40 protein-coding genes, 1 tRNA gene and 1 other RNA gene (1 of these 42 running past the window's edge) are annotated in these 57671 nt (G+C 43.3%); 14 read left to right on the forward strand and 28 right to left on the reverse strand.

Going from position 1 to position 57671, the window contains the following annotated elements; genetic code table 11:
• Positions 1-267 precede the first annotated feature (267 nt).
• Positions 268-4467: a response regulator gene (locus PseudUWO310_RS02350; RefSeq protein ID WP_142598671.1), complete on the forward strand. Its 4200-nt coding sequence runs from the start codon at positions 268-270 to the stop codon at positions 4465-4467.
• Positions 4468-4951: 484 nt separating this feature from the next.
• Here the strand turns inward: PseudUWO310_RS02350 and PseudUWO310_RS02355 are convergent, their stop codons facing one another.
• Positions 4952-5599 carry a response regulator gene (locus PseudUWO310_RS02355; RefSeq protein ID WP_142598673.1) on the reverse strand — a complete coding sequence of 216 codons (648 nt, stop codon included), beginning with the start codon at positions 5597-5599 and terminating at the stop codon, positions 4952-4954.
• Between the two features lie 369 nt (positions 5600-5968).
• Here PseudUWO310_RS02355 and PseudUWO310_RS02360 point away from each other — a divergent pair, with 369 nt between their 5' ends.
• On the forward strand, positions 5969-6334 hold the full coding sequence (locus tag PseudUWO310_RS02360) for a response regulator transcription factor (RefSeq protein ID WP_142598675.1): 366 nt from the start codon (positions 5969-5971) through the stop codon (positions 6332-6334).
• Positions 6335-6816: 482 nt separating this feature from the next.
• Here the strand turns inward: PseudUWO310_RS02360 and PseudUWO310_RS02365 are convergent, their stop codons facing one another.
• The gene (locus tag PseudUWO310_RS02365; protein ID WP_142598677.1) at positions 6817-7998 is read right to left on the reverse strand and encodes a TRC40/GET3/ArsA family transport-energizing ATPase; all 1182 of its coding nucleotides are present in this window, start codon (positions 7996-7998) and stop codon (positions 6817-6819) included.
• Between the two features lie 408 nt (positions 7999-8406).
• Between PseudUWO310_RS02365 and PseudUWO310_RS02370 the strand changes: the two genes are divergently transcribed.
• Entirely contained in the window at positions 8407-8763 is a 357-nt protein-coding gene (locus tag PseudUWO310_RS02370; protein ID WP_190315877.1) for an Hpt domain-containing protein, read from the forward strand.
• A gap of 312 nt (positions 8764-9075) precedes the next feature.
• On the forward strand, positions 9076-9453 hold the full coding sequence (locus PseudUWO310_RS02375) for a resolvase (RefSeq protein ID WP_142598680.1): 378 nt from the start codon (positions 9076-9078) through the stop codon (positions 9451-9453).
• 342 nt (positions 9454-9795) lie between these two features.
• Here PseudUWO310_RS02375 and speA read toward each other — a convergent pair whose 3' ends face one another.
• Positions 9796-11721 carry a biosynthetic arginine decarboxylase gene (gene speA, locus PseudUWO310_RS02380; RefSeq protein WP_142598682.1) on the reverse strand — a complete coding sequence of 642 codons (1926 nt, stop codon included), beginning with the start codon at positions 11719-11721 and terminating at the stop codon, positions 9796-9798.
• A gap of 588 nt (positions 11722-12309) precedes the next feature.
• Between speA and PseudUWO310_RS02385 the strand changes: the two genes are divergently transcribed.
• Entirely contained in the window at positions 12310-13806 is a 1497-nt protein-coding gene (locus tag PseudUWO310_RS02385; protein WP_142598684.1) for an AAA family ATPase, read from the forward strand.
• A 405-nt stretch (positions 13807-14211) separates the two neighbouring features.
• Here the strand turns inward: PseudUWO310_RS02385 and PseudUWO310_RS02390 are convergent, their stop codons facing one another.
• From PseudUWO310_RS02390 to PseudUWO310_RS02410, 5 genes are all read right to left on the reverse strand, one after another.
• Positions 14212-20388: a hypothetical protein gene (locus PseudUWO310_RS02390; RefSeq protein ID WP_190315878.1), complete on the reverse strand. Its 6177-nt coding sequence runs from the start codon at positions 20386-20388 to the stop codon at positions 14212-14214.
• 172 nt (positions 20389-20560) lie between these two features.
• Positions 20561-21184, reverse strand: coding sequence for a hypothetical protein (locus PseudUWO310_RS02395; RefSeq protein ID WP_142598689.1), 624 nt, complete (start codon positions 21182-21184; stop codon positions 20561-20563).
• Positions 21185-21186: 2 nt separating this feature from the next.
• Positions 21187-21564: a response regulator gene (locus PseudUWO310_RS02400; protein WP_142598691.1), complete on the reverse strand. Its 378-nt coding sequence runs from the start codon at positions 21562-21564 to the stop codon at positions 21187-21189.
• Between the two features lie 322 nt (positions 21565-21886).
• A complete protein-coding gene (locus tag PseudUWO310_RS02405) occupies positions 21887-23101 on the reverse strand; it encodes a response regulator (RefSeq protein ID WP_142598693.1) in 1215 nt (404 codons plus the stop codon).
• Between the two features lie 184 nt (positions 23102-23285).
• Positions 23286-24497, reverse strand: coding sequence for a response regulator (locus tag PseudUWO310_RS02410; protein WP_142598695.1), 1212 nt, complete (start codon positions 24495-24497; stop codon positions 23286-23288).
• A 95-nt stretch (positions 24498-24592) separates the two neighbouring features.
• Here PseudUWO310_RS02410 and PseudUWO310_RS02415 point away from each other — a divergent pair, with 95 nt between their 5' ends.
• Together PseudUWO310_RS02415 and PseudUWO310_RS02420 are read left to right on the forward strand one after the other, a co-directional pair.
• Positions 24593-25498 carry an alpha/beta fold hydrolase gene (locus PseudUWO310_RS02415; protein ID WP_142598697.1) on the forward strand — a complete coding sequence of 302 codons (906 nt, stop codon included), beginning with the start codon at positions 24593-24595 and terminating at the stop codon, positions 25496-25498.
• A 450-nt stretch (positions 25499-25948) separates the two neighbouring features.
• A complete protein-coding gene (locus tag PseudUWO310_RS02420) occupies positions 25949-28264 on the forward strand; it encodes an NACHT C-terminal helical domain 2-containing protein (RefSeq protein ID WP_142598699.1) in 2316 nt (771 codons plus the stop codon).
• A gap of 166 nt (positions 28265-28430) precedes the next feature.
• On the opposite strand, the gene PseudUWO310_RS02425 is transcribed toward PseudUWO310_RS02420, so the two are convergent.
• A complete protein-coding gene (locus PseudUWO310_RS02425) occupies positions 28431-29990 on the reverse strand; it encodes an ATP-binding protein (RefSeq protein ID WP_142598701.1) in 1560 nt (519 codons plus the stop codon).
• 80 nt (positions 29991-30070) lie between these two features.
• Positions 30071-30697, reverse strand: a complete 627-nt coding sequence (locus PseudUWO310_RS02430; protein WP_142598703.1) for a hypothetical protein — start codon at positions 30695-30697, stop codon at positions 30071-30073.
• A gap of 130 nt (positions 30698-30827) precedes the next feature.
• On the opposite strand from PseudUWO310_RS02430, the gene PseudUWO310_RS02435 reads away from it, so the two are divergent.
• Entirely contained in the window at positions 30828-31802 is a 975-nt protein-coding gene (locus PseudUWO310_RS02435; RefSeq protein WP_142598705.1) for a histone deacetylase family protein, read from the forward strand.
• A gap of 291 nt (positions 31803-32093) precedes the next feature.
• Here PseudUWO310_RS02435 and rpsR read toward each other — a convergent pair whose 3' ends face one another.
• Complete coding sequence (gene rpsR, locus PseudUWO310_RS02440; RefSeq protein WP_055074037.1) at positions 32094-32315, reverse strand: 30S ribosomal protein S18; 222 nt, start codon at positions 32313-32315, stop codon at positions 32094-32096.
• A 44-nt stretch (positions 32316-32359) separates the two neighbouring features.
• Positions 32360-32554, reverse strand: coding sequence for a 50S ribosomal protein L33 (gene rpmG, locus PseudUWO310_RS02445; protein ID WP_009629301.1), 195 nt, complete (start codon positions 32552-32554; stop codon positions 32360-32362).
• Positions 32555-32980: 426 nt separating this feature from the next.
• Between rpmG and ssrA the strand changes: the two genes are divergently transcribed.
• Positions 32981-33372: a transfer-messenger RNA gene (gene ssrA / locus PseudUWO310_RS02450) on the forward strand.
• A gap of 59 nt (positions 33373-33431) precedes the next feature.
• Here the strand turns inward: ssrA and PseudUWO310_RS02455 are convergent.
• The 3 genes from PseudUWO310_RS02455 to typA all read right to left on the reverse strand — a co-directional run bounded on the left by PseudUWO310_RS02455 (position 33432) and on the right by typA (position 36404).
• Positions 33432-34118 carry a J domain-containing protein gene (locus PseudUWO310_RS02455; RefSeq protein WP_142598707.1) on the reverse strand — a complete coding sequence of 229 codons (687 nt, stop codon included), beginning with the start codon at positions 34116-34118 and terminating at the stop codon, positions 33432-33434.
• Positions 34119-34203: 85 nt separating this feature from the next.
• The gene (locus PseudUWO310_RS22690) at positions 34204-34371 is read right to left on the reverse strand and encodes a hypothetical protein (protein WP_190315879.1); all 168 of its coding nucleotides are present in this window, start codon (positions 34369-34371) and stop codon (positions 34204-34206) included.
• Positions 34372-34610: 239 nt separating this feature from the next.
• Entirely contained in the window at positions 34611-36404 is a 1794-nt protein-coding gene (gene typA, locus PseudUWO310_RS02460) for a translational GTPase TypA (protein ID WP_142598709.1), read from the reverse strand.
• 330 nt (positions 36405-36734) lie between these two features.
• On the opposite strand from typA, the gene PseudUWO310_RS02465 reads away from it, so the two are divergent.
• Positions 36735-37907 (forward strand): RNA-guided endonuclease InsQ/TnpB family protein, encoded by a 1173-nt coding sequence (locus PseudUWO310_RS02465; protein WP_142598710.1) that lies wholly within the window; start codon positions 36735-36737, stop codon positions 37905-37907.
• Between the two features lie 38 nt (positions 37908-37945).
• Here PseudUWO310_RS02465 and rseP read toward each other — a convergent pair whose 3' ends face one another.
• Complete coding sequence (gene rseP / locus PseudUWO310_RS02470) at positions 37946-39034, reverse strand: RIP metalloprotease RseP (protein ID WP_142598712.1); 1089 nt, start codon at positions 39032-39034, stop codon at positions 37946-37948.
• A gap of 275 nt (positions 39035-39309) precedes the next feature.
• Here rseP and PseudUWO310_RS02475 point away from each other — a divergent pair, with 275 nt between their 5' ends.
• Together PseudUWO310_RS02475 and PseudUWO310_RS02480 are read left to right on the forward strand one after the other, a co-directional pair.
• Positions 39310-39834 carry a DoxX family protein gene (locus PseudUWO310_RS02475; RefSeq protein ID WP_142598714.1) on the forward strand — a complete coding sequence of 175 codons (525 nt, stop codon included), beginning with the start codon at positions 39310-39312 and terminating at the stop codon, positions 39832-39834.
• 857 nt (positions 39835-40691) lie between these two features.
• Positions 40692-41021 carry an RNA recognition motif domain-containing protein gene (locus PseudUWO310_RS02480; RefSeq protein ID WP_009629354.1) on the forward strand — a complete coding sequence of 110 codons (330 nt, stop codon included), beginning with the start codon at positions 40692-40694 and terminating at the stop codon, positions 41019-41021.
• 38 nt (positions 41022-41059) lie between these two features.
• On the opposite strand, the gene PseudUWO310_RS02485 is transcribed toward PseudUWO310_RS02480, so the two are convergent.
• From PseudUWO310_RS02485 to PseudUWO310_RS02495, 3 genes are all read right to left on the reverse strand, one after another.
• Positions 41060-41452, reverse strand: coding sequence for a ferredoxin (locus tag PseudUWO310_RS02485; protein WP_142598716.1), 393 nt, complete (start codon positions 41450-41452; stop codon positions 41060-41062).
• Positions 41445-41831 carry a DUF1257 domain-containing protein gene (locus PseudUWO310_RS02490; protein ID WP_142598718.1) on the reverse strand — a complete coding sequence of 129 codons (387 nt, stop codon included), beginning with the start codon at positions 41829-41831 and terminating at the stop codon, positions 41445-41447. The genes PseudUWO310_RS02485 and PseudUWO310_RS02490 overlap by 8 nt, the downstream gene beginning before the upstream one ends.
• Before the next feature lie 88 nt (positions 41832-41919).
• Entirely contained in the window at positions 41920-42153 is a 234-nt protein-coding gene (locus tag PseudUWO310_RS02495; RefSeq protein ID WP_142598720.1) for a DUF2997 domain-containing protein, read from the reverse strand.
• On the opposite strand from PseudUWO310_RS02495, the gene PseudUWO310_RS22695 reads away from it, so the two are divergent.
• Positions 42152-42304 carry a hypothetical protein gene (locus PseudUWO310_RS22695; protein WP_190315880.1) on the forward strand — a complete coding sequence of 51 codons (153 nt, stop codon included), beginning with the start codon at positions 42152-42154 and terminating at the stop codon, positions 42302-42304. The genes PseudUWO310_RS02495 and PseudUWO310_RS22695 overlap by 2 nt on opposite strands.
• A gap of 114 nt (positions 42305-42418) precedes the next feature.
• Here PseudUWO310_RS22695 and PseudUWO310_RS02500 read toward each other — a convergent pair whose 3' ends face one another.
• The 4 genes from PseudUWO310_RS02500 to PseudUWO310_RS02515 all read right to left on the reverse strand — a co-directional run bounded on the left by PseudUWO310_RS02500 (position 42419) and on the right by PseudUWO310_RS02515 (position 44387).
• Positions 42419-42601, reverse strand: coding sequence for a DUF29 family protein (locus PseudUWO310_RS02500; RefSeq protein ID WP_142598722.1), 183 nt, complete (start codon positions 42599-42601; stop codon positions 42419-42421).
• A gap of 135 nt (positions 42602-42736) precedes the next feature.
• Positions 42737-43504, reverse strand: a complete 768-nt coding sequence (locus tag PseudUWO310_RS02505) for a PspA/IM30 family protein (RefSeq protein ID WP_142598724.1) — start codon at positions 43502-43504, stop codon at positions 42737-42739.
• A gap of 102 nt (positions 43505-43606) precedes the next feature.
• Positions 43607-43680 (reverse strand) — tRNA-Met (locus tag PseudUWO310_RS02510).
• A 176-nt stretch (positions 43681-43856) separates the two neighbouring features.
• Positions 43857-44387 carry a hypothetical protein gene (locus tag PseudUWO310_RS02515; protein ID WP_142598726.1) on the reverse strand — a complete coding sequence of 177 codons (531 nt, stop codon included), beginning with the start codon at positions 44385-44387 and terminating at the stop codon, positions 43857-43859.
• Positions 44388-44719: 332 nt separating this feature from the next.
• Between PseudUWO310_RS02515 and PseudUWO310_RS02520 the strand changes: the two genes are divergently transcribed.
• On the forward strand, positions 44720-46930 hold the full coding sequence (locus PseudUWO310_RS02520) for a phosphoketolase (RefSeq protein WP_142598728.1): 2211 nt from the start codon (positions 44720-44722) through the stop codon (positions 46928-46930).
• Between the two features lie 157 nt (positions 46931-47087).
• Here PseudUWO310_RS02520 and PseudUWO310_RS02525 read toward each other — a convergent pair whose 3' ends face one another.
• The 5 genes from PseudUWO310_RS02525 to PseudUWO310_RS02545 form a co-directional block, all read right to left on the reverse strand.
• Positions 47088-48836 carry an EAL domain-containing protein gene (locus PseudUWO310_RS02525; RefSeq protein ID WP_142598730.1) on the reverse strand — a complete coding sequence of 583 codons (1749 nt, stop codon included), beginning with the start codon at positions 48834-48836 and terminating at the stop codon, positions 47088-47090.
• 20 nt (positions 48837-48856) lie between these two features.
• Complete coding sequence (locus PseudUWO310_RS02530; RefSeq protein ID WP_142598732.1) at positions 48857-52669, reverse strand: CBS domain-containing protein; 3813 nt, start codon at positions 52667-52669, stop codon at positions 48857-48859.
• Positions 52670-52699: 30 nt separating this feature from the next.
• Entirely contained in the window at positions 52700-53836 is a 1137-nt protein-coding gene (locus PseudUWO310_RS02535; RefSeq protein WP_142598734.1) for a hybrid sensor histidine kinase/response regulator, read from the reverse strand.
• Positions 53837-54691: 855 nt separating this feature from the next.
• A complete protein-coding gene (locus PseudUWO310_RS02540; protein ID WP_142598736.1) occupies positions 54692-57091 on the reverse strand; it encodes a response regulator in 2400 nt (799 codons plus the stop codon).
• A protein-coding gene (locus tag PseudUWO310_RS02545) for a PAS domain S-box protein (RefSeq protein WP_142598738.1) crosses the window boundary here: on the reverse strand, positions 57088-57671 show its 3' portion. It continues 3520 nt past the right edge of the window; only the last 584 of its 4104 coding nucleotides appear in the window; its start codon lies beyond the right edge, outside the window — the gene reads right to left on this strand; it ends in the stop codon at positions 57088-57090. The genes PseudUWO310_RS02540 and PseudUWO310_RS02545 overlap by 4 nt, the downstream gene beginning before the upstream one ends.

Consider the following 57671-nt stretch of genomic DNA (forward strand, 5'->3'; position numbering starts at 1 on the left):
ATTTAAATCCTTTCCTTTTTAGGACTACATGAAATAAAACATGAAATAAACATATAAATACGGATGTACTGTCAATCATTGCGTTTGTTTGCTAGCTAGCCAGTCTTAAACTGTTCTGCCAATTGCTATATTAGAATTAATTAAAGTGAAGCATTAGTACAAGGGAATTAACGAAAGCATCTAACGAAAGCGTCTAACGAAAGCATCTAAACCTATAGATGAATTAACTATAGAAGTCATTGCTGCAAACTCTAAATTCAAACTTAAATGATTCCTGCTCAAGAGCCACCAAATGAACTAGAAAGAGTTGCCGCTCTTTATCAGTGCAAAATCTTAGATACAGAGCCTGAGCAAGGCTTTGATGATATTACGCAGCTAGCCTCTCAAATTTGTCAAGTACCGATCGCTCTAGTTAGTTTGATTGACAAAGAAAGGCAGTGGTTCAAATCAAAAGTAGGGCTTGCGGCTACTGAGACCCCAAGAAGATTAGCTTTTTGCGCCCATGCTATTCTCCAAGATGATATTTTTATCATTCCTGACACCTTAAAAGACGAACGATTTGCCGATAACCCTCTAGTAACCGATCCTCCAGATATTCGGTTTTATGCAGGAGTTCCGATTAAAACCGTAGATGGATATGCTCTGGGAACTTTGTGCATTATTGATACTAAGCCCAGAGAGCTCAGCAAGGATCAAATCACGGCACTCAAAGCCCTTGCCAATCAGGTGCGATATATCATCGAAACTAGGCGAAGTTTTGCAGGCATTGGGCGCTTGCCAATGGCGAAACAACCTACGGTCGTAAATGCCAAAAATCCCCTCAAAAAGTTTGCAGCTTGGATTGGAATTGCGGCTTCTTTGGCGGTTGGAACGGGGGTGATTGCCTTTTTAAATCTGCGGGGTTTGCAAGAATCTAATCTTAAATACATCCAACAAGATAAGGAATTATCGTCGATTGAAATACCGCTCGATCGGATGCGAGACTTTAAAGTTGCCCAAAAGGAATATTTTTTGCACAGCAATCAAGAGAAATATAGAAAATACGAATCCTTAGCAAAAGAATTGGCGGAAGACCTTCAGTCAATAGAGAAAATAATTGCAAGCGGTAATGAAGGGCGCTCGACTAGCATCAATAGCCCACAGGATAGAGAAGCACATAAAAAAATAATTCTGGATGTGGCGCACTATATTCGTAAAGAATTGAAAGCTTCCCATCAAGTGGTGTTTCTATTTCGGATTGCGGGGACAGAAGTTTCTCAAGAGCAAATATCAAGGCAAAATAATAGCAACGATCCAGAGCTAGATGAAATAAAGTTGGAAAAACTGATCGCTTCTGAGAGAGAAGATATATCAAAGCGATTAAAAGATGAAACCCAAAACTTAATTGCTAACGCCACAAATTTTTCTTTGCTCACTTTTATTTCTAGGCTGGGAGTGCTGGGACTATTACTTTATTTTGTCTATAACATCTATAAAGAAATGAATGCGCGTCGCATTCTAGAGAGCGATATTAAGCACGAACGAGACTTTTCGATCGCGGTTCTAGATACAGTTGATGCCTTGGTAATTGTATTAGATGCAGAAGGCAAAATTATTAAATTCAATCGCCAATGCGAAAGTATAACTGGCTACTACTTCGAGGAAGTTCGCAATCAAAATTTTGGGAATCTATTTTTATCTGATGAAGATCGAGAATTGGTTTATAGCTCTTTTAAAAGTCATTCCAGTCAGAACGCGCCATGTACCTATGAAAATTTCTGGCGGACGAAAGATGGTAATCGAAGATGCATTTCTTGGTCGACAACTGCTTTACGCAGTCCCGAAAACGAAGTCGAGTACATTATTGCCACGGGAACTGATATTAGCGATCGCCGCCAAGTGGAGGAAGAAGTCCGCTTACAAAACTGGCGATCGTTAGTCTTTTCCCAAATTACTTTGAGAATTCGTCAATCCCTCAATATCAAAGATATTTTGAGGACAACTGTTGAGGAAGTAAGAAGATTTCTAAAAGCTGATCGCGTTCTGGTGTATCGTTTTGACGGTGAATGGGAAGGCACGGTTGTCGTTGAATCCGTAGAGCCACCTTGGATTCCTACTTTAAATACAGATGTTAAAGATACTTGCTTTCGGCAAGGACTATGGGCAAACTATCGTCAAGGTAGAAAAGTAGTTAATGATAATATCTCATCTTCAGATACGACTGACTGTTATAAGCAACTGATGGCTCAGTTTCAAGTGCAGGCTAATTTAGTAATACCAATTCTGGAAAAGGAAAAACTATGGGGATTGTTAATAACTCATCAATGTAGCGAGCCTCGGCATTGGCGTAATTTTGAGGTGGACTTTGTCACTGAGCTTAGCAATCAAGTAGGCATTGCCCTGTATCAGGCAACTTTATTGGAACAGGAAACATTGCGCCGAGAGCAACTTTATCTGCAAAATGTTGAGTTAAAAGAAGCTCGTCATCAGGCTGAAATCGCCACAAAGATGAAAAGTGCTTTCCTTGCAACCATGAGCCATGAAATTCGTACGCCGATGAATGCCGTACTCGGAATGACGGGGTTGCTTGCCGATACAAAGCTTTCGCCCCTCCAGAGAGATTTTGTCGAAACGGTGAGGATTAGCGGTGAAAATCTACTGACATTAATCAATGAAATTCTTGATTTCTCAAAGCTTGAAGCTAATGAGATGGAATTAGAAGAGATTAGCTTCGATCTTAATACCTGCGTTGAAGAAGTAACTGATTTGCTGGCTATGTTGGCACAGGAAAAGAAGCTAGAACTTGCCGCTCTAATCCATCAAAACGTACCTACATATTTATGTGGCGATGTGGCGCGTCTCAGGCAAATCCTTACAAATTTAGTAAGTAATGCGATTAAATTTACCTTGCAGGGCGAAGTTATTATTAAGGTCTCCCTCAAAGAAGAAACGGAATCCATTGCTAAGATTGAGTTTCGTGTAATAGATACTGGTATTGGTATATCACCTGAGTCTCAGAAAAAGCTATTTCAGCCCTTTACTCAAGTTGATGCGTCCACTACGCGTAAATATGGCGGTACGGGCTTAGGCTTGGCAATTTGTAAACAGATTGTCGATCTAATGGGTGGGGAAATTGGGATTGATAGCGAAGAAGGTAAAGGTTCGCAATTTTGGTTCCAGATCTCGTTTGTGAAGCAGTCTCCTGCCGAAATTAAGCAGTTAGAGCCCCGTCGTGAAGTTGACCTTAAGGACGTACGGGTGCTAATTGTCGATGACAGTGAGACTAATTGTAAGATTTTGACCTATCAGTTGACAGCTTGGCAAATGCGTGTTGATGCTGTCAAAAATGCATCTCATGTCATCTCTATTTTGCAAACCGCAATTGCTGAAGGCGATCGCTATCAATTGGCGATTTTGGATATGCAGATGCCCGATCTGGATGGCGAAAGTTTGGGTAGTCAGATCAAAGCCGATCCGATCTTGAAAGATACAAAATTGATTATGCTTACCTCTTTAAATCAGGGCGGAGGCATCAATCGAGTCAAGGAATTGGGATTTGAGTTTTACCTTGTTAAGCCGATCAAACAATCTCGATTGCTTGATGTTTTGATGCAAGTCATCTCTACTAATCCCCATTATCAAAACCTTGTAACAGGTGGGTTAAGGACGGCTGATCGTCCAATTACCAGAACTTCTAAGCTGAAAATCCTGATTGCCGAAGATAGTTTAATCAATCAAAAAGTTGCTTTACATCAGCTACGTAGTTTTGGTTATGATGCAGATGTGGCGGGCAATGGCAAAGAAGTTCTTGCCTTGTTAGAATGCATTCACTATGACATCATTTTGATGGATTGCCAAATGCCCGAAATGGATGGTTATGAGACGACGAGGGCGATTCGGCAATTGGATTCGACAAAATCCAAGATTGCAATTGTGGCGATGACTGCCAATGCGATGAAGGAAGATCGCGATCGCTGTCTTGCCTCTGGTATGAATGATTATCTAAGTAAGCCAATTCGTAAGGAGGATCTCGCTCAAAAACTCGCTGAATGGGAAGCGAAGATACTTGCCCAGAGCGTGATTGCTCCTGAGGGAGTTAGCGATCGCGATAATCAGTCCCCTATTAATGGAAGCGCTCCGATTGAAGAGCCTGTCAATACCTACGAATCCTTGCCCCTGATTGACTGGACATATATTGACAGTATTGCTGATGGGAGTGAAGAATTTAAAAACGAACTCCTCCAAACCTATTTTCAGTCTACCTCTAAGAGCTTAGCGCAACTCGAATTAGCGATCGCTGAAAATAATTATGATGAGATTGGCAAACTCTCCCACTCAATTAAAGGAGCTTCGAGTAATTTAGGTTTCTTATCCATTGCGGCAATATCCTACGATTTAGAGCAAATTGGTCGTAATTCCAAAACAGGCAATACTAGATATTTGTTGCAAAAGATAAGGGAGATGTTTTCCTTAATTCAAAACTCCTAGATTTTGCCAAAAGTAACCTTATCGCAACGTAAGGTTTGCTTAGGATATAAAACCCCAAAGATGAGTGGCGGCGCTTTGCGCCGCCACTCATCTTTGGGGTTTTTATACCAATTCACGAAAGTGTGACAATACTTTTGGGAATTGGTATTAACGTGAGTTCGGGATAACTTGAAATGGGCTTTGAGAAAGGGTTTGCTACGCAAACCCTTTCTCAAAGCCCACAAGTAAAAGCCTTGCTACGCAAGGCTTTTACTTGTGGGCTTTTAAAATTTGCCAGCTTAACCCGAACTGATATCAATTCACGAAAGTGTGACAACACTTTTGTGAATTAAACACCAAACCCTGTAAGGTTTTGAGATTCCCAAAATGGCATTGCCATTTTGGGAATTGGTATGACATGGTATTACGTTGCTATAAAAACGAGAAGAGCGTACCGCCCGCTACGATTGCGGTACGCTCTCTGGTTTTGGCTTTTGATGATTTTTTAAACTCTGGCGAGGGCTTGGATGGAAGTCGCTAAAATGGCGATCTGAGTTCGATTCCGCAAATTTAGTTGGCTGAGAATATTGGTAATATGATTTTTCACCGTTCGGGTTGAGATATAAAGCTGATTGGCAATTTCCTCATTATTTGCCCCCGTGGCAATTAACTGTACTATCTGCTGTTCCCGAGGCGTGAGCTTATACCACTCACCCGTGGAAACTTCGGCAACCTCTGGAATCCTTGCGATCGCCTTTCTCCCTAACGTTAAGTCTAGATGCATATAACCCCGATATACCGCCTGAATCGCAAATGCTAATTCTTCAGGTGGTGTATTTTTTAGGATATAGCCCGATGCACCATACTTCAAGGCTTGAGAAATATATTCTTCTGTATCGTCGATCGTTAATATGAGGATTTTGCTGTCGGGAGCGCGATCGCATATTTGTCTTGTTGCTTCTACGCCATCCATAACAGGCATTTGCACATCCATGAGCACAACATCAGGCTTCAGCATTTCCACCTGCGCGATCGCCAATTTACCATTTTCCGCTTCACCCACAATCTCCAAACAAACTTCATCGCCAAGGGAAATGGTGAGGGCACGACGAATAAAGGGATGATCGTCTACAAGTAAAACGCGGATTTTCATAGGATTTGACCATCTAGGTTTAGGCGATCGCTAGTTCGCTTCCCAAAGGATTGCCATTGTCTTGCATGGGCATACATTGGCGAGGCTCAACATATTAAGTAGCTAAGCATAAGTAAACTTAAAACCTAGACGAGCTTACCGCCCGCGTAGCGGGCGGTAAGCTCGCTGGTTTTGGTTTTTAATTATGCCGAACTACTTACGATGCTCTCCAGATTAACCGTTTCTGAATTGGCAATCAAGTAGCCATAGTCCTAAATGCCCATAGGACTAAAGTACTAGACAAATTCAGGACTTACGCTTCATGTGGAATCTATTACGCAATCTTAGAATTAGCCCATATAAGCCCATATAAACGAGAGGTTTAAAACTATGTCGAAGATTTTAGTTGTGGAAGATAGCCAGATGCAGCTAGAGATGATTGCCAACCTGCTAAGAAACAACCAATTTGAGATTGCGATCGCTAGCAATGGTGTTGAAGCGATCGCGCAAACGGAATTGCTGCATCCCGATCTGGTAATTATGGATGTGATTATGCCGAAAATGAATGGTTACGAGCTTTGTCGGAGATTGCGAGATAATCCCGTAACTTGGAATATCAATATCATTATTTGTTCTGCTAAAACGACAAAAGCCGATCGCTATTGGGGCTTGCGACAGGGGGCGAATGCTTATTTAGCAAAGCCTTTTGCGCCAGAGGATTTGCTTGATACTGTGCGGGAGCTATTAGAAAAGTGATGTGCTTGCTATGCCTTCCCGCTAAATAAGTAGCTGGGTATAATTAAAAACCAGATTCAAAAGCTGTAGCGCACGCGCTACAGCTTTTGGTTTTTTATATTTAATTACACCTAGATACTTACATCTTACTTTTCCCGTTATCTTGCTGTTTCAGCATAACCGCCAATATTACTACCGCCACAAGGCTTATTCCAGCGTTGTACATTGTCATTAAGTAACACTTATTGCAAATATAGTTAATCCTGAAACTCTTTCCTAGAAGGCATTTCAGAGATGACGTGAAAAGTAAGATACTTACATAGATTCATATAAACAAGAAATAGCAGTGCGGGGCTTAGTCTCGCACTGCTATTTCTTGTCTGGTAAATGAATTATACTAATTCCCAAAAGTGTGGCTACACTTTTGGGAATTGAAAACCAAACCCAGTAAGGGTTTTAAAATCACAAAATGGCGTAGCCATTTTGTGATTTTGTATTACAGCCTATACGGGAGTTGAAAATCTGATTTTTAGATAGTCGTCTTCCATCTTAGCTCCAGCGGTTTGGAGAACGGATAGAGCCTGTGGTAGGACTAGATTGCGGCGATGATTGCCAATGCGAATATTTAGCTCATCACCTGTCTTGGTTAGTTCAATCTTTTCCTTGGGCACGCCTGGCAGATACAGTTCTAAACGATACTGTTTGTTTTCCTCTACCACCCGCATGGTATTTTCCTTGTAGTAAACCTGCGAAGGATCTTCATTGCCATAGAGAGTCTCTTTGAGACGTTCTAAGGCTGCGACCCCACACATCTCTTCGGCATAGAGAGGAATCTGCTTAATTGGTAAGGGATGGAAATCGCGGTGGATTTGCTCGCAATATTGTTTTTGATTGTCTTTCCAAGCTTTAAAAAATGGATCTTGGACTTCTTCAGGGATAATGCGATTGGCAATCACCATATCGGTAGCAACATTGTAGAGACTGAGATAGGAATGCGCCCTCAAGGATTCATTAATCACCATCTTCTCAGGATTTGTCACGAGTCTAACCGTAGTGGTGGTGTTGTCCGTGAGAATTTTCTCTAGTGCTTCTAGTTCTTCATAAAATTCATAGGGTGCATCCATGACTTCTTTATTTGGAAGTGAGAAGCCTGTGACTCGTTTGAAAATCGGTTCAAATACGGGGCTGAGCACTTGAGCCATACCCTGCAATGGCTTGTAAAATTTCCGCATGTACCAGCCTGCAACTTCAGGCAATGAAAGAAGGCGGAGAGCTGTCCCCGTAGGCGCAGAGTCAATTACTAGGACATCGTATTCTTTCTCATCATAATGACGTTTGACCCTTACTAGTCCAAAAATTTCATCCATTCCAGGCAGAATGGCTAATTCTTCCGCTTGAACTCCTTCCAATCCTCTTGCCTGTAGAACTTCGCTGATATAACGTTTGACCGCACCCCAGTTTCCTTCCAATTCCCGTAAGGCATCTAGCTCGGCTCCCCATAGGTTGGGGCGGACTTCTCTAGGATCATGTCCCAACTCGACCATAAAGCTATCGGCGAGAGAGTGTGCGGGATCGGTACTCAAAACTAACGTCTTGTAACCTAATTCGGCACAGCGTAGCCCCGTGGCTGCTGCGACGGAGGTTTTACCAACTCCGCCTTTTCCTGTCATTAAAATGATACGCATGGTCGATTTGACTCGTCTTGTTAAAATTTGGATTTATGCTTAGTTGCTTATAAAGTTGGATTAGTGGGTTTGTTTGAATCGATTGCTTTGCAAATCTTTACATTTATCGCCTATTCTAGCATCGATATTGCGATCGCCATTTTTAAAGTTGTGAGGATATGGCATAGAGAGAAAAGCAGATACTTCTTATTATCAGAAGGAAATTTTGTATAGAAAATCCCCCATAGCAGGATGTGCAAAATTTGATTAACAGTTACGTGCTAGTCATTGATTTTAAATTAACTTTAACTCGATTTTAAATAGAATGTAATTCTTGTAAATTCTAAATTTTAAGCTTGTATACTATGGTAGTTTAGCTAGATATAAGCTTAAATGAGCTTAGTCAAGTGCTGTATAGTTTTGAGCAATATGAATCAGCAACCAATTCCTCCCATTGACTTAGCCCATCTGCATCAAATCTCCGAGGGGGATATTGAGTTTGAAATTGATGTTTTGCGGGTTTATATTGAAGATATATCTCAACGAATAGAAAGTATTCGCAAGGCGATCGCTAATGATGATTTGCCTAAAGTAATGGGTGCGGCTCATCATATTAAGGGAGCTAGTGGCAATGTTGGGGCTTTACAAATCCAGAGTTTGGCAGTCCAGCTCGAAAAATTAGGGGAAGACCAAGGGGCAGTTTTGGCAATAATTGATGAAATGCTGGAAAAAATAAGAGTCGTCGAGCAATTTATCGAGGAAAAATCTGCCTCCTTGTCCTCCTAAAGTGGTGTAGCAACGTAAGGGATAGCTAGGACAAATCAAAACCCCAAAGATGAGTGGCGGCGCTTCGCGCCGCCACTCATCTTTGGGGTTTTGGACTACCCATAAGGTTTGGTAGTCTCTCTATTTATGAGAATAATAGACTCAAAACAAGATTATAATAACTATGTGGCTGTTCGTAAAACTAAAGTCAAAAACTATGACTCATGTACATTGTGAATTATGTACTTTGTGACTCATGTACATTGTGCGTTAAGGGTTTTGAGGTTTTATCTTTAAGTTTGCCTAGCTACGGATGAGTTATTTATTAATGCTATGAGCCTGCCCTTTTCGTCGTCTGACCTTAAATCCGATCGCGTCTATGAGCTAATGGATGTGGAATCGATTCAAAAAGCTTTGGGGCGATCGCGGGCTTCGGTTTATCGCTATGCTAATACCGATCCCGATCAAGGGTTGTTAAACTTGCCCTACGATCCGCAAAAACTAAATCCAGAATTGCGTAACAGCGATCGCGATCCTTTGTTGTTTCATCCAACAGAAGTATCGAGGTTTGCCCGTGATGTTCTGAAAATGAAGCAGGTGACGATCCAAGTGCAAGAACCCGCTCAAAATGAGACTAATCGCCTCTTGCAAGAAATTTTGCAAGAATTGCGATCGCTTAATCAGGCGATCGGGACGCTGCGCGATCCTTAATCTGGAAGATGCATTTGATGCATCTTCCAGATTGTAAGTAGTTCGGCATAATTAAAAACCAAAACCAAAGAGCATACCGCCCGCGCAGCGGGCGGTATGCTCTTCTAGGTTTTAAGTTTACTTATGCCTAGCTACTTACCAATTTACTGAAGTGAACCCACACTTCAATAAATTGGTAAGTAGCCAGTCGCAAACCCAAAAAGCTGTGGCGCACGCGCAGCGTGCGCCACAGCTTTCTAATACCCTAAAGATGAGTGGCGGCGCGAAGATATGCCACTCATCTTCATAAAAACAGAGAGCGTAACGACCGCGTAGCGGTCATTACGCTCTCTGTTTTTGGTGTTAACTGAGGTAAGTGTAACCGTTCAAGCAATGTTCGTACTTTTGGAGGAATAGTCTGGCTTCATCGAGGGTAATCTGCTTCTCTTGGAGCGCTCGCTCGGTTTCTTGCCGAATATTCTCCAACATGGCATCACGGTTGTACTGCACATATTCTAAAACTTCAGTCATCGAATCGCCCTTGATGACATGTTCGACTTTGTAACCCGTGGGCGTGGCATGAATATGCACCGCATCGGTATCCCCAAAGAGATTATGCAGATCGCCGAGGATTTCTTGATAGGCTCCGCCAAGGAATAGCGCTAGATAGTATGGCTCCTCATGAATGAAGGAATGCAACTCTAAGGTGGACTTGACATCGCGCAAATCGATAAAGCGATCGATCTTGCCATCGCTGTCGCAGGTAAGATCGGCGATCGTACCGCGACAAATAGGCTCTTCATGGAGGCGATGGATCGGCATAATCGGGAATAGTTGATCGATCGCCCAACTATCGGGAGCAGACTGGAATACGGAGAAATTGCAATAGTAGGTGAGAGCCATGGCTCGTTCGAGATCTTCAAGATCGTCGGGTACGTAATTGAGTTTGCGGGTTACCTTGAGGATGCGATCGCAACATTCCCAAAACAAACGCTCGACTCTAGCGCGTTGCTTGAGAGTAAGATAGCCAAAGGAGAATAGACTGATTGCTTCTTGGTTAAATTGAACCGCATCATGATAAATCTCTTGGTAGTTATTTTCATTGATATTTTCCAATGCTTCAAAGAGATTGCGAACGATTAAATGTTCCTCTTCCTTCAATGGTTCGATCGCTTGGTTGGGGATGCCACTAATGCCGACCACATCAAAGACTAAAACCGATTGATGGGATGCGATCGCCCGACCGCTCTCACTGGTGAGAGTGGGTACAGGTACGCCTTTCTCCGCACAGGCATCCTTAATTGCTGCCACGATATCGTAGGCATAGTTCTGCATACTGTAATTTTTGGAAGCGTAGAAATTAGTTTTGGAACCATCGTAATCAACGCCCAAGCCGCCACCGACATCGAGGTTTCCCATAGGCGCACCCAAGGCTGCAAGCTGCACGTAGATTTGTCCTGCTTCGCGCAGAGCATCTTTAATCGTACTGATATTGCTAATCTGTGAACCGATGTGAAAATGTAACAGTCGGAGCGAATCTAGCATATTCGCCGCTTCCAACTGCTCGACGGTTTCCAGAATTTCCCACATACTCAAGCCGAATTTCGCGCGATCGCCCGTGGAGTCTTCCCAATGTCCAACGCCCTTAGCATGGAGCTTTGCCCTTACGCCGACGGCGGGAGTAACGCCCAACTTAGTTGCAGCGCGAATGATCATTTCCACTTCTTCAAGCTGTTCGATGACAATGATCGTATCCTGTCCCAATTTCCGCGCGAGGATTGCGGTCTCAATATATTCAGCGTCCTTATAGCCGTTACAGATCAAAAGAGAACCTGGAGTACGCAATGTCGAAAGAGCGATGAGGAGTTCTGGTTTAGAACCAGCTTCCAATCCAAATTGAAAGGGTTTTCCAAACTTGGCAATTTCCTCAACTAACTGTCTTTGTTGATTTACCTTGACGGGAAAAACCCCGCGATAAACGCCATTGTAGTTATAGCGGGCGATCGCCTTAGCAAAGGTGGAGTTGAGCCGCTCAATGCGATCGGCTAAGATGTCTGAAAACCTTAACAATATGGGTAACCGCAATCCCCGTTGTTTCAGATCGTTTACCAATTCAAATAGGTCAATACAACCGCCGCGATCGCCTTTAGGGGAAACCGTCACATGCCCTGCTTCGTTAATACTGAAGTAAGGTTCCCCCCAACCATCAATGCGATACAGTGTCTCGCTATCTTGAATAGTCCATTTTTTCGTATCTGCAACAATAGGTAATTGAATCTCTTGCAACATTTTATAAACCCTATACACCTTGATCTATGCTCTGATATGGACGATGGAAAGCAACGCCTATGCCAGCTTTAGTACTACATTCTAATCTAGTTGCTAATCTAGAAAACAGTCTAGATCTTTTTGAACAAGTTAGGAATTACCCAAAAACGACTTAAAAAATTATTTTACGATCGCTTTTTTATAGCTATAGCAATCCTAGATGGTTTTTGGAAATGCACCCCGAAGGGGTGCGCTTCCACAAACCCAAAAATCTACAAATGATTTAGGATCGCTATATCAGCTATAGCTATAGTCAGTAATGTTAGGACAAACATCAAACCCAATAGAGAGTTGCGGCGCGAAGCGCCGCAACTCTCTATTGGGTTTGATGTCTTGACTTAAGTGAATATAGCTATATAGCTACAGTCACTTGAATGAGGACAAATCAAACCCCAAGAATTGACTGGCGGCGCGAAGCGCTGCCAGTCAATTCTTGGGGTTTGATTTGGGGACAGCTATATATATCTGTCCCCACTAAAGAGTGGGAATTGTCAAGCATGATAGACAATAGAAATCAATAGTTTTATTAAAAGTATTGCCAAATTATTCATGAATTTTGAATCTGAATTAAATCTGACTCTCCGTGCCCGCTATCCCTTGATTTATATCCCTTCAGCAGAAGAAGAGCGAGTTGAGGGAGTAATTACCAATGTGGCAAAATCCTTAGGACGAAGTGTATTTGTCTGGGATTTTGTTGATGGATACCAGTCTAATCCCAATGACGCAGGAATGGGCAAACGCAATCCCCTTCAGGCTTTAGAGTTTGTTGATAAGATTCCTAAAGGGGCAGTATTTGTATTACGGGATTTCGATCGCTTTCTGGATGATGTGGCGATCGCCCGCAAACTCAAAAACCTCGCTCGTAGGCTCAAAAGTGAAGCCCAAAATATAGTTGTGATCGCTTCACAGCTTAATATTCCTGATAGTCTCAGTGAATTTTTTGCGATTTTAGAATTTCCACTTCCTAATCCTCAAGAATTAAGAATAGAGATCGAACAAATTGCGCGTTCGACAAATTCGAGCAATGGCGTAGATTTGTCAAAACAGGCAATTGATGATCTGGTGCGTGCTGGACAAGGACTTTCCCTAGAGCGGATTAGGCGTGTATTGGCAAAAGCGATCGCTGAAAATAATTGCTTGCGCCCTGAGGATGTAGATTTAATTCTTGAGGAAAAACGGCAAAGCATTCGCCAAACCCAAATTTTAGAATTTTATCCATCCACTACTGAAATTAGTGATATTGGTGGTTTAGATAATCTCAAGGAATGGTTATTACGTCGCGGTGGTGCATTTAGCGATCGCGCCCGTAAGTATGGCTTACCTCATCCAAGAGGGTTACTGCTGGCAGGCATTCAAGGTACGGGCAAATCCCTTACCGCCAAAGCAATTTCCCATCATTGGCATTTGCCCCTATTGCGCCTTGATGTCGGTCGGCTCTTTGCGGGACTCGTAGGTGAGAGCGAATCCCGTACTCGTCAAATGATTCAACTAGCCGAAGCCCTCTCTCCCTGCGTGCTATGGATCGATGAAATTGACAAAGCCTTTGCTGGAACCGATGGTAGAGGCGATTCGGGAACGACTAATCGTGTTTTTGGAACTTTCCTAACATGGATGGCAGAGAAGACTTCCCCAGTATTTGTGGTTGCTACCGCGAATAATATTCGTACTTTGCCGCCTGAACTACTGCGTAAAGGGCGATTTGACGAGGTTTTTTTTGTGGGGTTGCCCAGTCAAGAGGAGCGATCGCAGATTTTTGCCGTACATTTAAGCAAGTACCGTCCCCACAACACACGCGCCTATGATATCGATCGCCTTGCCTATGAAACCCCAGATTTCTCAGGAGCAGAAATCGAACAGGGGATCATCGAAGCAATGCATATTGGTTTTAGTCAAAATCGTGACTTTACAACCGATGATGTTCTGGAAGCGGCTAGTCAGATCGTACCTTTAGCCCAGACCGCACAACAGGAGATTCAAGTTCTTCAAGAATGGGCTGCCTCTGGGAAAGCCCGATTAGCTTCAAGACAGAATGTATTTAAGGGTTAAGCACCTATAGCAATAAGTATAGCTGCCGCCAGTTTTGTTAGGACAAAATCAAACCCCCAAAGAGAGTTGCCGCGCGGAGCGCGGCAACTCTCTTTGGGGGTTTATGTCCTGATACAGTTGGCGGCAGCTATACGTAGCTACAGGCCCTTGACTTAGGACAGATCAAACCCCAAGAATTGACTGGCGGCGCGAAGCGCCGCCAGTCAATTCGTCCACACTTGGCGACAGCTATAAGCTGCAAGCCACCACTCATATTTTGGGGATTTTTGACTGGAAATAGGTTTAGAATTTGCATCGCAAATTCTAAACCTAGGATATGGAATCGTCAGACTTAGGCAATTTTGACCCAATTTACCCAATTTCTTGATGGGATTCTTCAGAGAGTTTAGTAGGAGTTTTGGCAATCTAGGAATTAGCCTGTTTATTATTGCTCTCATCCTCAAACTCTTCAATACCCAACGCCCCCGACAGGAACTCATCAATTTCCGATCGCGCAGTCACTACCGAATCCTCAATGGGATCGCTAAGTGCAGACAAATCAAATATCGAATCATTTTCTGATTCATTACTTTCCTTCTGGGGTGGCAAGGGCTTAGAGGAGGGTATTTCTGGTGCTGACAATTCAGTTGGTGATAATGGATTTGGTAAATCCATAGATAGATCGACAGATAAATCGCTAAAATCCTCTTCAGTCTCATCCATGAGGCTATCGAGTAGGTTATCTGCAAATCCATAAATATCATCATCGGACGCATTAAGGGAAGGATCTTCTAGCGAAGGATATGTTTCTGACATATCTAAATTCCCGAATGCTTCATCACCGAAGGCTGAGCCTACAATCTTTTCATCCTCAGTAATTTCATTAAGCCAACTTTCAGAAATATCCTCAGAAATATCTTCAGAAATATCTAAAGATGGGACTGAAGTAGGTTCTGTAAAAATTGCATCTATTTCAAGACTATCTATCTCAGAGGGGCTGACTGAAGAGATTTCAACGGGTTGCCCTAAATCTTCGAGGGGATTTAGTATAAATTCTTCTTCTTCAACTTCTGGGGTTGCTGTCAGACTTCCAGAATCTAGGATGTCACTAAATTCAATTTGTTCGATATCAGATTCGAGACCTTCACTCAACATCTCGAAGGTTGCTTTATTCCCAGATATATCTGGGGTGTCGAGTATAGATTCATGTATGGTGTCATTGCTGCTTTCCGCCGACTCTTCATCTAAAAGAGCGTTAAATATAGAGGAAACATCTAATTCGGCTTCATCCATCAAGTCATCAACGGAATTTATAGATGTCTCTTCTATATCGAAGGAGTTTGCCAAATCAGCAAAGTCGTCGTTCGCAGTACTCGTATCACTCGCATCATCAGATAGATCAAAATTAAATACTTCATCTAGGGGATTTTCCCGTAAATCATCCTCACGATCAGAAGTAGATAGATTTTCAGGGATATATACTGGGGCAATTTCTGTTGGTATATCCGTTGGCAGATCGGTCAGGGTTGATATGTCATTACTGATAGTTTCATTTTGCCAGATTAGATCGGGATTTTCTTCGGGTGCTTCTTCTGCGGCAATATTCTCATACAGTGATGGGAAATCATCTGCTTCTTCTAGATCGAATATAAATGCATCTTGGACTGCCGATTCAGGCGCGATCTCAGGGCTAATCTCAGGGGCGATCGCCAATTCTGTGGAAAAATCGCGATCGGAATCCTGCCCGTTCATTGGATCGTTAGGTGTTTCAAACTCGTTTGGAGTAATTGTTTCCAGTGAGTTTGCGAGATTTGATGCTTCCATAGAGACATCAAAAGAAGCATCAGATAAATTTTCTAAATTTTCAACAGGGGTAACTTCGTTATCAAAGTCATTAGTTAGCAAACTATCACTAGTTAGCAAACTATCATCTAGATCAAAGGAGAAATCATCAGAAAGATCCTCAAATAACTCTGGTGAAGGTAACTCTTCTGGTCTATCTATGCCTGCCAAACTGTCTGCAAGCGTTGACTCTGCCTCAAAAGGCGTTTCTGGTTGCAAATCTGTAGATGCATCAAAAGATAGGTCAAAAGAAATATCTAAATCTTCACCATCGGCAATTGTGACAATATTTTCATTCAGAGAATTATCGAGATCTTCATCGTTGAGAATGACATCATCAAAGGCATGAGAAGAGGGTAAGCTCTCAGCTTCAGGTTGCCATGTTGTTTCAAGATCGTTGGCATAGGGATCTGGATTATCGATCTCTTGAGGAAGATCAAATTCCTGATCTAAGCTATCAAAGGCGATCGGCTCGCTTTCCTCAAATAATAAAGAAATGTTTGCTTCTACCTGTTCAGCAGATAAGCTCTGTGTTGATGGCTCTGGAATTTCTGATTCTGGAAATTCTGGTTCTGGAATTTCTAGCTCTGGAATTTCTGGTTCTAGGAGAACGAATTCATCATGAATTATTTCTCCATAGTCTAGAGATATGTCTTCCTCAGAAACTTCGTTGATTTCAAAGGAAAACTCTGTAGAGAATTCTGATGATTGCTGATCTGATATATCCGACATGTCAGATATATCAGGAAAAACTTCTGAATTTGCTAGCTCTGAGATATCCCCATCTTCCTGAAGAAGGAAATTATTTGTTTGACTGTCAAATAATTGATCGTCTAATTGATCGACTAATTGCTCACCTAATGGCTCCTCAAGGGGATTTAATGCTTCAGCAAAGGCTTCATTATCTAGAAGCGAGTTTGTATCAAAGAAATCTCCGTTTTCTGACAGGGTTGGATTACTTGATAGGGGGCTTTCTTCGAGATCGAAAGTAAATTCCCCTGAAAATTCATCATCTACGGATTCTTCTAGATAGATATCAGGAATTTGAGCTGGCGCATCCGTAAATAATTCCTGCGGAGCCATATCATCGGACTGTGCCAAATCTCCGAAATCTTCGCTAGAGAAGCGATCGGCTGGAGGGTTTGAGGAAGTATAAAGGGCTTCATCCAACGCTTTGTCAAAGGGCGATTCATCAAATGATATATCAAAGGTATCGCTGAAAGCTTCATTGTCAGGGCTTCCTAGAGACGCTTCTAAGGATTCATTGAACTCTTCGTTAGATGTGTAACTACTATAATCCGCAGAATCATTGAAGAGGAAATCATCAGATATGCTCTCGACATTCCCTTCCTCAAGATTGGGTAGGGCGTAGGTATTATCTGCGATCGCATAATTATCAAAACTATTATCAAAACTATCAGATGCTTCCAAATCTAATGCTTCTGAGCCAATCTGCTCCTCCATGGCGAAAGGATCGATATCTTGAATGTTGACTTCCTGAACTGAATTGCTATCAAAGAAAGGATTAGAATCATTTAAAGCTGATTCAATATCCATTTTGGGAATCTGGAAATCATCATCTTCTAGATCGGGAATTGAAAAATCGACAGAGGTTGGTAAATGTATATTTGCATCTTCCGCAAGAGGTGATGCAGTTCCAAAAGTGGTATTTTCCTCGAAGGAAAAAGTTGCCGATGCAATCTCTGGATCCCTAGCAGCATCAACGATTGCCGACTCATTAACACCTTGCATCGGATTTTTGAAAGTTGCCTCATCGCTATCGATTTCTAGCAGATCTTCATCAAGATCTTCATCAAGATTCTCATCTGCATCGTCTAGCGAAGCCCCTTCGTAAACCTCTTGCCTGAGATCGTCAAGTAGAGATTTTTCGATGATAGAGATATCGATTGCCTCTGGCTCCGAATTGTAGGAATTGTCACTATCAACGCTCATGAAAGCATTAGCAACTTCCTGTTCGGTGCTTTGGAATTCTTCGGTATCTACGAAATTGTCATTTTGTAGATCGACATTTTGTAGATCGACATTTTGCAAGCTGTCATTTCCTGAGTAGTCATTTTCTGAGTAGTCATTTTGCAAGAATGCCTCTGGTGCATCTTCGCTGTCGAGGCTAGGGTCGGCATCGATTTCTTCAGTAAATTCGGCTGTCGCATCTTGTCCATGCTGAGCGATGGTCACAGCTGCACCGACTGTCGCTGCGACTGTGGCGATCGCAGCAGGTACAGCCAGACCCATACCTAAGCCACGATTGTTAGCTTGTTCCGAGGTATCGAAAGAACTCAGCAAACTATTAGTTGGGGTCTCATCGGGATCGATATCAGTAGATCGAGAAGTTGGGTGAATATTGGCGCTAGGTACGATGGGAGTATTCGGAATTGCCGTAACCGAATCGGGTAAACGGAAAAATTGAATGCCTTGTAGTAACTGTTGGGCTTGATTTCCCATCGATTCGGCCTGTTGTCTTGCCGCTCTGGTGAGATTGGCAGTGCGATCGGCTAATTGGGCGATTTCACTGATATAACTAGCGGTGGAACCTGCGGCATTGGTGATTTCCGTACTGGAAGCGGTGATAGTTTGTCCGATTTGGACAACTTCCTCAGTCGCCAATTGAATGCTATTAAAGGCCGATTGCGAAGCTTCAACACCTGAGGTAAAACCTGCAACCAACCCACTCAAATTCTGCACTTCAGTATCGATCGCCGTTACAACAGTCTGGATTTGAGAAGTACGTTGTTGCAGAATGGTCAAACCATCGTTGGTTTGTGTCGCCAGATCGTTAACCTGTCCTGCAATTGATTCAAATTCACGCGCCACACTCGCGAATTGTTTGGGATCTTTTTGTTCCGCAGCACGAGCCGCAACAAGGGTCGCATTCAGCGCCAAAACTTGGGTTAATGAAGCGATTTGCCCCTGATCCTGCACAAACTGTTCGGCTAGACCCACAAATTCGCCCAAGGTTTTCATCCTTTGGACGATTTGGGCTGAACCTGTCTGCAAGACGCTAATACTATCGGTTAGGGTGTTAATCGAGATTTGTCCAGAGGCAACCGTATCGCGGACTTCTTGGAGCGACTGGTTTGCAACGCTAACCTGTGCTGCCGATCGCTCGGCAATAGCAGCTACTTGCTCGGTGAGCGCCTGACCTTGGGTAACAGACTGGGCTTGCTCGGCGGTATTTAACACCACTGTGCGTGCTAGTTCTTCGAGATCGGAGGCTCCTTGAGCGACCTGTTGCGCTGTACCTAATACGCTAGAGATAATCTCTACAAGTTTTTCGCGCAAACGGTTGAGAGTATCGGCTACCAGCCCCGTAGCGCGATCATTTACTTGGGCTTCAATGGTGAGATCTCCCTCTTCCATCGAGGATACAACATCTAATAAATCCCCAACTTCCGCTTCCATCAATTCCGTTTCCGCAAGATTTTGCTGAACCTGAGCAGATGTCGTAATGTCATCGATTGACGAGGTTTGGCTTAATTCGCTACGCAGGCGGATCTCATTGGTTCTTACCTGTTGAAAAGTACTTTTCAGGGATAATCCAAGACGGTCGATTTCATCCTTAGCATTTTCATTCTTAGCATTTTCATTGACAACGGAATTTCCCTGCTGGCTTAAAAAACGATCGCATTCTTCCGTAAGTGGTTGAAGCCGTTTTTTCAGAGAATTAACAAATCCTAATATGGCGATCGCTAAGATCGCACTGATCCCCACCGCAGCCCCACCGACTAAAACTACGAGCCTATGGGTGATTTCTGTCTCTGGCAATTGTGCTGCAACTAGCAAATCGCTACCTTCGATTTTGCGGTATGCCCAGAGATACCCATCAGTTTGAGCAATTCCTGAGGGTTTGGTTTTGGCTTGTTGGGCTAGACTAGCTAGAGCTTGGGTAATGGCAGGATTTTGGGTTTGGGTCACCTGAAACTGCGTGGAACCCGTGATCACATTGCCACTGCTATTAGCAACGACAAACCCAATTTTTCCTTCACTGTTAAGTTCTGGCGATGAAGCAGTATCACTTAAGGACAAGAGATCGCTGGCGATCGCATCAGTAGTGACAATTCCTAAAACTTTTTGACCGTCACCGATGGGAACGCTATAGCTGATGATGGTTTTACCCAAAGCTGCATAGGGTTGAGCCCAAGTTGCCTTCCCCTTGAGGGTTTCTTGATAAAAGGGCAATTTGGGGATGTCAGGGCGATCGCCTGCCAATAGTTTTTCATTGGGGGCAGCCAGTTTTTGACCCGCTTCAGTCTTAAAGCCAGACTGTTCTTTCCATACATAGGGGACAAGCGGCTTGGCTGGAGGAAATAATAAAGCCCCATTGGAGGAAATCCCTATGCCAGATACTGAGGTTGTATTTTGGACACCATCAATCATTAGTTTCTGGTAGTCAACAGCTTTGGGCTTGGGCTGTTGTAGCGATAGGGTTTTGGCGTTACTGGCAACCCCTTCGGCTACCTGCCGCAAATCCTTGACCTTCGCTTCAAGTTTGCGCGTCTGTGCGTCTGCGGATAGGTCAACTTCGCGGCGAGCGCTACTGAGTAATTCTTGATAAAACAAATATCCTAGACCGCCCAAGCCAATCAAGGATGCCCCAATCGCGATTAGCAGCAAGCCCAGCCCCATTGAGCCTTTAGTCTTGGGCTTGGGTGCTTTCGGCGACTTAGGCGATCGCTGCTTTGCCGCAGCTCGATCTCTCGTTGCTACAGAAGTCGCTCGTTTGTCTTTAGATGTGCTTGCCATATGCATTCGCTATAGGGAAAGGATTCAGATATTTTTGTGAGAATCATCCTACACCATACTTGCCCCAATCATGAAGCTCAAAGGTTAAGTCTCAAAACGCTTGATTTACTTCACTTGATTTACTTCACTTGATTTACTTCATTTTACGAAGGCAAATAATGAAGGCAAATAATTAACTGGAAAGCTGCCAACGTTGTGGTTGCCAAATATGAGTAGGAATACTAGATAGGATAATTTCAATGGGAGTATACTCGTTCTCCTTGATATTCGCTACTGTTTGGTCTATTTTTTTTGGAGGACTCGTAACAGAAAGCGGTGCAAGGTCATTGCTGGCGGTTGATAGAGCCGCCATCTCCTGAGGACTGATCGTTACTAATTCAGGATACTCATCAATCGGAAGACTGCCAACGACCCGATCCACAATTACGCCTACTCCATTAAGGTTGTGGTCGCCCAAATTGTCGGCAATCTTACTGAGCTTAATCACTGTTAAGGATTCGGTGAGCAAAGTCCTTTGCTCGCCTATTAGCAAACGCAACAGTAGTAAGGGCATGACATGAGCCTGATGATGGGTTATGCCGATAATCGCTGCTTCGTAAAAGGGCAAAGCTAAAATAGCGTTGCGGTCAAGAATGATAATTTCCGATACCAACACATCGGGAAATGTCACAACGCGATCGCCGACCCTCGCCACAATATATCGATTACTGGGCTTAATCAGGTGCGATCGATCCAGAGAACCATTTGCTGTTTCTTGACCGTTGACGAAGCTATTGATGCGGCTCATCTCAAGCATATTTATCTCACGCGTTGGGGCAATTTCTTCAGAACCTCCGTTAAGGACTCACGGCTGACGGGTTTGGGCAGGTAGTCATTAGCTTTAGCTCGCTTTAAACCATAGTCAATTTCTAGTTTTGTGCTCTTGGTTGAGCAAAGGATTACGTACTGATCGGCAACTTGAGGATGCGATCGCAGTTCCCGCAAAAACTTGTAACCATCCTGCTCGGGGAGAACGATGTCCAAGAAAATTGCCGCATAGGAATTGCTGATGATTTTATCTATAGCACCTATAGTTGATTCACAAAAATCTACAGCATGACCCAAATCATTTAAAAAGGATGTTAACAAATGTCTCTGAATTGCTGAATCATCAATTATCAAAAAATGCTCGCTCATATTTTTACCCTAAACTTTGTCCTGATGAAATTATGATTAATTGAACGTGAACGGAAACCTAAATAAATTAGATTTTTTCGATCTAATTTTCGATCTAATTCTTGATCTAGTTTCGATCTAATCTCGATCTGATTATGATCTAATAAGATCGTTAGATCCTTGTACGTCTTTGGATTTGTATGCCTGTTATTACAAAGTTGCCCAAAAACTCCTAGCTAGTAAACATAATGCCTATATTTATCTCTGGAGGGTTTAATGAATATAAAATCATTGTTTCTCCATGATTATTGAAAGAGTCTTTAACTGCGAATACAAATAGTTTTTAGACCAATGTATCTGTTGATAAAGGAGCTAGTTCTCTCAATAAATTACGCAATTCGTCGCGAAATTTTGGTGTATCTGACGACGATCTTGGTTTGGCAAGAAACCGACAGTTTGCCCATCTCGCCCTAAAATTATTAGTCATACTATTCTCGGCGGTAACAAGTACTAGCGACAATGTGGCTAGATCCCTTTGACGACGAATTTGCTTAATTAAATCAAAGCCATTCAGACTTGGCATATTGATATCAATAAACACAATAGTTGGCTTATATTCTAAGATCCGATCGGTTGCCGCTTCGGCATCATCGGTAAAATCGACCTGATATCCCCACCCCGTAAGCAAGCGTTGCATTTGTTGTAATAATACAGGCGAATCATCAACGATAAAAACCCTTGGCTCATCTTTAGTAACCGTTGGGGTAGTTACTTGGGGGCGAGCGCCGAGATCGCTATCGGATTTACGTTCCTGTAGTTGCACAATTGACACAATATTTTTCTGAGCTAGTTTATCCAACAGTAGAGCAGTTCGATAAATCGGCTGTTTAAAAGTATCTGCGATCGCACAAATGCGATCTTGCCCCGTTGTTACCTTGGCGAAAAGCGGAAAATTGTCATTCCCCACCCTTGCCAGTAAATTAGCCGCATCAACTAGTTGAACTAATTGAAAAGGATGTTTTACACAGTCAAACTTCTGCCATTGGCGAACCTCATTGGCAATGGTATTCTCCAGCACCGATAGTTGCCAAATTGGTAGGTTAACTTGTAGTTCATTAGCTGGACTCCAGACAAACGAAAAACTATCCTCTAGGTGTAATGACAAAAAATTTTCTAAGATGATTTCTCTTAAAACCTCTTTGGTCACCTCAGGATACTTTTTATAGACATTATTCACAAAAGGGAAACAATAAGGTCGGTTATTTTGCCGTTGCTCCCATTCAGGAATACGTGAAAAGTTAATCCCCTTACTGTTGTATTTACGAACTAATGTCGGGATGACCTGACCTTCTTCCTCAGCTAATACTAATCCTCCACCCGTAAGCAATAATTTCCATCGATGATATTTCGTTTCTACGCGGATTACTCCCGTAGAACGACTCATGACGCGCATAGCTGCTAGTAGGATATGTAATGTGGCATTCCTCACTACCTGTCCGTCCGTCAAGTTGTTAGACACTAGGTCTGAATTAGGCAAGGAACCTGTCATAGCAATCATGTTTTTTGACTGGGAGGCACTTGGACAGAAAGAATATTACAAATATTACAAAAAAACGGATTACTTCATTATAGATCGTAGCAACTAGCCATAAATTCAATAGGTTGTCTCAGATACATTATCCCATATTGTAATCAGTCGCGGATGTAGTAGTCTGTCAGCATTTTCACTTAGGTGAAGGCTATTACACGATAAAATCTTGTAAAATTGATTTAACTTGCTCACGAAATTCGGGAATGTCATTGGATGAACGTGGTTTGCTGAGAAAGCGACAGTTTGCCCATTTGGCGCGAAAGTTGTTGGTAATGGTATTTTCGGATGTGACTAAAACTAGGGGCATCGTGGCTAAGGAGGGTTGACGGCGAATTTGTTTGATCAGTTCAAATCCGTTTAAATTTGGCATATTAATATCCATAAACACAATATCGGGCTTGTCTGACAATATTTGTTGCGTTGCCTTGGCAGAGTCACTGACTAAGATCAGATGGTAGCCCCAGCTTGTTAGTAAGTTGCCAAATTGCTTAAGGAGAACGGGGGAATCATCAACGATCATCACCCTGAGTCGTGATTCGGCTTCTTTATTTTCCTCAAGGTTCAGGCTGGCTTCTGCCGATCTCAAGGGCAAGGGTAATATAGCGACGGTGCGATTTTCCGCAAGTTTATCGAGTTTCAGCGCTGTACGAGTGATATGTTGTTGAAAGCGATCGGCAATTTCGGTAATCCGACATTTACCATTGGTCACCTGAGTGAATAGGGGGACTTGGGCGATTTTGCATTCGGTATCTAGGATCTGTACGGTTTGGTAAGGATGGCGAACGTGGTTAAAGGTCTGCCATTGATCGATAACCTTAGCGATCGCTTTTTCCAGATCGGGTAATTGCCAGATTGGCAGAATTATTTGGCGATCGAGATTTAAGGGTTGCCATTGTAGCGAAAACTTTTTTTCTAAAGAGATCGCTAACAGGTTTTCTAAGAGGATTTCTTTAAAAATTACTAGGCAGTTTTCTCGATCTTGGGCATAGATTTTACCTAGCCATTGGTATGTCTCAAGCCCACTCATCGCCTTTTTACTCAGACTCCGTAAAAAATCTGGGGGAATCTGAATTTTTTGGATTTTCAGTTTACGAGTTATGGTGGACAAAAAATCGCTTTTATCCTCGATAAACGCGATACTGCCGCTATGAATAAAGATTTCCCAACTTAGGTGAGGCGTGTCAAGCTTCACAATCCCTGTATGGCTCATGAGCGTTTTGAGTGTGATCATTACATGGGAAAGGGATAGGTTTTGGATGATTTCCCCAACAGGGACAGGCTGAATCGATTGTTCAATTGGCTGATTGACGCTTCTTTCTGTCGGAAGATTGGAAGCGCCGTTCTCTTGTGAAGTCTGCGTCATTGTCAAGTTAAGGTTAAATAAGACTTGATGTATTGCCAGTTTGATGCTGATTTGATTCTGATTTAGTTTTGATTTGGTTCTAAGATTTGATTCTTATGATTAGCGATCGCAGATTAAAGGTTTTATGCCTGCACGGACACCCCGGAAATAGTAAAGCAATGCAGATATTTGTCCAGCATTTTCAGGAACAAGGGATTACAGCGATCGCCCCTGACTTGCGTGGCTATGGAAATTGTAAAGCAATTGCGCCCTTCGCAATGTTAGATCACATACAGGATCTTGCGAATTTGTTAGAAGAGGATCTGTTAGCGCATCAGCATCGTTCATTAAATGGTTCGTTAGACGATCTGTCAGAGCCAGAATATTTGCCAGAATATTTGCCAGAATATTTGATCTTGGGATGGTCGCTCGGTGGAATTTTGGCAATTGAGTTAGCATTGCGGATGATTGAGTTACGGAATTCATCGGGGGAAAACCCTAAACAAGCGATACCCAAAATTGTCGGATTGGTTTTAATTGCCACTGCGGCTAAGCCCTATAGCAATTTGCCCAAGGTTGCTTGGTGGGAATATATGAATTTAGCGATCTCGGTAGCTTTGCATTGGATTGCGCCTCGCTACCATCGGTGTGTTTCATGGTTCGGCAAGCGATCCTTAATCAAATATTTAATTCAACAGCATAGTCCCTCAGCCTATGCGCGGATTTCCCGTGATGGGGCAAGAGCCTATCTCCAGACATCTGGCTATGCGCAAAGGGCGTTAATGCAAGCCTTGAGGCAGGGATATGATCGCACGGGCGATTTAGCCAAAATTCATATTCCCTGCTTGGCGATCGCCGCCGAACAGGATCGCCATATCACCGCCGCATCGACAGCCGAAACTGCAAAACTATTACCGCATTGTGAATTTATTTGTTATCCCAATACAGCCCATCTTCTGCCTTGGGAAATTAGCGATCGCTTAATGGCGGATATTGATGCTTGGTGCGATCGGCATCTATAGCTACAGTCATACCAAATCACAAAATGGCTACGCCATTTTGTGATTTTAAAACCCTTACTGGGTTTAGTTTTCAATTCCCAAAAGTGTAGCCACACTTTTGGGAATTGGTATCACTTGACTGAGGACAAATCAAACCCCAAGAATTGAGTGGCGGCGCTTCGCGCCGCCACTCAATTCTTGGGGTTTATGTCCTATTAGACTTGGCGACAGCTATAAGTAGCTAGGCATAATTAATTACAAACTAAAACCCGTAAAGTTGCGCCCCGTAGGGGGGCAACTTTACGGGTTTTGGTAATTTATTTTGCACAAGCAGTTACAGCTATTGGCGATCGCTAGTCATGTTAAGATAAAGTCAAGACCGAAAAGAGAGATGCGACGCGAAGCGTCGCACCTCTCTTTTCGGTTTTATGATAATTTAAATGTATCGGTTGGCTAAAACATCTATAACCTATGTTCCCCCAAAAATTTCTGACGAGAATGGCTCAAATCCATCAGCTTTCTGTCGATCAGGAAAGTGTGTTCCTATTGCGATTTGGCGAAAATCGTGAGGATCGGGAAGTTGCGAGCTTCTTGGGGATTTCGGAAGAAGCTTATCGCAAACGGATGGGGGAGATCTATCGCAAGTTTGATATCAGTGGCAAAGGACCTGGCAAAAATAATCGTCTCTTACATATTTTACAAAACTACCTTGAGGCGGAAACAAATAAGCTCAACGAGCAGAGTTTGGCAATTTCTAATCAATCTTTGACTGGACAAGGGGGGGCGGGCTCGGATATTAATTTAGACATTAATATTGACGAACTTGTAGAGCAAATGCGCTACCGCAGTCGGCAAATTATCCAAGAGCGCTGCGCGACTATGCGAGTTCTCGACATGTCCCATCCGATTGACCTTGAAAATATTTACACGGGAACGGATGTCTTAGAAAAGATTACGAGCCGTCGTCGTTTGGGAATTGCGGATTTACTTGCCACCTATCATGGGCGCGATCGCATTGAAATGGGAATTATTAATGAAGATCGGGTGTCGAGTATGGAGGCTCTGACTCGATATGGCAAGCTAATGCTGTTGGGAAAACCAGGGGCGGGCAAAACCACATTATTGAAATATACGGCGCTGAAATGTTCGCAGGGCAATATTTTTAGTGAATTAGTTCCAATTTTTGTAACTTTACGTCAGTATGCAGGTGCGGAATCTCAGCCGAGGTTAATAGAATATATTATTCAAGACTTTCAGTCGTCAAATATTAGTGACAGCACCACGGTTAAACACCTGTTACAGCAAGGTCGGGCAATATTATTTTTAGATGGACTAGATGAAGTTCGCGAAGATGATTTGCATCGCGTCCTTGAAGATTTGCGAAGCTTTTCCGAACAGTACTATACCAATCGTTTTGTGATTACTAGTCGTTTGGGAGCGCAGGAATATGTATTTGAGAAGTTTACCGAAGTGGAGGTTGCCAACTTTCAACCGCTCCAGATTTCTCAATTTGCTCAGCGTTGGTTTCATGGGAATTCTCGACATATTGAGCTTTTCTTGCGAAAAGTCGAAGAAAATCGTCCAATTCAAGAACTAGCTACCAATCCCTTACTGCTGACATTGTTATGTTTAGTATTTGATGAATTTGGCGATTTCCCAACTAACCGTTCTGAACTTTATCGCGAAGGACTGGATGTTCTACTCAAGAAATGGGATGCTAAGCGCAATATCGAACGCCACCAAATTTATAAAAATCTATCGATGCAACGTAAAGAAGATCTATTGGCTCAAGTGGCTTGTACGACCTTTAATCAGGGAGATTACTTCTTTCGGCAGGTCGATCTAGAACGCTATATCACTGATTATATTCGCAATTTACCGAAAGCCCATACTAATGAGGATGCTTTACAGTTGGATAGTGAAGCGATTATTAAGGCAATCGAATCGCAACATGGATTATTTGTGGAACGGGCTAAAGGCATTTATTCCTTTTCCCATCTAACGTTTCAGGAATATTTAGCAGCGAGAGAACTGGTCTACAATGGCAATCCTGAAACGTTAACATTGCTTGCCAGTAAAATCACCGATCACCGTTGGCAGGATGTTTTGCGCCTTGCGGTGAGTATGATGCGCTCAGCCGATGAATTATTACAGCTCATGAAGGACTATTGCGATCGCCTATTAGTTGGCGATCGGCAGTTGCAAAGCTTGTTGCAGTGGGTGAAACAGAAGGCGGAATCCGTCCAAGTGCCCGATCGCATTCAGTCAGTCCGCGCTTTCTATCTAACCCTTGGTCGAGCGATCGCCCAGAGCGCTCCCTTAAACCTAGCAAATGTATTGGCAAGAACCCTCGTCCTCGATCTCGACCTCTGCCAAAATCGCAATCTGAATGTCGATTTAGCTTTCGATCTCGCTCGCGCACTAGAAACTAAACAAGATGAAGAACTGGGACTCGATCTCGAACTAGATCTAAGCCTTGCTTTGGAATATGCCCAAGAGATGAAAGATTCCCATTTAGCCGATGCTTTAACAGAACTGATCGCCACTTGTCCCGATGATGCTGATAGTGATATTAAATGGCAATATTGGGCAAATAACCTGCGTCAACAAGCCATCAATCATCGAAATATCGGTCAAATTTGGGATTTTACTCCTCAACAGCTCGAGCACTTACGGCAATACTGCAATGCTAATCGCCTTTTAGTGGAATGTCTTGAAAGTGATTGCTATGTTCGTCAGCCAGTTCGACAGGCGATCGAGCAAAGCCTGCTATTACCCAATCCATGAACTGCTATAGCTGCCGCCAGTTTTGTTAGGACAAAATTAAAACCCCAAAGAGAGTTGCCGCGCTCCGCGCGGCAACTCTCTTTGGGGTTTTATGTCCTGATCCAGTTGGCGGTAGCTATAAATAGGAAAGGATGGGTGGTGCTTCTCGCCGCCTATCCTTTCCAGATCACTGCCCAATTTGGGAACCTATACCCACATGAATCACAAAATAGAATGTGGCTCCCTGTGTCACTAAACTTGACTTCCAATTGGCAGGAGGATCGCCTCCTACTTTCCCAAAACTCTCAACCCAGATTGTCCCTCCCATTAGCCCCACCAAACGTTTGCTAATCGCCAAACCTAAACCCGTACCACCATACCTACGACTAATCGAGGTATCTGCTTGGGTAAAGGCTTGAAATAAGCTGACAATATGCTCCCCAGTAATTCCTATGCCTGAATCCGTTACTGCAAATTGAAGGGCATATTGATCGTTCTCAGGTAAGGAACTTCCATGCACTGTAACTGATACATTCCCTTGAGGTGTAAATTTGATCGCATTCCCTACGATGTTAATCAGAATTTGTCTCAATCGAGAGCTATCGCCAATGACTTGATAAGGCACATCGGGGTGAATCGTATGCTGTAAGTCAATCCCTTTATCCCTAGCTTGTCCCCTTAGCAAACTATTAACTGAACTAATAATCTCTTCTAAAATATAGGCTCTTTTTTCTATTTTCAGCATTCCCGATTCAATCTTAGAAAAATCGAGAATATCATTAATAATCGTTAATAAGACATCTCCACTTTCCAGAATCGTTTGTACGAATTCCTCCTGTTCTTCCGTAAGTTCCGTAGTCGCCAACAACTGAGCCATGACCAAAACTCCATTCATTGGTGTGCGAATCTCATGACTCATATTCGCGAGAAATTCGCTTTTAGCTTTGGTAGCTGCTTCAGCCGCTTCTTTTGCTTTGGCAAGGGCTATTTCCGATAGCTTCCGTTCTGTAATATCCCTTGAAATTTGAATAACAGTATCATCAGATATGGGAGAAATATTGGATGCAAACCATACTTCTCTACCGTCAATATCTAGACTGTAGTCACAATTGATAATTTGTTTAGATGCTAAGGCTTTTTGAATTGTGCTTAAAAGAATATTTGCGACATTCTCTGGCAGTTCTTCATAGATTGATTTACTCAGAACTTGCTCGCGAGTCCCTTTTAAGTTGACATTTTTGGTAGTGGCGATCTTAAGGCAGCGTCCTTCGGCATTACGGACTAGTACCACATCGGTCATGGCACTCAGCAAGGTACTCTGCTCCATATAAGCCTCTTTAAGTTTGGCTTGACTATCTCTCAAGTCATCTTCGATCTTTTGGCGATTCTCAAGATTATGAGGTAAGGTGGGACAATCTGGTAAAGAGTTTTTCTTGGCTATATTCAGTTGTAAATATGGGCGGATAATTTTAACTATTACAAAGACTAGCCCTACGGATATCAATAAATTTAGCCCTAAATTCAGCCCCAAAAATAAAACGATGGGGTTATTTAGTAAATTATTTGGTGAATTATTTAGGGGATTACTATTTTGCAGGAGCTTTACGGCTTCTCCGCTATTACCAAAAAACAAATAACTACTAACGATCGATAGCCCAATTAATTGCCAAACAAACGGTATCAGCAGCAACCAATAGATGGATATTTTACTTGCAAAAAATCGTTTGGGTAAGTCTTGAGAAGACATCTAAATCTGTAGTTGATAAAATAGGTTTAAAAATCATTATTTAGTCACGATTATCTTAGCAGTGCATTGCCAAGTAATCATTAAGATGGACGCACAAACCACAAACTCCGCTTACCATCGTGGGAAATACAGTCAAGAATAAAGTCTTTGATCCTAATCGGTAATCGCCCAGTCCTACGCGATCGCCTTAGGCTACTAGGTGAACATTCCAAAATTTTCGCAATTTCGGCGGTTGTCCATAGGCGCGTAAATAGGTCTTCGGGTAGTGCTGAAATGCTCTGGGCTAGTTCTTTCCAAGCCTGAACGTAAATTTCAGTTGCTTCGGTATGCTGAACGACTGTTTCACTACTACTGACATTATCTATATCTATCTCTACTAGGGCTGGAGGGCGCGGATCCAATTCCCCAAAGATATCGGTATCAATATAGACTTTGACATTAAAAATATCATCCCAATTTTTAATAAAGTCATCATCGCTCTCATCTTCTGAATCATCCGTATAGCTTGGCAGCGCTAGACTTTTTGATAAGGGAATATCTTCGTATTTTTTGGCAAGTGAAATTAGTTTTGCCAAAGAATCTAATATATTTTGCTGGTTATGGTGTTTATAGAGATAAATAATCTCTTGGATGGGGAGTACCAGCTCTTTTGGTACGGCTAACATCTCAGTATTTGACTGATGTGTTGGTTGAGAAGGATCGACCACAGGAAAAACCCAAGTAAAATTACTGTGGAACTATAAAAGATTTCAATCAAATCTGTAATTTTAAAAGTATAACGCTAGTCTCTATGGAGACAACAACTATTCATTGATTTGCCGATCAGCAAAAGTACGTATGTTTTCAAATAACCTTTCAATTTCTGTAAAATCTACCAATAAATTCCCGATTGTCTATTCCAAACGGTTTTTGGAGCATGATACGGGTATTTATCATCCTGAAAAAGCAGGTCGTCTCACTGCTATAGTTGACTACCTTAAAAATTCAGCGATCGCTTCGCAACTAGATTGGTTAGAACCGACATCGATTGACTGCCTCAGTCGGAGTGGATTTGATATTTTGCAGGAAGTCCGACGATTTCATACTCAAGAATATATTGATGCTTTGCGACAACTTACCGAGCGCGGTGGCGGGCATATTGATGGAGATACAATTGCCTCAGCCCAAACCTACGATGTGGCTCTCTTAGCCGTAAGTGCATGGCTCGATGGCGTAAATCTTGTTCTGGATTCAGGTCGCCCTGCCTTTGTGCTGGCTCGTCCTCCAGGACATCATGCACGCGACCGATCTGGTATGGGTTTTTGTATATTTGGGAATGCGGCGATCGCGGCTCTATCGGCTTGCGATCGGCTCCATCTAGATCGGGTTGCTATTCTTGATTGGGATGTGCATCATGGCAATGGTACGCAGGATGCCGTGTGGGATCGTCCCGATATTGCCTATGTTTCTACGCATCAATCACCTTTTTATCCCATGACGGGACGCAAGGAGGAAACAGGTAATCATGGCAATATTTTAAATATTCCGATGCGCGCAAATTCGGGAATTGCCGAATATTTGCCTGTTTTCAACCATCAGATCTTGCCATTTCTGCAAGAATTTAAACCCGATCTCCTCATCGTAAGCGCGGGATTTGATGCTAATGCCGACGATCCTTTAGCGAGCATTTTGCTAAAGCCAGAAGACTTTGGCACTTTCACTAAGCTATGTCTAGAAGTAACCCCCAAAATTTTATTTGGTTTAGAGGGTGGTTACGACTTCGATAGCCTCTCGCGATCGGTTATGGCTGTCATCGAACAGTGCCTAAGTTAATTTTTCATTTAATTTTTCATTAACAAACTCAATCAAGGTAAGTGGCTAGGTGCAATTAAATATAAAACTACAAAAACCATAGCGCACGCGTAGCGTGCGCTATGGTTTTTGATTCTGGGTTTTAATTATGCCCAGCTACTTAGAAAGGACAATGGTCAGCTAATGGCGGATGAATTCTGAAATACCCATTTCAAGCCAGTAAAAAAGGCGCAAATATGTCGATCGCGTTTTGGCTGACCCTGCCTAACAAAAACAAAAAAGAGCCACGAAGCGACTCTTTTTTATAAATTTTTAACCTTCTTTGTTGATGAAGGGCAATAGCGCAACAACGCGAGCTTGTTTAATCGCAGTTGTCAAAGCACGTTGCTGCTTTGCAGTCAAACCTGTAATGCGACGAGGAAGAATTTTGCCACGTTCGGTGATGTACTTACGCAGTAATTCGACATCTTTATAGTCGATTTTGGCAGCAGGCGCGATCGGAGAGAGGCGCTTACGATAAAAAGAAGAATTCATTGCCATGATGGGATTATGCGGTTTTGGTGATTGGATTTAACGGACTACTTGATTTCTTTGTGAACGGTATGGGAGTTGCAATGAGGGCAGAACTTTTTGAGTTCTAATCTTGCAGTGGTATTACGACGATTTTTCATGGTCGTATAGCGAGATACACCAGGGGATCGCTTATTGGCATTGGTGCGACATTCGGTGCACTCTAGCGTAATAACGAGACGGACACCTTTGTTTTTAGCCATTTTTTTAGTTGTGAGATTACTTAAAAGTGCGATCTACAATTGTTACACATAATCATCCTACTTATGCGTCTATAAGAAAATAATTGCCAAAAATTTGGGCGATCGCCTCATCATTACAATCTCTCTTCAGAACTTTTATAGCTACAGTCACTTGAATTAGGACAAATCAAAACCCAAGAATTAATTGGCGGCGCTTCGCGCCGTCAATTAATTCTTGGGTTTTATGTCCTAGTACACTTGGCGACAGCTATAGCATCATTCAGACATGTCACTTTATCTAGAGCCAGATGAGTGGCGGCGCAAAGCGCCGCCACTCATCTGGCTCTTTAAATATAAAACCAAAAAGCGGCTATGGCACGCAGCGCGTGCCATAGCTTTTTTGGTTTTAATTATGCTGAGTTATTTATATGCTATAGTGTTTGGATTGGGATCGTAAGGGTTTCGACGTGTTAGTAGAAGCTATCCCTTGATGCAGGTCGAGAGCGGGCTACCTCTCGTAAATCAATGGCTCAAACAAGTACATGCGAACAACATTGTATCTTTCTCTCGTAAAGCAGCTCCTGTAGCAGCCTAAGAACCAAACTTTTCGGTTTCGAGGAGTGTTGTATGACTCCGTTAAATGCACCACTCAACCCCTCAACGGATGCTGTGAATAGCTTTCTCTGATAAGCTTTTCGCTTAAGACTTTATCAGTGCATCTCCCATTGCTAGAGATAAATAGCGGTTCCCTCCAAGAGGATTAGATTGGATAAACCTGTGAATGACTGGGAGGTTAGGCGCTAGTGCGGACGGCAGTTCGACTCTGCCCGATTCCATTAAGCTAAGACCACCAAATAAAAGAGGGACTTGTAAAACAAGTCCCTCTTTTATTTGCTTCCTATCCATTCTTAAGATTGTGAACTCGCTCCAAGTCTCGCTTCACTTCAAAAATAAGTTCGCGATTTTTAGGATCGGTATTTAGGGCTTTGTTGAGATAGATTTCGGCTTCGCGTAACTTCCCAGCCAGAATCAACTCACTACTCCATCGATGATAAGTTACGGCTTTCCAATGAATTACCTCTGGCGTGTTGGGAAATCTTTCGCTCATTCCTTCGACAACAGCGATCGCTACAATATATTTTTTTTGCTTGAGCAAATCCTGTACGCGCCGCAACATATCCAACTTGAGTCTTAACTCTGGATCGCTATTAATCGGATCGACCTGATTGTTAACCTGCTTTACCTCGATTTTGATTTTGGGGTGGGGCTGAGGTGGTTTTTTAGGTGTAGGCGTTTTTGGCGGTGGTGGCGCAGCAGGCGATCGCACTGCGTTTGTTGAAGTATTTGTTGAAGTATTGGTCGAAGTATTCTTTGAAAATATCTCCTTTGATAAATCCTTCTCATCGGAATCCTTGAGCATTTTGTAAGCTTCCTGAACCAATCGGAATTTATCCGTAGCCGTAGGATCATTTTGATTGACATCGGGATGATACTTACGAGCCAAACGACGATAGGCTACCTTAATGTCATCTAAGGTCGCATTGCGAGGAACTCCTAAGAGTCGATAGCATTCTGATAGGTGCATGAATTGAAACTTGACAATAAGACTCGGCTGAGAATCCAGAATAGGGAGAAATACTAAGTGAAAAAATACTAAGTGAAATTTTTCCCTATTCTGGCTTTTTGCGAATTGAGTATTTCCCCTTAGCTGTAACTGGCGAACCTTTATTTCCCTCTACCAGCTTGACGTAGCGATCCAAAGCCTCCTCTTTAGTAGCATGTTCGGAAATAACATGAACCTTACGACTTCCAGATAATTCGAGGACAACTTGATGCATAGGGTAAGTTGCTGGGAAATAGCCTTAAAACTGTAAAAACAGTTTAGCAAATATAAACCCATAAAGTAAAAAGGGGTGCTAAGCACCCCTTTTTACTTTATAAAATATAGCTCGCTAGTTTTGTTAGGACAAAATTAAAACCCAAAATAGAGTTGCCGCGCGGAGCGCGGCAACTCTATTTTGGGTTTTATGTCCTGATACAGTTGACGGTAGCTATACTTTATAAAAATCGCTGAAGCTTAGCGCTTGGCAAATTTCTTAGTCAACTTGCGTAACCGAATAGATTCAGGTGTGACCTCTAGAATCTCATCGGGACCAATATATTCTAGGGCGCGTTCGAGACTCATCTCGATCGGTGCTTGCAATTGCACGATGTCATCAGCACCAGCAGCCCGCATGTTTGTAAGCTGCTTGCTCTTACATACATTCAGCTCCATATCTTGAGGACGATTATTTTCACCAATAATCATGCCCTTATATACCTTAGTGCCAGGCTTAATAAAGAACACACCACGATCTTCAGCATTTTTCAAGGAAAACTCGGTAGCAGTACCTTCTTCAAAGGAAATCAACACACCATTGCGACGAGCGCTGATTTCACCTGCGACGGGGCGATAATCCAAGAAACTATGATTCATGATGCCAGCGCCACGGGTAGCGCGCATAAAGTCACCACGGAAGCCGATCAATCCGCGTGCAGGGACGACAAACTCAATTTGAGAGCGACCGCCACCCGACATTTGCATATCGATCATTTCAGCGCGACGCTGCCCCAGACGTTCGATACAACCACCAACGGCATCTTCAGGTACATCTAGCACTAGTGCTTCGTAGGGTTCGCACTTCTGACCGTTGATTTCCCGATAAATTACTTGAGGTTGGGTAACTTGGAACTCATAACCTTCACGGCGCATGGTTTCGATCAAGATTCCCAAGTGTAATTCGCCGCGTCCCGATACGGCAAAGCGATCGGGGGACTCAGGATCTTCTTGAACGCGCAGAGCCACATTGGTTTCTAGCTCGCGGAGTAGGCGATCGCGTACTTGGCGAGTGGTGACCAATTTACCTTCTTGACCGACAAAGGGCGAATCATTAACGCAGAAGGTCATCTGCAAGGTTGGCTCATCCACTTTGATCATCGGTAACGCGGAAGGCTCGTTAGGACAGGTAATCGTTTCACCGATATTAGCGGTAGCAAAACCCGATACGGCAACAATATTACCTGCGGAAGAGGTTTGCATTTCTATCCGTTTAAGCCCGTCAAATCCTAAAAGCTTCGTAATTTTGCCCTTAGTAATCGATCCGTCTTCAGAAATTAGAGCCGCTTGTTGTCCAGAGGTAATCGTGCCGTTATGGATTTTGCCGATCACGATCCGACCGAGATATTCGGAATAGTCAAGGGTGGTAACTTGCAATTGCAATGGTTTTTCAGGATCGCCAACGGGAGGCGATACGTGATGCAAGATTGACTCAAATAGAGGCTTCATATCGACATTGGCATCTTCGAGCTTCTCCTTGGCAAAGCCACCCATGCCTGAAGCAAATAGGTAAGGAAAATCACATTGATCGTCATCAGCGCCCAGCTCAATGAAGAGATCGAGTACTTTACTTACGGCAACATGGGGATCGGCAAATTCGCGATCGATCTTATTAATGACTACAAGAGGACGCAAACCTTTTTCCAACGCTTTTTTAAGTACAAAGCGAGTTTGGGGCATAGGACCTTCGTTAGCATCAACGATTAACAAGCAACCCTCGACCATGCCAAGTACCCGCTCAACTTCGCCACCAAAGTCAGCGTGTCCTGGGGTGTCAACTATGTTGATGAGCGTATCTTTGTATCTGACGGCAGTATTTTTTGAAAGGATGGTAATGCCGCGCTCGCGCTCTAGGTCATTGGAATCCATGACGCATTCGACAAGGGCTTCACCTTCACGAAAAGCGCCTGACTGTCTGAGGAGTGCGTCTACTAGAGTGGTTTTGCCGTGATCGACGTGGGCGATGATGGCGACATTGCGGATAGGGAGAGACATGGGTGATGTATCGAGTTGATCGAAAAACTTATTATTTCTTTATCTATTATGCTTGAGTTTGTCAAAAAACTTTGTATTTATGCCCACCCATTCGTAATCATCAATACAAAATCAATACAGGTTTTGTTTCGGTTTTTTATTATGCCTAGCTATTTACTACTCTCTTTCCAGCCAAGAAATAGCGGTGCGGGGCAAAGCCCCGCACCGCTATTTCTCAAAAAGCTGATAGAGGGATGAAGCTTATCGGAAAACTGGGTTAAAACCCCCGTGCTACTTGCACGGCTTTATATTAAATTAGATACTTTACACAGTAAACGCTATAATGTAAGCATGACACAAAAAGCATTCAAGTACCGATTCTATCCAACTCCTGAGCAAGAAACTTTGCTTAGAAGAACGATGGGTTGCGCTCGATTAGTTTACAACCGCGCTTTAGCCGCAAGGACAGAAGCATGGTATGAACGCCAAGAGCGAGTTGGATACTCTGAAACCTCAACAATGCTAACCAGTTGGAAGAAGCAAGAGGACTTGCAATTTCTTAATGAAGTTAGCAGTGTGCCATTACAGCAAGGGCTAAGACATTTACAATCCGCGTTTACTAATTTCTTCGCAGGACGGGCAAAATATCCCAACTTCAAGAAAAAGCACCACGGCGGTAACGCTGAGTTTACTAAAGCTGCTTTCAAGTGGAAAGATGGCAAAGTATTTTTAGCAAAATGTTCTCAACCTTTAGACATCCGTTGGAGTCGTCAACTCCCCGAAGGAGCAGAGCCATCAACAATTACGGTGAAGCTCTCGCCTTCTGGAAGATGGACTGTATCTTTGCTAGTTGATGTCGTAATTGAAACATTACCTGAATCTCCTAATCAAATTGGTTTGGATCTGGGTATTACTAGCCTGATGGCTTTGAGTAATGGCGAGAAGATTGCCAATCCCAAAACTTTCAAAGCTAAGCGCCGTAAACTGCGTAAAGCTCAAAAAGTGCTTAGCCGTAAAAAGAAAGGATCTAATAACCGACATAAAGCTAGGTTGAAGGTCGCCAAGGTTCATGCAGAAATTAGCGATGCTCGGCTTGATTTCCTTCACAAATTGACAACTCGACTGGTTCGTGAAAACCAAGTGATTGCAGTCGAAGATTTGTCTGTGAAGAATATGGGCAAAAATAGGAAACTCGCTCTCTCGATTAGTGATGCTAGTTGGGGTGAAACAGTCAGGCAACTGGAATATAAGTGCAACTGGTATGGTCGCACTTTTGTCAAAATTGATCGTTGGTTTCCTAGCTCTAAAAGGTGTGGACATTGCGGTTACATTGTTGATAAGTTGCCTTTAAATGTCAGAGAGTGGGATTGTCCTAAGTGCAGCACACATCACGATAGAGATGTAAATGCTGCTAAAAATATTCTTGCCGCAGGGCTTGCGGTGAATGTCTGTGGAGCGACTGTAAGCCCTGAAGAGAGTAAATCTCGGAAGGCTGGTGCTATGAAGCAGAAACCTAAGTCGTGAGTCTTAGGAATCCCCGTCACTTTAGTGCGGGGTGGATGTCAAAGAGGGCTTAAGCCGCTTTGTTGTAGCAAGTTAAATGAGTCTTTGAAAATCATGACTACACCTAAGCCAAGAAGTAGGACTAACCCTCCCTGCATGACATTATTTTGTAAATCTTCAGGGAGAGGTTTACCACCACGCAAAGCCTCGATCGCTAAAAATACTAACTGACCGCCATCGAGGGCTGGTAGAGGCAAGATATTAATAATGGCGAGATTTATACTGATAATCGCAGTGAAATCAAAGAGAGCCGCCGCATCGGACTTAACTAATTCCGAACCCATCGCCACGATCGCTACAGGACCTGATAGTTGCGAAGCCGTATTTTGGAAATTGGTTGCTAGTTGTTTCAAGCCTTGGACAGTCATCACCACTAAACGCTCAAAGCTTTGGGTCGCGTTGTCAATAGCTTCAGCAAAGTTATGCACAGCACGACGATGGGGCTTGCCCGTAAAGTCCAATCTCACGCCAATTCTTCCCTTCCCAGTTTCCCCATCGGGCACGATCGGGAACTGGAGCGTTTGTCCTTGTCGATCCACTACGAGATTGACCGATTGATTGGCATTTTTGGCAATGAGGGACTGAAACCGATCCAGAGTCGTGAGGCTAGTATCAAACTTAATATCATTGGCTGACAAAACGATATCACCAGATTTTAATCCTGCTACAGCTGCTGGTGCATTGGGCTCGATTATTTTGGTGATTCTGACACCAGGGAGATCGACCGTACCAATGCCAACACTTAAAGTCATGACTAATAAAACTAAGTAAGCAAATACAAAGTTGGCAATTACTCCCGCACTAATTACGATCGCTCGATCCATAATGGGTCGATTTTTCATCAAATTCGGATCGTTAGCAGGAATATCGCTTTCCTCGTCATCATCGGGAAAGCCAACATATCCCCCTAGAGGAATCGCCCGCAGTGCATATTCTGTCTGTTTACCCTGATATTTCCACAACACAGGACCAAACCCAATCGAAAAACGATTTACATGGATGCCCTGTACGCGAGCCGCCATAAAGTGACCGAGTTCGTGAACCAGAATCAGAATTGCAAGAACAGCAATAGCAGGCAGGGCAGACATAAGCTTCGCTCTAAAAATTTAGATTTTTAATGTTTTATGCAATACAGGAATATTGCTTAGCTTGCGATCGTAGCACAACGAAAATGTCTAATGCTTGACAAAACTTTTCGTCCATTACTCAAAGCCCAAGGCGGGAAAAATCCATGCCTATCAATACTTATTAGGATTTGAATCATTGCCATCACAAAAGCTTATGTTAAGATTAATGTATATAAGTCATAAATTATTGCAATCTTTTAAGTTTTATTAACCAACCTGTTAGGCAATGTGCTGAAATGAACAACACAACTCGTATCGTGGCATCAATCGTACGTCTTCTCCTCGGTTCTGACTCTGCGCCTGTATCCTTAACGCAAGCCTCCCTGCTTTTGCTAAGGGTTGTTCTTGGTACAGTTATGATTCACAATGGCTTTGATAAGCTGGCTGACATTCCTAGCTTTGCCGAAGCCTATGTTGAGGCTATCGGTTTGCCATTCCCAATTTTCTTTGCCTACTGCGCCGCCTTCACCGAAGTAATCGCTTCACCATTGCTAGCCCTCGGTCTATTTACCCGACCAGCAGCATTAGGTTTATTTGCAACCATGCTTGTGGCAAACTATCACCATATCTTGATTGGTGGGTTTTCGATTCCATCCATTGAGTTGTCATCAATTTATGCCGTTTCCTTCGCCTTTTTTGTTATCTACGGCGGAGGCAAATACGCGATCGACACCTTACTCGCTAATGCCTTGACTAAGTGGTTAAATTTGCCTACAGGTATTGCTCCATCCCTATCTACAAAAGCAACCACAGCTAAATAATACCAATTCACGAAAGTGTTGTCACACTTTCGTGAATCACCAAACCCATTCAGGTTTTGAGATTCCCAAAATGGCTACGCCATTTTGGGAATTGGTATAAATAGCTATAGCTACAGTCACTTGACTTAGGACAGAATTGACTGGCGGCGCTTCGCGCCGCCAGTCAATTCTTGGGGTTTACGTCCTAGTACATTTGGCGATAGCTATATACCAATTCACGAAAGTGTGACAACACTTTTATGAATTAAAATTTATGAATTAAAAACCAATTTTGCGATCGCAATTAACTCATCCCCATGTGATTTAAAACACATTGGTAATCGTAATTGTTACTTTGCTTTGGATTGCTTTTTGTTAATGATAGTTTTTTATCTATGCTCGCTTGTTTCTATTTTCGTAAAAGCGATCGCAAAAACAATCATTTTGGGGAAATATTGACAGCCAAAGTGGATGAATATCTCAAACCATTTACTCTCATCATTTAATATAGCTGCCGCCAGTTTTGTTAGGACAAAATCAAAACCCCAAAGAGATTTGTCGCGAGGAGCGCGGCAAATCTCTTTGGGGTTTTATATCCTGATACAGTTGGCGGCAGCTATATCACCATTCAATATCACAAATGAAATAGGATGGCTATGTCAGGATTATTTGTTCTGTATCCGTCTAAAGACTGATGCAACGTAAATATTTTTCAGATCGTCTCCTAATTGAAGATGACTACGCTAGAATATGTGCGGATGAGTATTTCTAGATCGCATGTTTGTTTTCAGTATTGACAGTCGTCTTCTGTTTCATCGTGGCAGGCTTCTTTCCGAAATCTCTATCTCTACACATATCTGATTGTTGAAGCAAGTATTATGTCTATTTATGTTGGTAATCTCTCTTATGAGGTTACAGAAGATGATTTAAAAGCCGTATTTTCAGAATATGGCAAAATCACTCGTGTTCATCTACCTATTGATCGTGAGTCAGGTCGTCCCCGTGGTTTCGCTTTCGTAGAAATGACTGAGGAAAAGGAAGAAGATGCTGCGATCGTAGCATTAGATGAGGCTGAATGGATGGGTCGCGCCCTCAAGGTTAACAAGGCTAAGCCTCGCGAAAGCTCTGACTCCTTTGGTGGCGGCAGAGGTGGCTTCAAGGGCGGCGGTGGTCGTCCCTCTGGCGGCGGCGGTCGTAATCGCTACTAAATAAAAGAGAAGGGATGCTGCATAGCATCCCTTCTCTTTTAAGGAATTATAGAACGCCTTAAGGCAGAGCCATCGCCAATAATGCCCAAATTTTGAATGACTTGATGTTTTCTCGCTTCTTCGAGCTTATTTAAGTCGTTGTAATTTACCCAAGCGATGCAGTCTACTGGGCAAGTGTCGATCGCTTCTTGCACCAATTCTTCATCATCGCCATCTTGGGCGATTACTCTAGCGCGTCCGTAGTCTTCTTCTAAAAAAAACGTACTGCTAGCGGTATGGGCGCAATGTCCGCAACCGATACATACTGTCTCATCAACAAAAATTGCATTTTGGCGCAGTTCACCACCCAGTTCTGGCTCAAAGCCAGAGCGATCGCTCATTTCTGGCTCTGAGCTGGTAATGACAACAGCATGATCTGAGGATTTATCCATTCCAACGCTGTAGGACTAGGCGTACTGAGCCATCCTCGCGTACCTGCTGCTCAGCGAGGGAGAAACCTTGATTAGTTGACTCGCCCATGACTGTAGCGATCGCATAGCGCTGGGTTACCTTTCTTAAAAAGCTTTCCACCGTCCAAGGCTGTTGCCAGTACTGCATATCGGCAACTAGGGAATATTCGGAGCCATTCCACTGAAAACCCACATCATAGCCATTGTCTTGCTCGATTACCAGTGCAGCCTCGGCGGTCGCGCCCTGATGACCACGCATGGGTGATGCCCCTGATTTCCAGTTGACACCTAAATCAGTGAGAGCCTTCTGGAGTGGCTCTAGGCTACGAATTTGGGTTTTTACTTGGCTAAAATGTGACATAGGTTGTATCCTAACTTCGATCTAAACGGCAAATGGACGGAAATTTTGTATTTTAATCTGGTGAAACCTTGGACTTTTCTGTGTGTTATTACCACTGACTAAATCGGGAATCGCCCATGTCTGACACGCGATCGAGTTGCGTAGACGACTGAGATATGACTTGCTGCTGAGCAAAGTTGTCGGAGGTTAGCTCTCGATGAGCCACGATGCCGAGCTTTGCTTCGATCGCTGCTGTCACTTCAGCGCAACTAGAACCGACAATACCAGTCACGCGTTCTTCCACTCGACCATCTGGGTAGATAATAAATTCCAGAGTTTCCATGCTGGTTCTAGCTATTGAATTACTAGACAGTTTGACGCAAAGTTCCTATAAACGTCAAGAAGCCAACCCTGCAAAATTAACAAGCTTTTCTGATGCTTGTAATAGAGCGATCGCGATGTTTAGTAGGGATTTTCAGGTTTTTATTAATTAATTAAATTTATTTTAAATTTTTGGGATTTACCGAAACTGCCCCAAGACACTCCTTAAGGAATAGCGCAAAGATTGCGATGCTTTGTACCAAATGCCTTGATCTTCTGGAAATGGTTTAATGAAAAGGGAATTGTAGATCGAGGATTTGGGCGATCGCATAGGGACATACTGAAGGTAAGTCATGCAAATCAAGGGGTGTTTCTTTTAAAACTAAGTTAATCCCTTGGCGAAATCCTTTTTGAACCGCTTCATCAAGGTAAGGCTTTAAGCTGGGATTCTCTTGCAAAATTTCTAAAATTTCATCCCCTTATTGGGTTTGGTTTTTAATTTACTGTCGTCACACTTTCGTGAATCGGTATAATTGGGGCAAATTTTTGAACTTAGGCAAAAAAAGGAGCGACGCAAAGCATCGCTCCTTTTCTATTTAGGTCAATTAACCCATTTGGCGACGAAGAGCTTCTAGCTCCGCATCGATCGCTGCTCCGACCGTGGGCTTCTTAGCTGCATCCGATGGAGGCAAAGCTCCTTGAGGTGCAGGGCTGCTGGTCAGCATTTTGGCTTTGAGAGCCGCCAATTCATCGTCAACCCCACTTCCAGCTTCTAGCTGAGCAAACTGAGATTCGAGATTATCCATTCCAAGTTCGGCACTAGCTCCAGCTTTAGCCTCAGCTAGTAGGACGCGCTCTTCCATCCGCTCAAAAGTTGCTGCTGCGGAATTGGTATTGACCTTACCCAGCATATTATTGAGATTTTCTTGGGCTTTTGCCGATTGCAACCTTGCCTTAAGCATTTCTTTCTTGGTTTTTGCTTCAGAAATCTTGCCTTCGATCGCAATCAGATTTTTCTTGAGAGTATCTACTTGGGTTGTTTGTTGATCCAAACCAACCTTTAAAGTTGCCGCCGCATCAGCATGGGTTTTCTTGCGACTGAGGGCTTCCCTTGCTAGGTTTTCATCTCCCTTCTGGAGCGCTAGCATTGCCCGCTTTTCCCATTCCTGAGCTTGTGATGCGCTTTGATTATATTGTTGCTCTTGGCGCTTTAGAGCCGCCATTGATTGGGCAACAGCTTGGCGCAATTGCACCAAATCTTCTTGCATATCAATGATTGATTGCTCCAGAATTTTTTCTGGATCTTCAGCAGCCGTAACCATTGCATTTACATTGGACTTGACCACCATACCAATGCGATCGAGTAATCCCATAATCTTGTCCTTTGCGTTAGGGAGTAAATTGTCTACATACTATCATGAACAATAGAAAAGTATAGACGATACAAACCATCATCTATACTTTATTAGTCTATATAGCAGCTCCGGGATTTGAACCCGGGACCTACGGATTATGAGACCGTCGCTCTAACCACCTGAGCCAAGCTGCCGCGTTTCTTAATATAACATAGTCGGCGCAAATATTTTGCAATAAATTTTGTAATTTGGTAAGTAGCTAGGCATAAGTAAACTTAAAACCTAGAAGAGCATACCGCCCGCGCAGCGGGCGGTATGCTCTCTGGTTTTGTTTTTTAATTCTGCCTAGCTACTTATTACTTAGTCGGGGTTATTGGGTATCGATGTTGATTGCTTTGCCATAGCACATTGTCCCTTCGTGGTAGAACTCAATACACCAACCTGCTTGTGGATCGAAGATCCATGTATCCCAATCTTCTGCCACAATTTTCGAGAGCGTAAGTTTGACCTTATCCAAATCCATTTCTAGGATTGGTCGATGCGCTGAAGACCACACCACATTCACCATCGTATTGCTGAGTTGCTGAGCTTGGCAAAGTTCGCGAAAAGCCAGATCAACGCACTCGTTTTTGTGCCAATTCTTGTGCCAATTCTTGTGCCAACTCATACAGATGCTATCAGTTACTCTTTGCCAATCAATTTGCCCAAATTGCCAAGGAAATGATTGACTGAGCCATTGTTCGAGCTGTTTAGATCGGGCGTGGTCTGGCAAAAATACTTGGCATCGATCTAGGGGAATACCCAACGCGATCGCCAATTGTTGAGCCTCTTTGAGTTGCGATCGTTGACGAAACTCAGCCAGTTTTTGAGCTAATCTAGCTTGTCTTTCTGATGCTTCCATCTTTTTTGGATATTCATTTTGTAATTAGCTAAGCATAAGTAAACTTAAACCAAAGAAGAGTGGCGGCGCAAAGCGCCGCCACTCTTCTTTGGGGTTTTATTTCCTACGCAAACCTTACGGTGCTATATGTTCGATTGCACATGTTTGATTGCACATGTTCGATTGCATATTTGTATTGTGTATTTAATTGTGTATTTAATTGCACAATCGCATTCGGTCTCTGTGCCCAGTACATACTAAAATGTCTCTTAGAAGAAATTTCAGCATTTCTTAATCTCTATTCATTTCATAGTTAAATCCCTAGTCAAGACAAATCCAAGGTCAAAAAATCTATGGTCGCAACCCCTAACAATACAATCTCAGCTACTCCCGCTTTTTGTGAAGGCATTCAGTACTTTGGTGAACCGTTGGAGGGGTTCGACGAGCTAGGGCGTATTCCTGTGCTTAGTCCAGACAAATCTGGTGTGAGCGATCCGCGCGATCGCGCGGCAGTATTTCAAACCTTGCTTGCCGCTGATGCCTTGCGATATCTCACCTTACAGGTCACGGCTAGTAAAGCCTCAGGGCATCCAGGCGGATTTGCTAGCAGTGCAGAAGCTGTCGCTGCTTTTTATATGTTGGGTCACAAAAATATGCCCACCGAAGTGGGACATCATGCCCCTGGTTATTACAGTGCTATGTTTCTGGATCGCTCCCTTGAAGATATGGGCATTAGTACCGTGAACCAAATGCGCGATCGCTATCGCGAGAAACATGGCTTACTCGGTCATTTGTCGGGATATATTCCAGGAATTCTGGCTCCTGCGGGTCCTCTCGGACAGGGGCAACATTTTGCCATGGCTGCGGCGCTTTTGCACCGTGACAAGCTATTTCCCGTGACCATGGGTGATGGTGGCATGGGTGAACCCTATCCGATTAGTTCGATCGCCCATTTTCATACTGCCTATCCTGAAGTTACTAACTTTATTCCGATTCTGGTATGGAATGGTTTTAGTCAAGAGCATCACAGTATGGTTTCGACTAAGACCAATGCGGAAATGATTGCTTTCTGGCAAGGTAATGGCTTTGATGAAGTGATTTTGATCGATGCCAAAGATTTTGATGATCGCGATCAAGAAGGAGCCTATGTTGATAGTACGGCTTTTTCTCTAAAACAAAGGCTTGCTTTTACTGAGGCAGTGCTTGTCGGCGTGGATAAGGCGGCAAAATTTGCTTTTAGCGGCAAGCTGACTGTATTCATTATCAAGCAACTTAAAGGTGCAGGCGTTCACGCACGCGGCGCGAAATCCCATAACCTTTATGCCCATCACACCCTCGATAATATCGATATCGTTGCGGGTTTAAAGGCTCGCGCACTCAATCCTGAGGCTTGGCAAACCGTTCGTACCAATCTTGAATGGGCTGGCGGCGGTTCTTCTTCTAAAACAGCAGTAACAGAATCGGTATTACCTCTAATCGATTTGGGAACCTTGCCCTTAGAAGAATATGCGATCAATGAATCCAAGATTTCCACCACTGCCATGGGTCGCTTAGTCGGCTATGTCGGACAAACGGATAAGAGCTATATCGTAACTAATGCAGATGGAAATGAAGCTTCAGGAATTGCCAATATTAACCAAGCGCTGAAGATCAATCACCCCACTGTTGATGCGCTCTATAACCAAGAGCCGAATGGACAGGTTTACGAACCTCTGAGCGAAGATGCCTGTGCTGGTTTAGCCGTGGGCTTAGCGTTGATGGGTAGTCGGACGCTCTGGTGTTCCTACGAATCCTTTGCGATTAATGGACTTCCCATTTGGCAGACCGTCACTCAAGCTATGGCTGAGTTACGCCGCCCTACTCCTGCAACGGTTTGTCTATTTACCGCAGGGGCTTTAGAGCAGGGGCGTAACGGTTGGACGCACCAGCGCCCTGAAATTGAAGGCTACTTTGCCTCAATGATGCGTAATGGCAATATATTTCCCCTCTTCCCTCTCGATGCCAATAGTATTCAAGTTTGCTATGAATGGGCGCTAAAAGCGGTAAATAAAGGTGTGGTCATTACTGCTAGTAAATCGCCTTTACCAATCCGTACTAGTTTTGCACAAACCAGACAAGCTCTGGAAGATGGCGCAATTACCTTGCAAGAAATTGCAGGTAGTCAGAAGGTTGTCTTTGCTGTAATCGGCGATATGATGTTGCTCCCTGTATATGAAGCAGCACAGAAGCTTGCCGAACAAGGGATTGGTTCCAAGATTGTCTCGATTGTTAGCCCTCGCCGTCTCTATCGGGAAAGCGATGTGGCGTGGAATACTTGTTCTGAACCCGATGGGAAGTTCCTGAGCGATGCTGATTTTGAGGCTTTCTTTGCTGGTGATGCTCTGATTGGTGTGGTCGGCGGAGCTTCAGCCATGCTGGAACCTGTGATGCTGCGCAGTAATAGCAAGCGCGATGTGTTTGCATGGAAGCGAGGTGAGACAACGGCTTCAGCAGGTCAGTTGTTTGACTTTAATGGCATGAATGCTGAGGCGATCGCCAATCGTGCTAAACAGTTGCTTGGCTAATCTAATTAGCCCAATTCCCAAAATGGCAACGCCATTTTGGGAATTGGTATTACAGCAATTTTCGATCAAACGAACTACAATAAATTTTTTGAGAGTGTTGCGAAGCAACACTCTCAAAAAATTTATTGGTTTGGCTTTGAGCGCAAAGCGCTGTAAGTTATGGTTGCAGGTAGATTTTTTCAATTTCTGATGCAGGTAGGGGACGATTGAAGAAATAGCCTTGTCCGTATTGACATTGAACTTTTTGCAACCATTCCAACTGCTCTTTGGTCTCAATTCCTTCGGCAATTACAGATAGACCGAGTTGATTGCTGAGGGCGATGATCGTATCAACGACATGATAGTTTCGCCCTTCTGATTGAATTTGGCTTACAAACGAACGATCAATTTTGAGGCTATCGACGGGGAATCGATGGAGATAGCCGAGGGAAGAATATCCAGTTCCAAAATCGTCGATGCTGATCTGAATTTGGCGCGATCGCAGTTCTTTGGTAAGGGCGATCGCCGTTTCCGCATTGTCCATAATCGCGCTTTCGGTAATTTCCAGTTTGAGATTGGCGGGATTAACCGCAGTTTCTTCCAAAATGCGATCGATATCGGCAAGGAGGGTTGAGCAAGCGAATTGACGTACGGAAAGATTGATACTGATTGTGATCTCTGTCCATCCCATGAGATGCCAAGCGCGGAGTTGTTGGCAGGCTTGTTTAAAGACCAACATGCCCACAGGGACGATTAAGCCTGTAGTTTCCATACTGGGGATGAACTCGGCGGGGGATACCATGCCTCGTTCGGGATGTTTCCACCTTACTAGGGCTTCAAATCCTGCCAGTTTATTGGTTTGTAAATCGATGATGGGTTGGTAATAGAGAATAAACTCCTGTTGTTCTATCGCCCTTTGCAGATCGTTCTCAAGAATCAAGCGGTTAAACATCTCCAGATGCATCTGTCGATCAAAGATTTGATAGCTCTCCTTACCGCGTAATTTAGCTTGGTACATAGCCGTATCTGCATCTTGCAAAAGTTCTTCAGGCTGTTGATCCTTATTTCTACTCAGCGCAATCCCCATACAAACGGTAAGAAAGATTTCACAATTTGCGACTAAAAATGGTTGGGAAAAACTCTTAAAAATATTATGGATAAAAGCTTCAAGGCTCGAACGATCTTCAATCTGGTTGAGCAAAAAGCAAAATTCATCTTCACCCATCCTTGCCAACCTATAGCCATTCTGAAGATGTTGTTGTAAGCGGTGGGCGATCGCTTTGAGCAACTGATCGCCCACCGCATGACCAAAGGAACCATTGACCAACTTGAATTGATCGCAGTCGATATAGACCAAGGCAAGGGATGATTCTTCTGAGCGCAATCTTTGGCTTAATTGATCGATCAGCCATGTCCGACTGGGAAGTTTGGTGAGGGCATCTTCAAAAATCATCGCTTGCAACTGGGATGTGCGCTGTTGCACCATTGCTTCTAATTGGGTATTAAAAACCGCTAACTGCTGGTATTGCTGATGAATGCGAATCATCGATCGCACTCTGGCGGATAACTCTAAGCGATTGACTGGTTTACTAATAAAATCATCCGCTCCTGCAAACAAACATTGGGCAAGATCCTTTTTCCCCGTTAAAGCAGTGACCATAATAATGGGTACGGCTCGCCATTGAGGCATCGCTTTAATACATTTACAAACCTCAAAGCCATCCATTTCTGGCATCATCACATCTAGCAAAATTAGATCGGGTTCGACTGCGTCTAAACAGGCGATCGCATGTTTGCCATTAGCTGCGTAATGCAGTTGATAGTTATCACTTTTCTGTCCGAGTTCTTCACTAAAACTTAAGTGGGCTTCAATAACATCAAAATTGTCGGGTTCGTCGTCAACGACCAAAATAGATGGTTTGTTCATGGATGAGATGGGTTTGGGAGCTAAGATTTTGTTGTTAAGAGTCTATGGATAGTCGTTGCCAACTCTCTCAGTTTAACAGGCTTGCTTAAATATTCATTGGGTTCCTTTGCAAGATCGCGATCCGATTCTATTCCCAAATTATTTCCCAAGTTATTTCCTAATTCATTCATGGCAATTTCATTCACGGCAATTCCAGTCACCGCAGTTTCAGTCATGGCAATTATTGGTATGGTTTCTAAATTGGGAATCTGACGGATTTCCGAGATTGTCTCTAACCCGTCCATCTCTGGCATTTGGATCGCGATGAGAATTAAATCGGGGTCGGCTGATCCTGCTAAAGCGATCGCTTCCTGTCCACTTTTAGCGAGTAAAATATGGTAGCCTTTTGCCGATAGATAGCTGGAAATGGTCATAATGTTAGCTTCATTATCCTCCACTATCAAAATTAAGGGCGACGGTTCCTCTCCAATTTGACTAGATGGACTACCAATGGCTACAACAGATTCCACTGTTTCCGATTCTGAAGGTTCTTGGTAAGGAAGATCGATCATAAAGCAGCTACCTACACCCACTTCACTGGTCAATCCTACCATTCCCCCATGCATTTCTACGATGCTTTTGACCAAGGCAAGTCCCAAGCCTGTGCCCTGATATTGTCGATTGAGGGAGCTATCTATTTGAATGAATGGTTGAAATAGCTTTTGCATATTTTCGGGGGCGATCCCAATGCCTGTATCAATGATGGAAATGCGGATATACTGACTTATTTCTGATTTTTTTTCGTCATCATTTTCGTCATTTTTTTTGTTATTTTTTTCGGCTTTTGTGATGTGAAGTTCTTCTGAGAGGAGATTTGCTTCTGGATTTCTTTCTAGATTTCTCTCTGGATTTCTCTCTGGATTTCTCTCTGGTAATTGCAGGAAATTCACTTCTAGAGTGATATGTCCATTTTCAGGAGTAAACTTGACTGCATTATTGAGTAGATTAATCAGAACCTGCCGAATCCGACGCTCATCCGCCATTAAGTCAGGTAAGTGGTGATGAAATTTAGTTTCAATCTGGATGCGTTTTTTGAGAGCCTGTTGCTTGATAAAGGTAAGGCTGGACTGGCAGAGCGATTTGATGGATATTTGCGAATATTCCAATTCGATCTGTCCTGATTCGATTTTGGCAACATCGAGAACATCGTTAATTAGTTCTAGTAGGTGTGAGCCACTGCGCTCAATCGTCTGAAGTGCCTTGACTTGTGGTTCATGGATTTCCCCAAACACCCCATCCTGTAGTCCCTCGGTCATGCCTAAGATAGCATTTAGGGGAGTGCGGAGTTCGTGGCTCATGTTGGCGAGAAATTCATCCTTGAGATGGGTGGCGCGAGCGAGTTCTTCATTAGAGATAGCTAACTGTTGGTTCCGCTCTGTGAGTTTCTGTTCGGCAAGCTGCCGATCGCTGAGTTCCTGTTGCAATTGCTCAAATAGGCTTGCTTGCTGAATCGCTATGACTAACTGGTTGGCAATTTTTTGGAGCAAATTAATTTCCTCTTTTTCCCATTGCCTTGGGCGATCGCATTGATGGGCGACCAGCAGTCCCCAGATCGTCCCATTTTGAATGATGGGAACGGCTAGTCTGGCGATGACCTGTATCTCGGTTAGGAATTTTGCCAAGGTCGGGGTAAGCAATGCGGCTTCATGGTTGCGATCGCTTAGGATAAATACTCTCTCTTGGAGCGCTTGTTCGGGATTGGGCTCACCATTCTGGGGGGAATCCCGATCATCAGTAAAATCAGGGAAGATATCTTCAGGAAAGGTAATGTTAAGAATATTTTGCCATTGGGGTAAAACGGATTCCGCGATCGCTGAACCCGAACCATCGGGAAATACTCGATAGACCAGTACGCGATCGGCATTTAAACCTTGGCGAACTTCTTCAACGGTAGTTTTGAGGACTTCGTTTAACTGCAAAGTGGAACGCATCCGTTGGGTAATTCTTCCCAACAATTTTTCCTGCTCTGCCTGCTGTTGTAATCTGAGTTCTACTTCTTTGCGATCGCTAATATCTACAACTATGCAGACACATTCATCATCATTGAGCATGGCAACGCCGATGAGAACATGGATTGGATGTCCATCCTTGTGGTAGTAAATCTTTTCCCAAGGTTCGATCTCGCGACTCAGTTTCAGGTGTTGGATGGCATGGAGATCGGCAGCTAGGTATTCGAGGGGAGTGATATCCGACCAGTTGATACTTTTAGCGAGCAGATCCTCGCGGGTATAGCCCAGCATATCCAAGAAGCGATCGTTCGCATTGGTAATCTCGCCCTGAAAGTTGGTAAACATCATGCCGACAATGCTTGATTCAAAAATCCGCCGAAATCGAGTTTCACTCTCTTGCAAAGCAATTTCCGCTTGTTTGCGATCGGTTTCATCCCTCACGATGATCAGGGCTTCATTGTCATTAATCGGGATAATCCGTACTTCTTCAAACACCAGTCGATCGCGTTTATATAATTGATGCTGGTATACCTGCAATTCACCTGTCATGATCGCGCGATCGATGGTTTCTAGTTGCTTTTGCAATAAATCGGGAGATAGAATTTCCGATAGATGGTTTTGAATTGGTAGGAACTTCTTTTCGCGATCGTGGGAATTAATATATTCCAGACATTTACCATCTCTAGTAACTCGCAATAAGAGGTCGGGGATTGCCTCAATCATCGCCCGATTTTGAGCTTCACTACTGCGGAGTTCATCGCTGCGATCTGCAACCTTGCGTTCTAAGGACTGGTTCAGTTCTTGGAGGGCTAATTCGGCTTTTTGGCGCTTAATTAGTTCGTCTTGTAGTTGTTGATAAGTGACAACTTGTTTTTGCTCTAGTTCGATATTTCGAGTTGTTAATAAAGCTAATTTTTCTTCTTCTAGTCGGGCTACTTTTTTTTCTAAATACTCTGCCAAGCCATAGAGTTCAAGGGGATTGAGAGCTTGAAGGAGGCTCGTCTGGGTGACAATGCCCAGTAGTTCCCCCTGTTCCCCCACTACGGCTAAACGACCGATAAAGCGCTGTTCCATGAGCTGATGCACGAGCAACAGTGAATCTTCGGGCGTAACCGTAAACATCGGGCTACTCATGAGTGTCGAAGCGATCCAACTGGTCAGATTTAACCCCAAGGCTTGAAACTGGACAATATCGCGCTCGGTCAAAATGCCCACCGCAATTTGGTACGCTCCCGTGATCTTCTCCTGACTTTCCACAATCATGACGGAACTGACGGCATGGGTGGACATCATTTGTGCGATCGCTAACATGGAAGCATTGGGCTCAGCATAAACCACCTCTCTGGTCATGACCTCCTTCACCAGTCTTAACTTTAATAGGTCGAGGGGACGCGAAATTTGGCGCAAACTCTCATAGGTGACCAGTCCTATTAAGCGATCGCGGTCATCGACGATCGGCAAATGACGGATGTGATTTGTTTTTAGCAAGTTAATTGCTAAAAACAAATCCGTAAAGGCTGATTCCTTGAGGGTAAAGACATCGCGCACCATGACTTCTCGCATGGTCAAGCAATCTAACCTTTGCTGTTGTGCGCTGAGATGTACTACGTCTCGTTCGGTCATGATGCCCAGTAACCGATCGTTTTCGATTACCAACACACAACTAGCTCTTACCTCGATATGCAGTTGCTCTAGTTGGTTGCTTGCAGATTTGGTCGCAGCACATTTCGACCGTGCCTCACTCATCTGCGCGATCGCTGCCATCACTGTCATGTCGGGATTGACAATAATGGGATTCCGAATAATCGCCAACGCTAAGTCTAAGGGGGGATGAGGCGTGAACATAGGTGATTGTGGGGCTTTTGGACTCTGGGATCAACTCTGGGCGATCGGCAAAGAAATATTTATTGTTGTTTCCTGTTGGTAAATACTTGTTATGGAAAAATTCCCACCCGCTAATTCAACAATTTTCTTGACAATCCTCAAACCTAAACCAATGCCTTGTTGCTCGTAACTCTTCCGCTCGAATTGGATAAAAGCCCCAATTCTGGCAATCTGCTCCTCCGTCATACCCCTCCCTAGGTCTTGGATTGATAAGTTAAGCATTTCTCCTACAACTTTACTGCTGATTTTAATCATTGTCCCAAGTGAGGAGAATTTGAGAGCATTATCGATTAATTCATGGAGGACTGTCAAAAGATATCGGTATGACAGCACAATATCCGCGTCCTCAAGGGAAAATATGATATCTTCGACCCTCCCGCTATTTTTAGTATAGGATTTGATCAGGGTCTCAATGGCAGAAGCCGAAAATTTCGTATTAGTTGACTCAAAGGTTTGCTGCCGAATGGTGGATATTTCGAGCTCTAGATAGATCAGAAATTTTTTCGTTAAATTTTCTAAACGATGGGCTGATTCGTCGGCCCATCCCAACATCTCGCGGATTTCGGTTATATCCATGTTCTCCAGATCTTCCTTGAGCAGGTCGATAGTGCCGATAATACCGTTGAGAGGGGTATTTATTTCGTGGGACAACCGAGAGGCTAGATTTCCCCGTAGTTCATTGAGCGTGCTTTCAAGGATATTGATCGTATTTTCTTGAATAACTGATAGAGTTTGGATATCGTCATACTGGCGCTTGATTCTGAGCATCGAGTTTACCCTTGCCCGTAGTTCTAGACTGTTGATCGGTTTGCTGATGAAATCATCCGCTCCTGCATTCAGACAGTCGGCAAGATCAGATTTGGCACTTAGAGCTGTCACCATAATGATCGGGACGACTTTCCATTGTGGGATTGCCTTTATCCTTTTACAAACCTCAATGCCATCCATCTCTGGCATCATGACATCTAATAAAATGAGATCGGGTTGGAATTTTTCAAGACAAGAGATAGCATTTTTACCACTAGCTGCGTAATACAAATGGTAAGTTCGATCGCTCAAGAATGCCTCAAGTACGTCAAAATTATTCGGTTCATCATCAACAACTAAAATCGAAAATATATTTGCCATAACTTTACTTAGTTAGTGATTTAGAGGGGGCGATTTTAAAATAAGGATTGGGTAGCTTGGCACTGCCTATTCTTACTTTCTGAGTATCTAGATCTTTTAGGTTTAAACTCAAAGAATATGCCATATAGCCATATAGATCGCGTTCTTTAACCTTTCTATTTTTGTTTTTTCGATAGTTATCTAGTAATTATGATGAAACAAGTAGTTTTACTATAGGTTTTTACTATAAGTTTTTACTATAAAAAAATATATAGCAATCCTAAATGGTTTGTGGAAGCGCACCCCTTTGGGGTGCGCTTCCACAAACCCCAAAATCTACAAATGATTTAGGATAGCTATATAGCAATTCTAAATGAGTCGAGAGAGGTTTCGACTGCGTTCAGCCGTCTGTATATGTTGAATGAGCGTAGTCGAAACCCTGTTTTTCTCTTACAGCGCTTTACTCTCAAATCCAAACCCAGAAATTTTTTGCAAGTGTTGCGAAGCAACACTTGCAAAAAATTTCTGGTGGTTCTTTTGATCGAAAATTGCTGTAATACCAATTCACGAAAGTGTGACAACACTTTTGTGAATTAAAAACTAAACCTAGTAAGGGTTTTCAAGTTAAGAAATGGCGTAGCCATTTCTTAATACCAATTCCCAAAAGTGTGGCTACACTTTTGGGAATTGAAAACCAAACCCAGTAAGGGTTTTAAAATCACAAAATGGCTACGCCATTTTGTGATTTGGTATAACTTGGTATAAATGAAATAGGACTGCTATAACTAAAATCCAGATTGAAACCCCAGATTGAAAACCTTTGCTAGAGAGTGTAGCTTGCGCCACAGATTTTTGATTTTTATGGAGATTTATGATTTATGGAGAATTTTTGGCGAGGTAAGCCTCTAAATATGAGGCAACGGAAGGAAAAGATTGATCGATGTCGAGCATTAAGCGATCGCTATTTTCCAGTTGTCGATTATGGGCGGCTATTTCTAATTCACTACAAATATCAGAAAATACTTTAGCCCCAAGCATTCGGCTGATTCCTTTTAGGGTGTGAGAGGCATATTCTATCTGTGCGTGATCGGAGTCTGATACGGCTTGACGTAGGTTTTTTAATAAAACTGGACATTCTTCGTTTAAAAATAGATGGATCATTCGTTTCGGCAGAGCTAGAGAAACCTTCTCAATTTCCTGAAGGGCGCGTTCGTCAAATTCCATTGCCGTGGCGCTAGGTGGGGGCGGAGTCATTTCTTCGGGAACATTGCCCCAGCATTCCAACATCCTTTCTAAGGTGTCAAAGGAGATGGGTTTGCTGATATAGTCATCCATCCCCGCTGCTAAGCAAATTTCGCGATCGCCTTGCATAGCACTAGCCGTCATGGCGATTAGGGTGGGACGAGGGCAATTAGTAACTTGATTTTTGGATATTTCAGCCCACTCATGCACGATCCGACTAGCCGTTTCTAGCCCGTTTAAACGAGGCATTTGGACATCTAAAAACACAATATCAAAGGGATGATTTCTGAGGGCTTCCAATGCTTCTAAGCCATCATTAACAATGGTTGGGGTATATCCCATTTTGCTGAACATTGCTAAGACTAGCTCTTGATTAATCAAATTATCTTCGGCAACTAAAATATTGAGCGGTAACTTAGTGGTCAGGTTGTTATGTAGCCTCTTAGACTGACGGAGCCTTTGTCGTCCTTCTGTGGGCGATGCGATCGCTGGCGGCATAGCGTCGATCGCCGTAATGGGTAACACAAAAGAGAAGGTGGAACCATTGCCAAGGGAGCTTTCTGCCCAAATTCTGCCGCCCATCATTTGGACGAGTTTTTGACAAATGGCTAGTCCTAGCCCTGTGCCCCCATACTGGCGAGCTGTGGCGATCGAAGCTTGGGTAAAGGGCTGAAATAGTTTTTGGATTTGTTCTGGAGAGAGTCCGATGCCTGAATCCCGCACTTCAAAGAGTAGGGATAGTCTACTTTCATGCTGGAGAGATTCATTCTGAGATTCATTCTGAGATTCATTCAGGAGGGATACAGATAGTCTTACTTCTCCTTTAGGCGTAAATTTGACCGCATTGTTCGCTAAATTAAGGAGGATTTGGCGCAACCTGATCGGATCGCCGAGGATATAGGGGGGAGCCTTGCTATCGATGTGGTAAAGCAATCCGATGCCTTTACTTTCTGCGGCTTGGCTGAGGAGGGCGCAGGTATCGGCAATAATTTGCGTAATATCAAGGGGGATACTTTCTAGCAAAAGCTGCTGGGATTCGAGTTTAGAGAAATCCAGAATATCGTTAATGACGGTTAGCAGTATTTCGCCACTGGTTTGAATTGATTGGACAAAACGATTTTGTTCTCGATCAAGGGTAGTCGTTGCTAATAGCTCGGTCATCCCCAGTACTCCATTAATTGGGGTACGGATTTCATGACTCATCATAGCTAGGAATTCTGATTTAACTCTTAGGGCTGCTTCTGCTACCTCCTTAGCTTTTTGCAGATTGTTTTCGTACTGTTTGCGATCGGTAATGTCTCGAAATCGCCAAACAAATCCCCAAAACTTGCCAGTGGGAGAAGTGACAGAACTACTAAAATATTCATAGGTCAGTCCATCATTGATCAGTTCTCCATGGGTAACGCGATCGGGGGAATCGTAGGTATCCTCTAGGATTTGGGTGATGGGTTGAGGGAAGTGAGATTTTTGGAGGAGCGGAAGCAGCAGTAAATTTTCATTATTAGCCTTGATTGTGATGGGTTTAACGCCCCATATTTCACACATTTTTTGATTGTAGGCGACTAAACGTCCCTGTTCGTCCGCTGCAATCACCCCTTCTAAGCTTGCCTCAAGTTGGGCATGGACTAGGGCATTGGCTCGCTCTAGGCGATCCTGTTGTTCTTTAATCCGTAACATCGATCGCACTCTCGCTTGAAACTCTTGCGAGTTTAAGGGCTTGCTGATGAAGTCATTTGCCCCCGCATTCAAACATTTGGCAATGTCCTCTTTCGAGATAAGGGCTGTAACCATAATGATGGGAACATTGTTCCACTTCGGTATCGCCTTAATCCTTTGACAGACCTCAATACCATCTATTCCTGGCATCATCACATCTAGAAGGATTAGATCGGGCTTAAATGTATCTAGGTGAGCGATCGCATCTTGACCATTAGGCGCATAGTGCAATTGATAGTTGTGATCTCTCAGAAAAGTTTCAATCACATCAAAATTATCCGCTTCGTCGTCAATGATTAAAACAGATGCTAGATTCATTGCCTATCTACTGGTTGCTCTACTGGTTGCTCTAAAAGTTGATCTACTGGTTGCTCTAAAAGTTGATGAATAGTGGCTGCCAACTGCTTTAGCTTAACAGGTTTATGGATATATTCAGTTGCACCTGCGGTGATACAGCGATCGCGATCCTCTGGCATGGCTAAAGCGGTTAGAGCCACGATCGGAGTATTCATTAGGCTAGGGATCTGGCGGATTTGCTGGATCGAATCTAATCCATCCATGACAGGCATTTGGATATCCATGATAATTAAATTTGGTTTTTCTGACTGGGCTAGGGCGATCGCTTCTTCACCATTATGGGCTGTGACAAAGCGATAGCCTTTTGTACTCAGATAGCTAACCATAGTCATAATATTTGCTTCATTGTCTTCCGCTAATAAAATCAAGGGGATGGGAGATGATTCAGAAAAGCTAAAGGGATTTTGAGCAAATTTTGTACTGGTTGGTAACGAATTTAGCTCAATCAAGTCTCGATTTTCGTCCACACATGGTAGCTCAATGGTAAAGCGGCTGCCAACTCCGACTTCACTACTCAAACTAACTACGCCTCCATGGAGCT

The organism is Pseudanabaena sp. UWO310 (assembly GCF_006861605.1).
GTDB lineage: Bacteria > Cyanobacteriota > Cyanobacteriia > Pseudanabaenales > Pseudanabaenaceae > Pseudanabaena.

Bases quoted from the DNA above. Each gene is read 5' to 3' on its own strand.
- PseudUWO310_RS02350 (WP_142598671.1), top strand. From the start codon at position 268: ATGATTCCTGCTCAAGAGCCACCAAATGAACTAGAAAGAGTTGCCGCT.
- PseudUWO310_RS02355 (WP_142598673.1), bottom strand. From the start codon at position 5,599: ATGAAAATCCGCGTTTTACTTGTAGACGATCATCCCTTTATTCGTCGT.
- PseudUWO310_RS02360 (WP_142598675.1), top strand. From the start codon at position 5,969: ATGTCGAAGATTTTAGTTGTGGAAGATAGCCAGATGCAGCTAGAGATG.
- PseudUWO310_RS02365 (WP_142598677.1), bottom strand. From the start codon at position 7,998: ATGCGTATCATTTTAATGACAGGAAAAGGCGGAGTTGGTAAAACCTCC.
- PseudUWO310_RS02370 (WP_190315877.1), top strand. From the start codon at position 8,407: ATGAATCAGCAACCAATTCCTCCCATTGACTTAGCCCATCTGCATCAA.
- PseudUWO310_RS02375 (WP_142598680.1), top strand. From the start codon at position 9,076: ATGAGCCTGCCCTTTTCGTCGTCTGACCTTAAATCCGATCGCGTCTAT.
- speA (WP_142598682.1), bottom strand. From the start codon at position 11,721: ATGTTGCAAGAGATTCAATTACCTATTGTTGCAGATACGAAAAAATGG.
- PseudUWO310_RS02385 (WP_142598684.1), top strand. From the start codon at position 12,310: ATGAATTTTGAATCTGAATTAAATCTGACTCTCCGTGCCCGCTATCCC.
- PseudUWO310_RS02390 (WP_190315878.1), bottom strand. From the start codon at position 20,388: ATGGCAAGCACATCTAAAGACAAACGAGCGACTTCTGTAGCAACGAGA.
- PseudUWO310_RS02395 (WP_142598689.1), bottom strand. From the start codon at position 21,184: ATGCTTGAGATGAGCCGCATCAATAGCTTCGTCAACGGTCAAGAAACA.
- PseudUWO310_RS02400 (WP_142598691.1), bottom strand. From the start codon at position 21,564: ATGAGCGAGCATTTTTTGATAATTGATGATTCAGCAATTCAGAGACAT.
- PseudUWO310_RS02405 (WP_142598693.1), bottom strand. From the start codon at position 23,101: ATGATTGCTATGACAGGTTCCTTGCCTAATTCAGACCTAGTGTCTAAC.
- PseudUWO310_RS02410 (WP_142598695.1), bottom strand. From the start codon at position 24,497: ATGACGCAGACTTCACAAGAGAACGGCGCTTCCAATCTTCCGACAGAA.
- PseudUWO310_RS02415 (WP_142598697.1), top strand. From the start codon at position 24,593: ATGATTAGCGATCGCAGATTAAAGGTTTTATGCCTGCACGGACACCCC.
- PseudUWO310_RS02420 (WP_142598699.1), top strand. From the start codon at position 25,949: ATGTTCCCCCAAAAATTTCTGACGAGAATGGCTCAAATCCATCAGCTT.
- PseudUWO310_RS02425 (WP_142598701.1), bottom strand. From the start codon at position 29,990: ATGTCTTCTCAAGACTTACCCAAACGATTTTTTGCAAGTAAAATATCC.
- PseudUWO310_RS02435 (WP_142598705.1), top strand. From the start codon at position 30,828: ATGTTTTCAAATAACCTTTCAATTTCTGTAAAATCTACCAATAAATTC.
- rpsR (WP_055074037.1), bottom strand. From the start codon at position 32,315: ATGAATTCTTCTTTTTATCGTAAGCGCCTCTCTCCGATCGCGCCTGCT.
- rpmG (WP_009629301.1), bottom strand. From the start codon at position 32,554: ATGGCTAAAAACAAAGGTGTCCGTCTCGTTATTACGCTAGAGTGCACC.
- PseudUWO310_RS02455 (WP_142598707.1), bottom strand. From the start codon at position 34,118: ATGCACCTATCAGAATGCTATCGACTCTTAGGAGTTCCTCGCAATGCG.
- PseudUWO310_RS22690 (WP_190315879.1), bottom strand. From the start codon at position 34,371: ATGCATCAAGTTGTCCTCGAATTATCTGGAAGTCGTAAGGTTCATGTT.
- typA (WP_142598709.1), bottom strand. From the start codon at position 36,404: ATGTCTCTCCCTATCCGCAATGTCGCCATCATCGCCCACGTCGATCAC.
- PseudUWO310_RS02465 (WP_142598710.1), top strand. From the start codon at position 36,735: ATGACACAAAAAGCATTCAAGTACCGATTCTATCCAACTCCTGAGCAA.
- rseP (WP_142598712.1), bottom strand. From the start codon at position 39,034: ATGTCTGCCCTGCCTGCTATTGCTGTTCTTGCAATTCTGATTCTGGTT.
- PseudUWO310_RS02475 (WP_142598714.1), top strand. From the start codon at position 39,310: ATGAACAACACAACTCGTATCGTGGCATCAATCGTACGTCTTCTCCTC.
- PseudUWO310_RS02480 (WP_009629354.1), top strand. From the start codon at position 40,692: ATGTCTATTTATGTTGGTAATCTCTCTTATGAGGTTACAGAAGATGAT.
- PseudUWO310_RS02485 (WP_142598716.1), bottom strand. From the start codon at position 41,452: ATGGATAAATCCTCAGATCATGCTGTTGTCATTACCAGCTCAGAGCCA.
- PseudUWO310_RS02490 (WP_142598718.1), bottom strand. From the start codon at position 41,831: ATGTCACATTTTAGCCAAGTAAAAACCCAAATTCGTAGCCTAGAGCCA.
- PseudUWO310_RS22695 (WP_190315880.1), top strand. From the start codon at position 42,152: ATGCTGGTTCTAGCTATTGAATTACTAGACAGTTTGACGCAAAGTTCC.
- PseudUWO310_RS02495 (WP_142598720.1), bottom strand. From the start codon at position 42,153: ATGGAAACTCTGGAATTTATTATCTACCCAGATGGTCGAGTGGAAGAA.
- PseudUWO310_RS02505 (WP_142598724.1), bottom strand. From the start codon at position 43,504: ATGGGATTACTCGATCGCATTGGTATGGTGGTCAAGTCCAATGTAAAT.
- PseudUWO310_RS02515 (WP_142598726.1), bottom strand. From the start codon at position 44,387: ATGGAAGCATCAGAAAGACAAGCTAGATTAGCTCAAAAACTGGCTGAG.
- PseudUWO310_RS02520 (WP_142598728.1), top strand. From the start codon at position 44,720: ATGGTCGCAACCCCTAACAATACAATCTCAGCTACTCCCGCTTTTTGT.
- PseudUWO310_RS02525 (WP_142598730.1), bottom strand. From the start codon at position 48,836: ATGAACAAACCATCTATTTTGGTCGTTGACGACGAACCCGACAATTTT.
- PseudUWO310_RS02530 (WP_142598732.1), bottom strand. From the start codon at position 52,669: ATGTTCACGCCTCATCCCCCCTTAGACTTAGCGTTGGCGATTATTCGG.
- PseudUWO310_RS02535 (WP_142598734.1), bottom strand. From the start codon at position 53,836: ATGGCAAATATATTTTCGATTTTAGTTGTTGATGATGAACCGAATAAT.
- PseudUWO310_RS02540 (WP_142598736.1), bottom strand. From the start codon at position 57,091: ATGAATCTAGCATCTGTTTTAATCATTGACGACGAAGCGGATAATTTT.